54 protein-coding genes and 2 pseudogenes (1 of these 56 only partly in view) are annotated in these 56,106 nt (G+C 67.2%); 32 read left to right on the plus strand and 24 right to left on the minus strand.

Annotated features, from left to right (window positions below; translation table 11 throughout):
* From BJG92_RS12895 to BJG92_RS12940, 10 genes are all read left to right on the plus strand, one after another.
* Window positions 1–326: Asp23/Gls24 family envelope stress response protein (locus tag BJG92_RS12895; protein ID WP_232084399.1), on the plus strand; the 326-nt coding region annotated here is incomplete at its 5' end.
* Window positions 323–514: a hypothetical protein gene (locus tag BJG92_RS12900; RefSeq protein WP_232084400.1), complete on the plus strand. Its 192-nt coding sequence runs from the start codon at window positions 323–325 to the stop codon at window positions 512–514. The genes BJG92_RS12895 and BJG92_RS12900, both read left to right, overlap by 4 nt.
* Window positions 511–894, plus strand: coding sequence for a hypothetical protein (locus BJG92_RS12905; protein WP_232084401.1), 384 nt, complete (start codon window positions 511–513; stop codon window positions 892–894). Before BJG92_RS12900 ends, BJG92_RS12905 begins: the two co-directional genes overlap by 4 nt.
* A gap of 68 nt (window positions 895–962) precedes the next feature.
* Window positions 963–1,526, plus strand: coding sequence for a hypothetical protein (locus BJG92_RS12910; protein WP_232084402.1), 564 nt, complete (start codon window positions 963–965; stop codon window positions 1,524–1,526).
* Window positions 1,523–2,131 (plus strand): hypothetical protein, encoded by a 609-nt coding sequence (locus tag BJG92_RS12915; protein WP_232084403.1) that lies wholly within the window; start codon window positions 1,523–1,525, stop codon window positions 2,129–2,131. The genes BJG92_RS12910 and BJG92_RS12915 overlap by 4 nt, the downstream gene beginning before the upstream one ends.
* A 146-nt stretch (window positions 2,132–2,277) precedes the next feature.
* Complete coding sequence (locus tag BJG92_RS12920) at window positions 2,278–3,561, plus strand: ABC transporter substrate-binding protein (RefSeq protein ID WP_232084404.1); 1,284 nt, start codon at window positions 2,278–2,280, stop codon at window positions 3,559–3,561.
* A 7-nt stretch (window positions 3,562–3,568) separates the two neighbouring features.
* Entirely contained in the window at window positions 3,569–4,606 is a 1,038-nt protein-coding gene (locus tag BJG92_RS12925; RefSeq protein WP_232084405.1) for a carbohydrate ABC transporter permease, read from the plus strand.
* Window positions 4,603–5,502 carry a carbohydrate ABC transporter permease gene (locus BJG92_RS12930; protein WP_232084406.1) on the plus strand — a complete coding sequence of 300 codons (900 nt, stop codon included), beginning with the start codon at window positions 4,603–4,605 and terminating at the stop codon, window positions 5,500–5,502. The genes BJG92_RS12925 and BJG92_RS12930 overlap by 4 nt, the downstream gene beginning before the upstream one ends.
* 26 nt (window positions 5,503–5,528) lie before the next feature.
* Window positions 5,529–5,783: a hypothetical protein gene (locus BJG92_RS12935; RefSeq protein WP_232084407.1), complete on the plus strand. Its 255-nt coding sequence runs from the start codon at window positions 5,529–5,531 to the stop codon at window positions 5,781–5,783.
* 94 nt (window positions 5,784–5,877) lie between these two features.
* Complete coding sequence (locus BJG92_RS12940; RefSeq protein ID WP_232084408.1) at window positions 5,878–7,047, plus strand: LacI family DNA-binding transcriptional regulator; 1,170 nt, start codon at window positions 5,878–5,880, stop codon at window positions 7,045–7,047.
* A gap of 13 nt (window positions 7,048–7,060) precedes the next feature.
* Here the strand turns inward: BJG92_RS12940 and BJG92_RS12945 are convergent, their stop codons facing one another.
* A complete protein-coding gene (locus BJG92_RS12945) occupies window positions 7,061–7,975 on the minus strand; it encodes a hypothetical protein (RefSeq protein ID WP_232084409.1) in 915 nt (304 codons plus the stop codon).
* 31 nt (window positions 7,976–8,006) lie between these two features.
* Entirely contained in the window at window positions 8,007–8,813 is an 807-nt protein-coding gene (locus tag BJG92_RS12950) for an exodeoxyribonuclease III (RefSeq protein ID WP_232084410.1), read from the minus strand.
* A 167-nt stretch (window positions 8,814–8,980) separates the two neighbouring features.
* On the opposite strand from BJG92_RS12950, the gene BJG92_RS12955 reads away from it, so the two are divergent.
* Genes BJG92_RS12955 through BJG92_RS12970 form a run of 4 tightly spaced genes read left to right on the plus strand, consistent with a single transcriptional unit; the run spans window position 8,981 to window position 13,339 of the window.
* Window positions 8,981–10,480 carry a CoA-acylating methylmalonate-semialdehyde dehydrogenase gene (locus BJG92_RS12955; protein ID WP_232084411.1) on the plus strand — a complete coding sequence of 500 codons (1,500 nt, stop codon included), beginning with the start codon at window positions 8,981–8,983 and terminating at the stop codon, window positions 10,478–10,480.
* On the plus strand, window positions 10,480–11,550 hold the full coding sequence (locus BJG92_RS12960; protein WP_232084412.1) for an enoyl-CoA hydratase/isomerase family protein: 1,071 nt from the start codon (window positions 10,480–10,482) through the stop codon (window positions 11,548–11,550). The genes BJG92_RS12955 and BJG92_RS12960 overlap by 1 nt, the downstream gene beginning before the upstream one ends.
* On the plus strand, window positions 11,543–12,505 hold the full coding sequence (mmsB, locus tag BJG92_RS12965; RefSeq protein ID WP_232084413.1) for a 3-hydroxyisobutyrate dehydrogenase: 963 nt from the start codon (window positions 11,543–11,545) through the stop codon (window positions 12,503–12,505). The genes BJG92_RS12960 and mmsB overlap by 8 nt, the downstream gene beginning before the upstream one ends.
* A 57-nt stretch (window positions 12,506–12,562) precedes the next feature.
* Window positions 12,563–13,339 (plus strand): enoyl-CoA hydratase, encoded by a 777-nt coding sequence (locus BJG92_RS12970; protein ID WP_232084414.1) that lies wholly within the window; start codon window positions 12,563–12,565, stop codon window positions 13,337–13,339.
* A 129-nt stretch (window positions 13,340–13,468) separates the two neighbouring features.
* Here BJG92_RS12970 and BJG92_RS12975 read toward each other — a convergent pair whose 3' ends face one another.
* Both BJG92_RS12975 and BJG92_RS12980 read right to left on the minus strand, forming a co-directional pair.
* Window positions 13,469–13,975: a MarR family winged helix-turn-helix transcriptional regulator gene (locus tag BJG92_RS12975; RefSeq protein WP_232084415.1), complete on the minus strand. Its 507-nt coding sequence runs from the start codon at window positions 13,973–13,975 to the stop codon at window positions 13,469–13,471.
* Window positions 13,976–13,977: 2 nt separating this feature from the next.
* A complete protein-coding gene (locus tag BJG92_RS12980) occupies window positions 13,978–15,702 on the minus strand; it encodes an AMP-binding protein (protein WP_232084416.1) in 1,725 nt (574 codons plus the stop codon).
* Between the two features lie 264 nt (window positions 15,703–15,966).
* Here BJG92_RS12980 and BJG92_RS12985 point away from each other — a divergent pair, with 264 nt between their 5' ends.
* On the plus strand, window positions 15,967–17,100 hold the full coding sequence (locus BJG92_RS12985; protein ID WP_232084454.1) for an acyl-CoA dehydrogenase family protein: 1,134 nt from the start codon (window positions 15,967–15,969) through the stop codon (window positions 17,098–17,100).
* Window positions 17,101–17,165: 65 nt separating this feature from the next.
* Here the strand turns inward: BJG92_RS12985 and BJG92_RS12990 are convergent, their stop codons facing one another.
* From BJG92_RS12990 to BJG92_RS13000, 3 genes are all read right to left on the minus strand, one after another.
* Window positions 17,166–18,950 (minus strand): diguanylate cyclase, encoded by a 1,785-nt coding sequence (locus BJG92_RS12990; protein WP_232084417.1) that lies wholly within the window; start codon window positions 18,948–18,950, stop codon window positions 17,166–17,168.
* Window positions 18,951–19,017: 67 nt separating this feature from the next.
* Complete coding sequence (locus BJG92_RS12995) at window positions 19,018–20,199, minus strand: acyl-CoA dehydrogenase family protein (protein ID WP_232084418.1); 1,182 nt, start codon at window positions 20,197–20,199, stop codon at window positions 19,018–19,020.
* Window positions 20,200–20,334: 135 nt separating this feature from the next.
* Window positions 20,335–21,243: a LysR substrate-binding domain-containing protein gene (locus BJG92_RS13000; protein WP_232084419.1), complete on the minus strand. Its 909-nt coding sequence runs from the start codon at window positions 21,241–21,243 to the stop codon at window positions 20,335–20,337.
* 173 nt (window positions 21,244–21,416) lie between these two features.
* On the opposite strand from BJG92_RS13000, the gene BJG92_RS13005 reads away from it, so the two are divergent.
* From BJG92_RS13005 to BJG92_RS13035, 7 genes are all read left to right on the plus strand, one after another.
* A complete protein-coding gene (locus BJG92_RS13005; RefSeq protein ID WP_232084420.1) occupies window positions 21,417–22,667 on the plus strand; it encodes a CaiB/BaiF CoA-transferase family protein in 1,251 nt (416 codons plus the stop codon).
* Window positions 22,660–23,124, plus strand: coding sequence for a thioesterase family protein (locus tag BJG92_RS13010; protein WP_232084421.1), 465 nt, complete (start codon window positions 22,660–22,662; stop codon window positions 23,122–23,124). Before BJG92_RS13005 ends, BJG92_RS13010 begins: the two co-directional genes overlap by 8 nt.
* Window positions 23,121–24,317 carry an acyl-CoA dehydrogenase family protein gene (locus tag BJG92_RS13015; protein WP_232084422.1) on the plus strand — a complete coding sequence of 399 codons (1,197 nt, stop codon included), beginning with the start codon at window positions 23,121–23,123 and terminating at the stop codon, window positions 24,315–24,317. Before BJG92_RS13010 ends, BJG92_RS13015 begins: the two co-directional genes overlap by 4 nt.
* Window positions 24,318–24,349: 32 nt before the next feature.
* The gene (gene fabG, locus BJG92_RS13020; RefSeq protein WP_232084423.1) at window positions 24,350–25,126 is read left to right on the plus strand and encodes a 3-oxoacyl-ACP reductase FabG; all 777 of its coding nucleotides are present in this window, start codon (window positions 24,350–24,352) and stop codon (window positions 25,124–25,126) included.
* Entirely contained in the window at window positions 25,126–26,319 is a 1,194-nt protein-coding gene (locus BJG92_RS13025; RefSeq protein ID WP_232084424.1) for an acetyl-CoA C-acyltransferase, read from the plus strand. Before fabG ends, BJG92_RS13025 begins: the two co-directional genes overlap by 1 nt.
* Window positions 26,320–26,772 (plus strand): MaoC family dehydratase, encoded by a 453-nt coding sequence (locus tag BJG92_RS13030; protein ID WP_232084425.1) that lies wholly within the window; start codon window positions 26,320–26,322, stop codon window positions 26,770–26,772.
* A gap of 110 nt (window positions 26,773–26,882) precedes the next feature.
* Window positions 26,883–28,259, plus strand: coding sequence for an MFS transporter (locus tag BJG92_RS13035; protein WP_232084426.1), 1,377 nt, complete (start codon window positions 26,883–26,885; stop codon window positions 28,257–28,259).
* Between the two features lie 34 nt (window positions 28,260–28,293).
* On the opposite strand, the gene BJG92_RS13040 is transcribed toward BJG92_RS13035, so the two are convergent.
* From BJG92_RS13040 to BJG92_RS13065, 7 genes and pseudogenes are all read right to left on the minus strand, one after another.
* Window positions 28,294–28,968 carry a response regulator gene (locus BJG92_RS13040; RefSeq protein WP_232084427.1) on the minus strand — a complete coding sequence of 225 codons (675 nt, stop codon included), beginning with the start codon at window positions 28,966–28,968 and terminating at the stop codon, window positions 28,294–28,296.
* Window positions 28,965–30,497: a DUF4118 domain-containing protein gene (locus tag BJG92_RS18615; RefSeq protein ID WP_374199795.1), complete on the minus strand. Its 1,533-nt coding sequence runs from the start codon at window positions 30,495–30,497 to the stop codon at window positions 28,965–28,967. Before BJG92_RS18615 ends, BJG92_RS13040 begins: the two co-directional genes overlap by 4 nt.
* A 565-nt stretch (window positions 30,498–31,062) precedes the next feature.
* A pseudogene (locus BJG92_RS18620) lies at window positions 31,063–31,635 on the minus strand (histidine kinase); the annotation flags it as partial.
* Between the two features lie 12 nt (window positions 31,636–31,647).
* Complete coding sequence (kdpC, locus tag BJG92_RS13050) at window positions 31,648–32,277, minus strand: K(+)-transporting ATPase subunit C (protein ID WP_232084428.1); 630 nt, start codon at window positions 32,275–32,277, stop codon at window positions 31,648–31,650.
* A gap of 10 nt (window positions 32,278–32,287) precedes the next feature.
* Window positions 32,288–34,429 carry a potassium-transporting ATPase subunit KdpB gene (gene kdpB, locus BJG92_RS13055; protein WP_232084429.1) on the minus strand — a complete coding sequence of 714 codons (2,142 nt, stop codon included), beginning with the start codon at window positions 34,427–34,429 and terminating at the stop codon, window positions 32,288–32,290.
* Window positions 34,426–36,093 (minus strand): potassium-transporting ATPase subunit KdpA, encoded by a 1,668-nt coding sequence (kdpA, locus tag BJG92_RS13060; protein WP_232084430.1) that lies wholly within the window; start codon window positions 36,091–36,093, stop codon window positions 34,426–34,428. The genes kdpB and kdpA overlap by 4 nt, the downstream gene beginning before the upstream one ends.
* 7 nt (window positions 36,094–36,100) lie before the next feature.
* On the minus strand, window positions 36,101–36,199 hold the full coding sequence (locus BJG92_RS13065; protein WP_232084431.1) for a potassium-transporting ATPase subunit F: 99 nt from the start codon (window positions 36,197–36,199) through the stop codon (window positions 36,101–36,103).
* Between the two features lie 313 nt (window positions 36,200–36,512).
* On the opposite strand from BJG92_RS13065, the pseudogene BJG92_RS13070 reads away from it, so the two are divergent.
* Window positions 36,513–37,685: pseudogene (locus BJG92_RS13070) on the plus strand (amino acid transporter); the annotation flags it as partial.
* A gap of 136 nt (window positions 37,686–37,821) precedes the next feature.
* On the opposite strand, the gene BJG92_RS13075 reads toward BJG92_RS13070, so the two are convergent.
* On the minus strand, window positions 37,822–38,025 hold the full coding sequence (locus BJG92_RS13075) for a cold-shock protein (protein WP_013599688.1): 204 nt from the start codon (window positions 38,023–38,025) through the stop codon (window positions 37,822–37,824).
* A 158-nt stretch (window positions 38,026–38,183) separates the two neighbouring features.
* Here BJG92_RS13075 and BJG92_RS13080 point away from each other — a divergent pair, with 158 nt between their 5' ends.
* Window positions 38,184–38,939, plus strand: coding sequence for a glycosyltransferase family A protein (locus tag BJG92_RS13080; RefSeq protein WP_232084432.1), 756 nt, complete (start codon window positions 38,184–38,186; stop codon window positions 38,937–38,939).
* On the opposite strand, the gene BJG92_RS13085 is transcribed toward BJG92_RS13080, so the two are convergent.
* From BJG92_RS13085 to BJG92_RS13115, 7 genes are all read right to left on the minus strand, one after another.
* Entirely contained in the window at window positions 38,924–39,862 is a 939-nt protein-coding gene (locus BJG92_RS13085; protein WP_232084433.1) for an alpha/beta fold hydrolase, read from the minus strand. The two genes, BJG92_RS13080 and BJG92_RS13085, sit on opposite strands and share 16 nt — an antisense overlap.
* Window positions 39,863–39,921: 59 nt before the next feature.
* Window positions 39,922–41,049: an alpha/beta hydrolase gene (locus BJG92_RS13090; RefSeq protein WP_232084434.1), complete on the minus strand. Its 1,128-nt coding sequence runs from the start codon at window positions 41,047–41,049 to the stop codon at window positions 39,922–39,924.
* Between the two features lie 44 nt (window positions 41,050–41,093).
* On the minus strand, window positions 41,094–42,458 hold the full coding sequence (locus BJG92_RS13095) for a DUF2252 domain-containing protein (protein WP_232084435.1): 1,365 nt from the start codon (window positions 42,456–42,458) through the stop codon (window positions 41,094–41,096).
* An 87-nt stretch (window positions 42,459–42,545) separates the two neighbouring features.
* A complete protein-coding gene (locus tag BJG92_RS13100; protein WP_232084436.1) occupies window positions 42,546–43,601 on the minus strand; it encodes a zinc-dependent alcohol dehydrogenase family protein in 1,056 nt (351 codons plus the stop codon).
* 142 nt (window positions 43,602–43,743) lie between these two features.
* The gene (locus BJG92_RS13105) at window positions 43,744–44,955 is read right to left on the minus strand and encodes an acetyl-CoA acetyltransferase (RefSeq protein WP_232084437.1); all 1,212 of its coding nucleotides are present in this window, start codon (window positions 44,953–44,955) and stop codon (window positions 43,744–43,746) included.
* The gene (locus BJG92_RS13110; protein WP_232084438.1) at window positions 44,952–45,632 is read right to left on the minus strand and encodes a 3-oxoacid CoA-transferase subunit B; all 681 of its coding nucleotides are present in this window, start codon (window positions 45,630–45,632) and stop codon (window positions 44,952–44,954) included. Before BJG92_RS13110 ends, BJG92_RS13105 begins: the two co-directional genes overlap by 4 nt.
* Before the next feature lie 32 nt (window positions 45,633–45,664).
* Window positions 45,665–46,402 carry a CoA transferase subunit A gene (locus tag BJG92_RS13115; protein WP_232084439.1) on the minus strand — a complete coding sequence of 246 codons (738 nt, stop codon included), beginning with the start codon at window positions 46,400–46,402 and terminating at the stop codon, window positions 45,665–45,667.
* Window positions 46,403–46,601: 199 nt separating this feature from the next.
* On the opposite strand from BJG92_RS13115, the gene BJG92_RS13120 reads away from it, so the two are divergent.
* Window positions 46,602–47,375, plus strand: coding sequence for an IclR family transcriptional regulator (locus BJG92_RS13120; protein ID WP_232084440.1), 774 nt, complete (start codon window positions 46,602–46,604; stop codon window positions 47,373–47,375).
* A 61-nt stretch (window positions 47,376–47,436) separates the two neighbouring features.
* On the opposite strand, the gene nadE is transcribed toward BJG92_RS13120, so the two are convergent.
* Window positions 47,437–48,258, minus strand: coding sequence for an ammonia-dependent NAD(+) synthetase (nadE, locus tag BJG92_RS13125; protein ID WP_232084441.1), 822 nt, complete (start codon window positions 48,256–48,258; stop codon window positions 47,437–47,439).
* 204 nt (window positions 48,259–48,462) lie between these two features.
* Here nadE and BJG92_RS13130 point away from each other — a divergent pair, with 204 nt between their 5' ends.
* The 5 genes from BJG92_RS13130 to BJG92_RS13150 all read left to right on the plus strand — a co-directional run bounded on the left by BJG92_RS13130 (window position 48,463) and on the right by BJG92_RS13150 (window position 53,042).
* A complete protein-coding gene (locus BJG92_RS13130; protein WP_232084442.1) occupies window positions 48,463–49,713 on the plus strand; it encodes an FAD-dependent oxidoreductase in 1,251 nt (416 codons plus the stop codon).
* Between the two features lie 84 nt (window positions 49,714–49,797).
* Window positions 49,798–50,382 (plus strand): orotate phosphoribosyltransferase, encoded by a 585-nt coding sequence (gene pyrE, locus BJG92_RS13135; RefSeq protein WP_232084443.1) that lies wholly within the window; start codon window positions 49,798–49,800, stop codon window positions 50,380–50,382.
* Window positions 50,383–50,474: 92 nt separating this feature from the next.
* A complete protein-coding gene (locus BJG92_RS13140; RefSeq protein WP_232084444.1) occupies window positions 50,475–51,248 on the plus strand; it encodes a GAF and ANTAR domain-containing protein in 774 nt (257 codons plus the stop codon).
* A gap of 107 nt (window positions 51,249–51,355) precedes the next feature.
* Entirely contained in the window at window positions 51,356–51,907 is a 552-nt protein-coding gene (locus tag BJG92_RS13145; RefSeq protein ID WP_232084445.1) for a hypothetical protein, read from the plus strand.
* Between the two features lie 94 nt (window positions 51,908–52,001).
* Window positions 52,002–53,042 (plus strand): thioesterase domain-containing protein, encoded by a 1,041-nt coding sequence (locus BJG92_RS13150; RefSeq protein WP_374199796.1) that lies wholly within the window; start codon window positions 52,002–52,004, stop codon window positions 53,040–53,042.
* 32 nt (window positions 53,043–53,074) lie between these two features.
* On the opposite strand, the gene BJG92_RS13155 is transcribed toward BJG92_RS13150, so the two are convergent.
* Window positions 53,075–53,929, minus strand: coding sequence for an HAD-IIA family hydrolase (locus BJG92_RS13155; RefSeq protein ID WP_232084446.1), 855 nt, complete (start codon window positions 53,927–53,929; stop codon window positions 53,075–53,077).
* A 54-nt stretch (window positions 53,930–53,983) separates the two neighbouring features.
* Between BJG92_RS13155 and BJG92_RS13160 the strand changes: the two genes are divergently transcribed.
* Both BJG92_RS13160 and fbaA read left to right on the plus strand, forming a co-directional pair.
* Window positions 53,984–54,682: a TrmH family RNA methyltransferase gene (locus BJG92_RS13160; RefSeq protein WP_374199797.1), complete on the plus strand. Its 699-nt coding sequence runs from the start codon at window positions 53,984–53,986 to the stop codon at window positions 54,680–54,682.
* A 633-nt stretch (window positions 54,683–55,315) separates the two neighbouring features.
* Window positions 55,316–56,106, plus strand: partial view of a class II fructose-bisphosphate aldolase gene (gene fbaA / locus BJG92_RS13165; protein ID WP_232084447.1) — the 5' portion only. The gene runs 229 nt beyond the window's last position; 791 of the gene's 1,020 nt are visible here — the first part of the coding sequence; its start codon is at window positions 55,316–55,318; its stop codon lies off the right edge, out of view.

Raw genomic sequence — 56,106 nt, forward strand, 5'->3', positions numbered from 1 at the left:
CGGGTGTCTATTCCCTGGGATCGGGCCCCTCCCGCGCACTCGGGGCGTTCCGTGACGCGGTTGGCGGCACGGACCACGCCGCCGGAGTCCATGCGGAGGTGGGCGACACCCAGGTGGCTGTGGATATCGACCTGGTGGCGCTGTACGGAACACCCCTCCAGGCCCTCGCCAACCAGGTCCGGGCCGCTGTCTACTCTGCGGTCGAGGAGCTCGTCGGACTCCAGGTCATTGAAGTCAATGTAGAGATCAATGACGTGTTCGTGCCCGGCCCGGCGAAGCCCGGCACGCAGGGCGAACCGCGGCCGGCGAGGGAGGCAACCCAGTGAATCTGACCGTTGTGGGGATCGCGATAGGCGCCTTCGTGGCGTTCATGTCGTTCCAGTTTGGCGTCTGGGGCTTCCTCGGTGCCCTGCTGTTCATGGGAATCGGGGCCATGCTGGGCCGGGCCGCGGAGGGGAAACTGGACCTGCGCGGCGTGCTCGACGCCCTCACCGGCCGGCGTTCCTCCTCATGAGCGCTACGGCCGGGGCCGTGGTCCGCAGCCCCGCGCTGGCCGGACACAACCGGATCAGCACCCAGGCCCTGACCACTCTGGCGCAGGCCGCCGCGGCGGAGGCCTTGGGCGTGGCCCCCCACGATGTCCGGGCCGGCTGGTCCGACGACGGCGGGCTGCTGGCTTTGTCCGTCGTCGCACCCATCACCGTGCCCGGGCTGTCGGCTGTCCTCCGGGACCCGGGCCGGGTGGCGGCCTTGGGCGGCACCGTCTGGGATCGGACTGTGGCCGCTAAGGCCTCGATCCTCCGGCTCGTGACGGAGCTGAGCGGCGCCCGGCTGAGCCGGGTGGACATCCGGATCAGCGGCGTCCGGGTGCACGAAGGAGGGCGGGTCCGCTGAGCCACCAGACGGAAAACCGGAACCCCGGGCACAACGCCGCGCCGGCGACCGGGGCGGGAACTGCCGGCATGGAACGGATCATCAAGCGCGAAACCCGTTCCTCACGGGCCGTGCCGGCGGTCATCGCCGCCGTTCTCGTGATTGCCCTTTGCGGCTTCGCCCTGCTCGAAACAGCCCTCCGCGCCTTCGGGCAGCCGCCATGGCTCGTGGATCCGGAAGCCGCCATGACACTGATCGTGGGGCTCCCGGGCGGGGTCCGGCCGGTCCTGCTCGGCGTCCTCGGCGCCGTGCTGGTGATGGCCGGCTTGTATTTCTTCCTCAATGCCGTATTGCCTGGCCGCAGGGCCCGCCACCTCCTCTGGGACCGCCGCGCCGCCGTGGTGGTGGACGACGAAGTCATTGCCTCCGCGCTGGCGCGCCGGGCCCGGCTGGCCGCCAACGTCGGGCCCGAGCAGGTGATGGTGGTCGTGTCGCGGAACCGCGTACTCGTCAATGTGCGCCCGACTTCCGGGGTCCCGTTGCGTTCGGATGCCATGCTGGCGGCGGTCAACGACGAGCTCCGGGCGATGGGGCCGTCCCCGATGCCGGAGGCCCGCATTAACGTGACCCCGGAGGGAGTGATCGGCGCATGAACGGGACCCCCAGGCTTCTCAACCGGATGCTTATCGCCGTCCTGGGCATCATCGTCCTTGCCGTCGGCGCCCTCCTGATCCTGTTGGCCAGCGTTCCGGCAGTGGGCGCCTGGTGGCAGGGCTGGTCGGTAGGGGCGTGGAGCAATGTTAGTGATCTTTTTGAGTCCATGCGCTTCCCCGGGGGGCAGGCGAGCGGGCCGTGGATTGTGCTGGCGCTGCTGCTGGTGGTGATTGGTTCCATGGTTGCCTGGGTCGCCCAGCAGGGCAAGGGCCGGGCCAATTTCCTGGTGGCGGAAGAGGACCAGGGCGAGGTCCCCGGGACCGTCCGGATCGGCGGAGGCGTGGCCGAGCAGGCGCTGCGGGCAGCACTGGCCGGCCGTGCGGATCTTGCCGGAGCCACCGTCGCCACCTATGAGGTCCGCGGCAAACCTGCCCTCAAGATCCGCGTGGAGCCCCGCCAAGGCGTGGCCCCGCACGCGCTCGCCGCCGACGTGTCTGCCCTCGTCGAGGCGCTCGACGCTGTGATCGGCAAGCGCACCCTTGTGCTCATTCACATCGGCTCCGGGACGAGGTCCCGGTTCGGGCGGGCCGAGCGTGTCCTCTGAGCGGGACCGGCCCGCCGAGGCGCGCATCTCCTTTCGATAAACAGTGATGTAAACGCTTGCATTCCCCATCGCATGTTGATTATGGTGATGGTCACCACACCAACGGCATCGACGTTCTTACCGGTACTCAGCGAGGAGCCCCCAGTATGAAAACCCCCAAATTCCTACTTCCAGTAGCCACAGCAGGCGTTCTGGCCCTTACCCTTTCGGCCTGTGGTGGCGGAGGCGGCACCACGAGCTCAGGCGGCGGCGACGCCGCGCAGGGCCTGGACGGGCGCGGGCCCATCACCTACGTCCAGGGCAAGGACAACAGCAACGTGATCCGTCCGCTGATCGAAAAGTGGAACGCCGCCCACCCGAACGAGAAGGTCACGTTCAAGGAACAGACCGACAACGCCGACCAGCAGCATGACGACCTGGTCCAGCACTTCCAGGCCAAGGACGCCAACTACGACGTTGCGAGTGTCGACGTCGTCTGGACCGCCGAATTCGCGGCCAAGGGCTGGCTACAGCCGCTCAAGGACAAGATGGCGCTGGACACCTCGGCCATGCTGAAGCCGACTGTCGAGGCAGCCTCCTACAAGGGCACCCTCTACGCGGTTCCGGAATCATCCGACGGCGGCATCCTCTACTACCGCAAGGACCTGGTGCCCACGGCGCCGAAGACCTGGGCCGAAATGATGAGCATGTGCTCCATCGCCACGGCCAACAACATGGGCTGCTACGCCGGCCAGTTCAAGAAATACGAGGGGCTCACGGTCAACGCCTCTGAGGCGATCAACTCCGCTGGCGGGGCCGTGCTGGACAAGGACGGCAAGCCGAGCCTGAACACGCCCGAGGCCAAGGCTGGTCTCGAGAATCTGACCAAGGCCTACGCCGGCGGCCAGATCCCGAAGGAAGGCATCACCTTCCAGGAAGAGGAAAGCCGCCAGGCGTTCCAGGACGGCAAGCTGCTCTTCCTGCGCAACTGGCCCTACGTCTACAACCTGGCCACCACTGAAGGATCGTCCAAGGTCAAGGACGTTCTCGGAATGGCCGCCCTCCCGGGCCTGACCGGGCCGGGCTCGTCATCGCTCGGCGGCCACAGCGCCGCGGTCAGCGTTTACTCGAAGAACAAGGCCACGGCACTGGACTTCCTGAAGTTCCTCACCACCGAGGAGACCCAGAAGTTCTTCGCAACTCAGGGTTCGCTGGCACCGGTGCTCGGCAAGCTCTACGACGACAAGGATCTCGTCGCGAAGCTGCCGTACCTGCCGGTGCTCAAGACCTCGATTGAAAATGCTGTACCGCGTCCGGTCACCCCGTTCTACCCGGCCGTGACCAAGGCAATCCAGGAGAACGCGTACTCAGCCATCAAGGGCGAAAAGACCGCAGAGACCGCCCTTTCCGACATGCAGAAGTCCATCGAATCCGCTAGCGCGGGACAGTAGGTCCGTCATGGCAACCGAATTGGGCCCGACGCCGGTCAAGGAACCGGTGTCGGGCGGGACCCCGATCCACCACGCCCCCAAGGGCGTAGGGGAGGACAACGCCATCGCCAGCCAGGGCCGCTGGGCGGCCTGGCTGCTCGCGCCGACAATCCTCGCGCTGGCCATCGTGATCGTCTATCCGATCATCAGCGCCGTCATCATGTCGTTCCAGCAGGATGCCGGCCTTGATCCGGCCACTGGTCTGTTCACCGAGGGCGGGCCGGCCGGGTTCTCGAATTACACCAATTGGATCTTCCAGCAGTGTGCCGCACCGGGCGGCGGAACCGTGGCCTGCCCGCCAGGCACCCTCGGTGCGCAATTCTGGTCCGCCACAGGTACGACCTTCTTCTTCACCATCGTCACGGTGACTCTGGAAACGGTCCTCGGCTTCTGGATGGCAGTCATCATGGCACGGACCTTCAAGGGCCGCAGCCTGGTCCGGGCTGCTGTCCTGGTGCCGTGGGCCATCCCCACCGCCGTGACGGCCAAGCTGTGGCTGTTCATCTTTGCCTTCGAAGGCATCGGCAACAAACTCTTCAGTACCACCATCCTGTGGACGGGCAGCGAATGGCCGGCCAGGTGGGCAGTGATTATCGCGGACGTCTGGAAGACGACTCCCTTCATGGCGTTGTTGATTCTCGCCGGCCTGCAGATGATTCCCGCGGAGGTGTACGAGGCGGCAAAGGTCGACGGAGCCTCCGCCTGGCAGCGGTTCCGGATGATCACCCTGCCGCTGGTCAAGCCGGCGCTGATGGTGGCCATCCTGTTCCGCACCCTGGACGCCCTGCGCATGTTCGACCTCCCTTACATCCTGACGGGCGGGGCCAACAACACGACCACGCTGTCCATCCTGGTGATCAACCAGATCAGGCAAGGATTTAACGCGGCGGCGGCGCTGTCCACCATCACCTTCATCATCATCTTTCTTGTCGCTTTCATCTTCGTGCGCTTCCTCGGGGCGAACGTCGTGGAACAGAGCGGCGCCACCGGTAGGGGGAAGAAATGACCGCCGCGACCACCGCAGCTACCGAGCTGCGCGCAGAGCAGGACCGGGGACGGAAAACCGCTCAGAACCGCGAGAAGTTGGCCTCTGGGCGCACGTACATCAGCGCGGCCGTGATCCTCATCTGGTGCCTCGCTCCGGCCTACTGGATGGTGGTGACGGCGTTCCGCGACGTCGGCTTCACCTACGACACGTCGGTGTTCCCGACCCACATAACGCTGGACAACTTCAAGACGGCGTTCGACACGTCCTTTGGCAACCACTTCGGACAGGCACTGATCAACAGCCTGTTCATCGGCTCAGTGGTGACCATCGTGTCGCTGCTGATCGGTGTGTTTGCCGCCTACGCGCTGGCCCGCCTGAACTTCCGGTTCAAGTACCTCGTGCTGGGCTTCATCCTGGGGGCCTCCATGTTCCCCGGCGTCGCCCTCATCACCCCGCTGTTCCAGTTGTTCACCAACATCGGCTGGATCGGCACCTACCAGGCCCTGATCATCCCGAACATCTCGTTCGTGCTGCCACTGACCGTCTACACCATGACGTCTTTCTTCCGGGAGATGCCATGGGAGCTCGAGGAATCGGCGCGCGTGGACGGCTGCACCCAGGGGCAGGCATTCCGGAAGGTGATCATGCCGCTGGCGGCGCCGGCCATCTTTACGACCGCCATTCTCGCGTTCATCTCCTCTTGGAATGAATTCCTGATCGCCAGCCAGCTCTCGTCCGACGCAACGCAGCCGGTCACTGTGGCCATTGCCAGCTTTGCCGGCGCGCAGCCAAACCAGGTCCCGTACACCGCGATCATGGCTGCGGGCACCATCGTGACCATCCCCTTGGTCATTCTGGTGCTGGTGTTCCAGCGCAAGATCGTAGCCGGCCTCACCGCCGGTGCGGTTAAGTGACTGTGCCGTCCCTTGACGGTGGTGCCATGACGGACAAGCAGAACCAGGGCCATGTGCCCCGAGTGCATCGAAAGGTGCGTTCCGGGGAGGACTTCGACATCATCATCGGCTTTCTCGGCTTCTGGGCGCTCGTGCTTCTGGTGGTCACAGTCTGGATGGAGGTGACGGCCCAGCCGGCCCTTGGCTGGGCCCTCGGACTGCTGGCAACGCTGCTGGCAATCTACGGGATGGTCAGGCTTCGCCGTCGTTTGCCCGGACGGACGGCGACCCGGCGCCGCTGAAGCCGGAAGAAACACGTTGCCCCGGGGGAGGCTAGATAGTGCGGTTCTGCGGACTTCCGGGGAGGGGTCCGCAGACAGTCGACAAGGGGACACGGTGGCACGGACATCAGACAGGGCGCAGCGGGCTGGCCACGCGGGCGTCAGCATCGAGGACGTGGCCGCTGCAGCCGGTGTCTCAACGGCCACCGTGTCCCGTGCCGTCAGGGGGTTGCCCAGGGTCTCGCCCGCTACACGGGAGAAGATCCTGGCTGTCGCCGAAACGATGGGCTACGTGGCCTCCTCCTCTGCCTCCGGCCTGGCGACCGGGCGCACTAAGACCATCGGTGTGCTGGCACCGTTCGTGAGCCGCTGGTTCTTCTCCAAGGCCATCGAGGGTGCGGATCGGGAACTTCATGCCCGCCAGTACAACCTCTCGCTCTTCAACCTGGGCGGCCACGGCAGCAACCGGGAGAGGCTCTTCAGCAAGACCATGGTCTACAAACAGATCGACGCCCTCCTCGTGCTGTGTATGGCCCTGACCCACGACGAGATCGAACACCTCCAGAAGATCGACATCCCGCTCGTCGTCGTCGGCGGCCATGTCGAGGAGTGCCCCTATATCGGGATCGACGACTACGCCGCCGCCTCGACCGCGGTCCGCCACCTGATCGAGCTCGGGCACCGGGACATCGCCCTGCTGCACGGCGACGACGAAACCGACCTGAACTTCGACGTCCCGAGGGTCAGGATCAGGGCCTTCAAGGACCTGATGGCCGAGGCCGGGCTGGACGCCCGGCCGGAGTGGGATGAACGGGGTGACTTCACCGTTCCCAGCGGCCAGGCGGCCTTCAAACGGCTCTGGAACCGGCCCGGGCCGAAGCCCTCTGCCATCTTCTGCGCCTCGGACGAGATGGCCATGGGGGTCATTTTCGAGGCCAACCGGGCCGGCGTCCGCGTTCCGGAGGACCTTTCCGTGATCGGGATCGATGACCACGACTTTTCCGAGGCCATCGGTCTCACCACGGTGGGGCAGCGCCCCGACGAGCAGGCCGAGCTGGGGACTAAGATGCTCCTCGACGAGCTCGACGGCAACGCCGGGGCGGTGCGGTCCACGATCGCCCCGCACCGGCTGATCGTGCGGGGGACGACGGCGCCGCCCCGCGCCGCGGGCACCTCCGCCCGGGCGGCGGCCACCCGCGCCGCGGGCACCTCCGCCCGGGCGGCGGCCACCCGTGCAGCGGGCACCCGGGACCTGCGGGGCAGTCCCGCCCCGCAGGCGAGCTGAGGGTGGAGGGGCGTCAGGAAGCGCGGGCCAACTGCCGGATCGGGATCCAGCGGGAGGCCAGCCGGCGGTAGGCGGCAGCCGCGCCGGTCATATCGCCCTCGGCCAGGCACTCGATGCCCAGCCTCACATCAAGCGGGGAATCGTCGGGGAAGACCTTGTCCGCCACGGCGCCGTAGTCAAGTTCCACCAGTGAATCCGGATGGAAGAGTTCCAGCCACTCGGTGAGCTGGGTCAGGTCCTCGAGCATGTCCAGATCAGGCGCGGCCAGGGCCAGATGGGCCACCGCATAGCGGACCCGCTCCAGGGCTTCCCCGATCGTCGCGCGAATGCGCACTGTCACGATGTGCCCCTCGGATTCCACGACGTCGGTGGGATCTGACTCCTGGAAGAGGCAGAACCAGCTGAACGGGATGCCCCAGGTGGACGCCCGGGTATGGACCCGGCCAAGTCCCGTGTGGGCCCGTACCTCATCGATCCGTTCCTGGTGCCTGTCCCGCTGCTCCTCGGGGATCAGCAGCTGGGCCAGCGGGCCATGAATCCCTTCCATGAGGGCATTAGCCGCCAGGCCCGCCCGCAGGACCAGCTGGCTCGGGCAGTACAGCAGCTGCTCCCGCGGTGCTGTGCCGGCGGGGCCGGCGACGGGTTCCCCTGCGGCCGGGGCCCTGTGCGTTCCGGTACGGTGCGCTGCCGTGACGACGCGCACCAGATCGGTCCGGCCGGTGGGGAACGGATCCCCGCCGGGGCGGGTGATGCGGCCCAGGGAGGCCAGCAGCTCCGCGTTTTCGACGGCTGCGCGGGAAGCGCTCCGGCCGCCGGCCGCTCGCAGGGCCTCCTGCTGGTCCGCCGGGAATGCTCCCAGGGGCTCATAGACCCGCAGCGCCGAGGAGAACGGAAGCCCGGCCTGCCCCCGGTACAGGTTCCCCGTCACCGGATCACGACGCGTCCCTGGGCTGCGCCCATCAGTCGCTCAGCTCCACGATCACGGGGGCGTGGTCCGAGGCGCCCTTGCCCTTGCGTTCCTCGCGGTCGATCACGGCACCGGTGACCCGTGCGGCCAAGGCGGGGGAGGACAGTACGAAGTCGATCCGCATGCCTTCCTTCTTGGGGAACCGCAGCTGGGTGTAGTCCCAGTACGTGTAGACGCCGGGGCCCGGGGCGTGCGGGCGGACGACGTCCTGGAAGCCGGCGTCTTCGAAGGCCCGGAAGGCTGCCCGCTCCGGTTCGCTGACATGGGTGAGGGCGTTGGCCCGGAAGTAGTCGATGTCCCAGACGTCCTCGTCCCGCGGGGCGATGTTCCAGTCGCCCATGAGGGCGATCTGTGACTCGGGGTTCTCCTTGATCCAGCCTTGGGCGTGGGTCTTCAGTGTGTCCAGCCAGCTGAGCTTGTAGGGCATGTGCTCGTCGTCGAGCGCCCGGCCGTTGGGGACGTAAAGGCTCCAAACGCGGATGCCGCCGCAGGTGGCGCCGATCGCCCGGGCCTCCTGCACGGCATCCTTGCCGTTCTTGCCGAATAGCGGCTGGTCCATGAAGGTGCGTTCGACGTCGTCGAGCCCTACGCGGGAGGCGATCGCCACGCCGTTCCACTGGCTCAGGCCGAAGTGCGCCACCTCATAGCCCATATTTTCGAACAATTCCCAGGGGAAGTTCTCGTCCTTGCACTTGGTCTCCTGGATGGCCAGGACATCACAGTCGGTGCGCTGAAGCCAGGCTTCAACGCGGTCGGCACGGGCGCGGAGCGAGTTTACATTCCAGGTAGCGATCTTCACACTCCCTAACTTACCGAACTTGGCGGCCGGAAGAAGCTGCCCGGCCCGCCGGGGCCCTCTGGAATTTAGTAGGAAGTCCGAGTATATTCAGGAGAGGAACATGGCGTGGGTCACAGGCGGCCTGACCGTCACTACGGCAATCACACGGTGCAAAGGAGCATTCCATCATGGTTCGCGAGCTATCCCACTACATTGACGGACAGCATGTCGAAGGCACCTCAGGGCGCTTCAGCGACGTCTACGATCCGTGCACCGGCGAGGTCCAGGCCAGGGTCCCGCTGGCCAGCACCGAGGAAGTCCGCAACGTGGTCTCCAACGCCGAAAAGGGACAGCTCGAATGGGCCGCCATGAACCCGCAGCGGCGCGGCAGGATCCTGCTCAAGTTCGTCGATCTGGTCAACCAGAACCTGGACGAACTCGCCACCCTGCTCTCCTCCGAGCACGGCAAAACCTTCCTCGACGCGAAAGGTGACATCCAGCGCGGCATCGAGGTCGTGGAATTCGCCGCCGGCGCCCCGCACCTGCTCAAGGGCGAATTCACGGACAATGCCGGAACCGGCATCGACGTCCATTCGCTGCGCCAGCCCCTCGGCGTCGTCGCCGGCATCACTCCGTTCAATTTCCCCGCGATGATCCCGCTCTGGAAGTCCGGACCGGCCCTTGCCGCCGGCAACTCCTTCATCCTCAAGCCCTCGGAACGGGACCCCTCCGTGCCGCTGCGACTGGCCGAGCTCTTCACTGAGGCCGGCCTGCCGGCCGGCGTGTTCAACGTCGTCAACGGGGACAAGGAAGCCGTGGATGCGCTGCTGGAGGACCCCAGGGTCCAGGCCATCGGTTTCGTCGGCTCCACACCCATAGCCCAGTATATCTACGCCACGGCGGCCGCGAACGGCAAGCGTGCGCAGTGCTTCGGCGGCGCCAAGAACCACATGGTCATCATGCCGGACGCGGACCTGGACATGGCCGCCGATGCGCTGATGGGCGCCGGCTTCGGCTCCGCCGGGGAACGCTGCATGGCCATCTCGGTGGCTGTCCCGGTGGGCAAGGCCACGGCCGACGCCCTCGTGGCCAAGCTGCAGGAGCGGATCGCCGACCTCAAGGTCGGCCACAGCCTCGCCAAGGACTCGGACTTCGGCCCGGTGGTGGCGGCCTCGGCCAAGGAACGGATCGAAGGCTACATCCAGGCCGGCGTCGACGAGGGCGCCAGCCTGCTGACGGACGGCCGTGGCCTTAAGGTGGAGGGCTACGAGGGCGGATTCTGGGTCGGGCCCACACTCTTCGACAACGTCACCAAGGACATGACGATCTACAAAGAGGAGATCTTCGGACCGGTACTCAGCGTGCTCCGCGCCAACGACTACGACGAGGCCCTGCGCCTTTGCAGCGAGCACGAATTCGGCAACGGCGTGGCCATCTTCACCCGCGACGGTGACTCCGCCCGTGACTTCGCCAGCCGGGTCCAGGTAGGCATGGTGGGCATCAATGTCCCGATCCCGGTGCCGATTGCCTACTACACCTTCGGCGGCTGGAAGGCCTCCGGCTTCGGCGACCTCAACCAGCACGGCGCCGACGCGTTCCGCTTCTACACCAAGACCAAGACGGTCACCACCCGCTGGCCCTCGGGCATCCGCACCGGTGCCAGCTTCGTGATGCCGGAAGGCAGCTGATGACGGGGAAGCACTCCGAGGCGTTCCCGCCCGCGGACGTGCTGTTCGAACGGCGCGGCCGGCTGGGCGTGGTCACGCTCAACCGGCCCCAGGCCGTCAACGCGCTCACCGCGGGCATGGCATCCGCCATGCTGGAGCAGCTCACCCTCTGGGCCGACGACGACGCCGTGGCCGCCGTACTGGTCCGCGGGGCCGGTGAGCGGGGGTTGTGCGCCGGCGGCGACATCGTGGCCATCTACCGCGACATGATCGACGGCGGCGACGCGACGTCTGCCTTCTGGGCCGAGGAATACCGGCTGAACTCGCTCATTTCCGGCTTTCCCAAGCCGTATGTGGCATTCATGGACGGACTGGTCCTGGGCGGCGGAGTCGGGATTTCCGCGCACGGCTCGGTGCGGATCGTCACCGAACGCACCCGGATGGGAATGCCCGAAACAACGATCGGCTTTGTGCCCGACGTCGGCGGGACCCTGCTGCTCTCACGCTCGCCCGGGGAGACGGGCACCCATGCCGCACTGACCGGCGCGCACCTGAGCGGCGCCGACGCGCTGTTCCTGGGACTCGCGGACCATTTCGTGCCGTCGGCGCGGCTCCCGGAGCTGGCCGAGGCGTTGGAGAACGAACCCGCGGACGACGCCGTCGCGCGCTTCACCGAGCCGGCGCCGTCCTCCGTGGTCGCGGCACAGCAGGAGTGGATCGACGTCTGCTACGCCGGCGACGACGCCGGGGAGATCCTGGACCGGCTGCGGACCGCCGGGGGCGAGGCCGCGGACGCGGCCGACACCATCGAGGCCAAGTCCCCGACTGCCGTGAAGGTGGCGCTGGAATCCCTGCGCCGCGTCCGTGGGCTGAGCCTCGAGGCAGCCCTCGAGCAGGAGTACCGGGTGGGGCTGCGGTTCCTGGCCGGGCCTGACTTCCGCGAGGGCATCCGCGCCCAGGTAGTGGACAAGGACCGCAACCCGCGCTGGCAGCCTGCCACGCTGGCGCAGGTCAGCCGCGAGAACGTCGAGTCCTACTTTGCGCCGCTGGGCGACCGCGAACTCAAGCTTAGGGAGCGCGACAATGTCTGAGGCACAGCAGCCTGAATCGCCGTCCGGCCCGGTCCTGTCCGGGGCCCAACCTGGCGCCATCGCGTTCCTGGGCCTCGGCCATATGGGCGGGCCGATGGCGGTCAACCTGGTCAAGGCCGGCTACCCGGTGACCGGGTTCGACCTCATGCCCGCGGCGCTGGAGGCGGCCCGCGCACACGGCATCGCCACCGCAGACACCGCCGCCGGAGCCGTGGCGGGGGCCGCCGTCGTGCTCACCATGCTGCCCAGCGGCAGGCACCTGTTGGACGCCTACCGCGGCACGGCCGGCCAGCCTGGCCTGCTCGCCACCGCGGCACCGGACACCCTGTTCCTGGACTGCTCCACGATCAACGTGGACGAGGCCCGCGAGGCGGCCGGACTGGCCGTCGCCGCCGGCCACCGGGCCGTCGACGCTCCCGTGTCCGGCGGGGTCGTGGGCGCCGAGGCCGGCACCCTGACGTTCATGGTGGGGGCGCGTCCGGAGGACTTCGAGTCGGTCACGCCGATGCTGGAGGTCATGGGCAAACGCGTCGTCCACTGCGGGGAGCACGGCGCCGGGCAGGCGGCGAAGATCTGCAACAACATGATCCTCGGCGTCTCGATGATCGCCGTGAGCGAGGCCTTCGTCCTGGGCGAGAAGCTGGGGCTGACGCACCAGGCCTTGTTCGACGTCGCCTCCGCGGCCTCGGGCCAGTGCTGGGCGCTGACCACCAACTGTCCGGTGCCGGGGCCGGTACCCGCGAGCCCTGCCAACCGTGACTACCAGCCCGGCTTCGCGGGAGCCCTCATGGCCAAGGACCTCAAGCTGGCGCTCAACGCGCTCGAAAGCACCGGTGTGGCAGCCCGGCTGGGGCCGCTGGCCGCCGAAATTTACGATACCTTTGCCGCGGAAGGCGGTGCGGGCCGGGATTTCTCCGGCATCATCACCGATATCCGGGACAAGTCCGCACACTAGGCAAACCAGGCAACTAGACAAACCAGGCACATCCGAGCATCAGCTGAGGGGACAGGCATGACTGAATACGCAAACATTCTGGTGGAGCGACGCGGCAGGGTGGGCCTTGTGACGCTTAACCGGCCCGAGGCGCTCAACGCCCTCAACAAGGCCACCATGGACGAACTCGTGGCCGCAGTGACCGCCATGGACGCGGACCCGGAGGTGGGCGCGGTGGTGGTCACCGGTTCCGCCAAGGCCTTCGCGGCGGGTGCCGACATCAAGGAAATGCAATCCAAGGGTTACATGGACATGTATGCCGCGGACTGGTTCCGGGGCTGGGAGGACTTCACCCGGCTGCGCATCCCCGTGGTGGCCGCCGTCTCCGGCTTTGCCCTCGGCGGCGGCTGCGAGCTCGCCATGATGTGCGATTTCATTATTGCCGGGGACAACGCCAAGTTCGGCCAGCCCGAAATCAACCTGGGCGTGCTCCCGGGGATGGGCGGCTCGCAGCGCCTCACCCGTGCCGTGGGAAAGGCCAAGGCCATGGACATGATCCTGACCGGCCGGTTCATGGGCGCCGAGGAAGCCGAGCGATCCGGTCTGGTGTCCCGCGTGGTGCCGGCCGCCGACGTCGTCGAGGAAGCCCTCAAGGCCGCCGAAGTGATTGCCTCCAAGTCCAAGCCCGTGGCGATGGTGGCCAAGGAAGCAGTCAACGCAGCCTTCGAGACCGGCCTGGCCCAGGGAGTGCTTTTTGAACGGCGCGTCTTCCATTCGCTGTTCGCCACCGAGGACCAGAAGGAAGGCATGGCAGCCTTCAGCGAGAAGCGCCAGCCGGAATTCAACCACCGCTAGGCCGCTCGACGCGCTAAAGATCCTGCGCTGCGCAAATGCCCTGGCGCGGCCGGGAAACCCGTAGCGGCAGGGGATGTGCGCGTCGCCAGGCAGAATCGGCCGCGTCAGAACACACACGAAGTGAACGGGTCAGTCGCTGAAGTCGCCGGCGTTCCGCCGGAAGGTGCCCAGGATCCGGATCAGCTGATCCACGTCCTGCCCGGCGAAACCGGACTGGCCGAAGACCTCGGAGTTCAGGACCGCCGTCGCCCGTTTGGCGAGCGTGCGCCCCTCCGGGGTGAGCTCGATCAGGGTGGTGCGCCCGTCCGTAGGATGCGGGGAGCGCAGGACCAGCCCGGCGCCCTGAAGCCGGTCGACGGCGTTGGTCACCGACGTGGGATGGACCTGCAGCAGCGCGCTGGCCTTGTTCATGGGCAGCGCGCCGCCGCGGGCAAAACTCAGCAGTGCCAGCAGCTCGTACCGGGCGAAGGTCAGCCCGAACGGCTTGAGCACTCCTTCGATCCGGGCCAGCAGGATCTGCTGGGTCCGCATGATCGCGGTGATGGCAGCCATCGGCGCGGCGACGTCGGCCCAGCCGTGCCGTTCCCAGTTCAGCCGGGCATCGGCAATCGGATCACGCGGGAGCGGCGTTCCCATGCCTAGCCCTGCCCCTTCAGGCCGGGGAAGTCCGCCTCGGAATACTCGATGCCCAGGCCGGCCGGGACGCTCCCGCCGCCGTGCCGCAGTTCCTCGCTGTGCCGGAGTTCCACGCGCCGGATCTTGCCCGAGATGGTCTTGGGCAGCTCGGCGAATTCCAGCCTCCGGATCCGCTTGAACGGGGCCAGATGGTCGCGGCAGTACCGCAGAATGTCCTCGGCGAGCTCCGGCCCGGCCTCGTGGCCAGCGGCCAGGACCACGAACGCCTTGGGCACGGAGAGCTTGAGCGGGTCGGGGGAGGGGACGACGGCGGCCTCAGCCACCGCGGGGTGCTCAATCAGCACACTTTCCAGCTCGAACGGGGACAACCGGTAATCAGAGGACTTGAAGACGTCGTCGCCACGGCCCACGTACGTGATGATGCCTCGCTCGTCCCGGCTGGCCATGTCACCCGTGTGGTAGTAGCCGTCGCGGAAAGCCTCCGCCGTCTTCTCCGGGTCGCCGTAGTACGCCTTCATCAGCCCCACGGGCCGGGGGTCCAGGCGCAGGCAGAGTTCGCCGTCGGCGCCTTCCGCCCCGGTCGCCGGATCCACCAGGACGACGTCGTAGCCGGGAAGCGGTTTGCCCATCGCCCCGATCTTGATCGGCTGGCCCGGCGTATTGGCGATCTGCACAGTGGATTCGGTCTGGCCGAAGCCGTCACGGATGGTCTGGCCCCAGGCGCGCTGGACCTGGTCGATTACCTCGGCGTTGAGCGGCTCTCCGGCGGAGACCACCTTAGTGGGCGGGTTCAACAGCTGCGTCAGGTCCGCCTGGATGAGCATCCGCCAGACCGTCGGCGGGGCGCAGAAGCTGGTCACCGCTTCGCGGTCCATCTGCTCCATCAGGGCTTTCGCATCGAAGCGCTCGTAGTTGTAGATGAAGACGCAGGCTTCGGCGATCCACGGCGTGAACACATTGGACCAGGCATGCTTGGCCCAGCCCGGGGACGCGACGTTCAGGTGCACGTCGCCGGGCTCCATCCCGATCCAGAACAGCGTGGACAGGTGGCCCACCGGGTAGGAGGCGTGCGTGTGCTCCACGAGCTTGGCCTTGGACGTGGTGCCCGAGGTGAAGTAGAGCAGCAGGGTCTCGTCGGCCAGCGTCGGGGCGTCCGCGGTGAAGTCGGACGCCGCGGACGCCGCGTCGGTGTATTGCACGGCGGCCGGATGCACGGCCTCGCCACCGATCTCGATCAGGGTGTAGTCGCCCGGGACCTCGTCAAACTTCCTGATATTGGCACTTCCGACGGCGGCCCAGTTCGCTCCGCCGCGCTCCACCCGGTCCTTAAGGTCCGCCGGCCCCATCAGGGTGGTGGTCGGGATCATCACGAGACCCAGTTTGATGCCGGCCAGCATCAGCTCCCAGAGCTCCACCTGGTTGCCCAGCATGATGATCATCCGGTCACCGCGCCTTACACCCTGGGCCCGCAGCCAGTTCGCCACCTGGCCGGAGCGGCGGGACAGGTCCGCGAAGCTGCGCCGCGTGGCAGAGCCGTCCTGCTCGACGATCACGAGTGCCGGCCTGCCCCCCTTGGCCGGGTCCGCCGCGATCTGGTCGAACCAGTCCAGGGCGAAGTTAAAGTGCTCGAAGCGCGGCCACCGGAATTCGCTGCGTGCCGCCTCGTAGCCCGAGCGGAGCTCGAGCATGCGGTCGCGTGCCGCGCGGAATTCCTCAGTGACTGTCATGGTGCACCTTTCGAAGTCTGGTGGCGCAGCCCTCTCAGCCCGGCGCCGTCGCCCGGAGATGACGCGTTCCCTAGTGATCCCCATCACTGTGCAATATACTAGGACATCCAAGGGTTTGGAAGAGCAGGCTCGGTTCATGAACGCATCACGACGAAGGGATACATGCCCGTGCAGCCACAAGGACGTGCCAGCGGACAGAGGGCCACTGAGGGCAAGGCGGCCCTGGACGGTACGGCGTCGCCGCCCTTCCCGGACGCCGATCTGATGTACATCGTCGATCTGCTGTCCCCGGAAGAACAATCCCGCTACCAGGAAATCCGCGACTTCCTCCAGTCCCGGATCCGGGCGGCCTCGATTGACTACTGGAACCGTGAGGAGTTTCCCTTCGGGCTGCTTGCCGAGCTCGGAAAATACGGGCTCGGCGGCCTGCAGACGGACGGCACCTCCAAACTGTTCAAGGGGCTCATGTACGTCGAGGTGGCCCGCGCCGATGTCTCCCTCTCGGCGCTCGTCGGAATCCACAACGAGCTGATCGTCGGCATGATCGACCAGCTCGGCTCTGAGGAGCAGAAGGTCCGCTGGCTGCCGGGGCTCACCGCCTTCACCCAGATCGGCGCGTTCGCCCTGACCGAGCCGGATCACGGCTCGGATATTGCCGGCGGGCTGGCCACCACCGCCCGGCTGGAAAACGGCGAGTGGGTCATCAACGGCGCCAAGCGCTGGATCGGCGCCGGCACCATTGCGGACTTCGCCCTGGTCTGGGCCCGGGACGTCGCGGACCAGCAGATCAAGGGTTTCATCGTGGAGACGGACCGCCCCGGTTACACTGCCACGAAGATCGCGAACAAGATCGGGCTGCGGATCATGCAGAACGCGGATATCGCGCTCAACGAGGTCCGCATCCCGGAGTCCAACCTGCTCCCCGGGGCGACGGACTTTTCCAAAGCCAACGAACTGCTGCGCGATTCGCGCGCCTGGGTGGGCTGGCAGGCTGCCGGCATCCAGCTGGCCGCGTTCGACGTCGCGCGTTCCTACTCCCTGGAGCGGAAGCAGTTCGGCAAGGAACTGGCGCGCTTCCAGCTGATCCAGCAGCAGCTGGCCGAGATCCTGGGCAACGCCTCGGCCTCACTGTCCCTGATGGCGCAGCTGGCCAGAATCCAGGCAGACGGCAAGCTCGAGATGGTCCAGGCGGCGATGGCCAAGTCCACCACCACGCGGCTTGCCCGGGCATCCGTGGCGATGGGGCGCTCGCTGATGGGCGGCAACGGGATCAGCAGCGACTACGAGATGGGCAAGCTCTTTGGCGACGCCGAAATCCTCTATACGTATGAGGGCAGCTACGAAATCAACTCGCTGATCGTGGCCCGGGCCGTGACCGGCAAGTCCGCGTTCGTGTAGGCCGCGGAGGTGCGGGCCGGGCACTGGCGGCGCGGCGGCCGGGCAGGAGCGGCAGGCCGCGTTGGTTAGGCGCTGCGGTCCTGTTGAGCTTCGGCAGCCACTGCCGCCCGATAGCGCATGCTGCGGTTCCGGCCGGCATGTTTGGAGGCATAAAGAGCATGGTCCGCGCAGGCCAGTATGCCGAGAGCTCCGGCCTCCTGCAGTTCGCAGACACCGGCGGACAAGGTGATGGTGCCGGCGCCTTCGAAAGGCCTGGAGGCGACCGCCAGCCGGGCCCGCTCCGCAGCCTGCAGCGCCTCTTCGCTGTTGCTGCCGGGCAAGAGCCAGACAAACTCCTCGCCACCGAAACGGGCAACGACCTCGCCCTGGCGGGCAACCTCGCGGAGCCGGCCCGCGACTGCCGCAAGCACCTTGTCCCCGGTTAGGTGGCCGAAAGAATCATTGACCCGCTTGAAATGGTCGATGTCGAGAACAATGGCGCTCAGCTTGGTGCCCTCGGCGGCCGCCAGTTCGGTCTCGCGGGCAAGCCTCTCTTCCAGGACCCGGCGGTTGGGCAGGCCGCTAAGGACATCGGTGCTGGCCTGCAGTTCAAGACTCGAACGGGCCTCGGCATTGCCGATGGCGATTTCCACGAGTTCGGCAAACTGCGCGAGCTGATTGAGTACCGCCGGTGTGAGGTTGGTCTCCGACTTCGAGGTGAGGGCCAGGGCGCCCCAGAGCGAGCCGGAGACCCGGATCGGAGCCGCCGCCGAGGAGCGGAAGCCTGCAGCCAGCATCTGTTCCGCGGCCAGTCCGCCGCCCGGGACGTAGACCGACAGGGCGGGCTTGCCGGTCATGGCCACGCGGACGGTGGCCGGGGCATCAGTTGGCGCGAAAATATGCCTGCGGCTCAACACCGACGGGAGCGCCGGCGCCATCGCCACGATGTCAGCCACCATGGGGCCGCTGAAGCGCGAGACCGCCGCCGAATCCACGTCAAAGATCGACCGGACAACGACCGCAACTTGTTCGGCGATGTCAGCCGGCGCCGCGTTGCGGGCGATAGCCGTAGAGATCTCGTGAAGTCCTGCCCAGGTCTTTTCCTGGCGACGGCGCTCCGTCACGTCGACTGCGACCACCATGCCGACGGTTTCGCCGTCCGACTGGACCGGCCCGGCCGTCAGCCGGTACATGCGATCGCCGATTCGCCGGCTCCAGGACACCTCTTGGCCGGCCAGGGCAGCCCGGTAGCGCGGCTCCAGCTCCTCAGCCAGGTTGTCCCGCAGGACTTCGTGGATCAGCCGGCCCTCCATCTCGTCACTGCGGTATCCGAACGTTTCCAGCTCCTGCCCCTCGGCGATGAGGTACCGGAGCTCCGAGTCAAACAGCAGCACGAAGACGCCGGGGACGCTGCGCGCCAGCGCCCTGTATCGGTCCACGTCCCGTTGCTGGCGGCGTTCGGACAGCACGCGCTCCGTGATGTCGGTGACCAGCACGAAGAAGCCCTGGATCTCCCCGCCCTGCAGGTCCGGTACGTAGGAGGCCTGGGTGTACCGGGTCTTGCCGTCGGCATCCACCAGGGTCCCGCCAAAGATCTGCGGCTCACCGGCGAGCACCTTCTCGATGTACTGGTAGTTCTCGGCGAAGAGCTCCTCGCCAAGCAGATCCCTGATGTGGAGGCCATGCATCTGCCGGGCGTCCGCCTTGAACCACTCACCATAGGCATCGTTGGAAAGGCGGTTGCGCAGGTCCTTGTCCCAGTAGCCCACCATTGCCGGAATCCCGTTGAGGACTGCCTGGATCTGTGCGGGCAGCTCCGGCAGCGGCGGCAAAGGCGCCGTCTCCGTGGTGGGAGTCCTGGGAGTAGTCATTGCCCTAGTATCCACGCAGCGTTTGCCGCACGGAAACCGTGAAAGCCCTAAACGGTCCGCGCTGCGCCTAGCGGAACGCGGAGATTCCCGTGATGCGCTGACCGAGGATGAGGGTGTGGACCTCATCGGTGCCCTCGTAGGTCCGCACGGATTCGAGGTTGTTGGCGTGCCGCAGCGGCGAATAATCCAAGGTGATGCCGTTGCCGCCCAGGATGGTGCGGGCCTCGCGGCAGATCGCGATGGCCTCGCGGACGTTATTCAGCTTTCCCACGGAGACCTGGACCGGCTCCAAGGAGCCGGCATCCTTCAGCCGCCCGGTATGGATAGCCAGCAGCGTTCCCTTCTGGATTTCCAGGAGCATGTTGACCAGCTTTTCCTGGGTGAGCTGGTAGCCGGCCAGAGGCTTGCCGAACTGCAGGCGGTCTTTGGAGTACGCCAGGGCGGCCTCGTAGGAGTCCCGGGCGGCGCCCATCGCTCCCCAGATGATTCCGTAGCGGGCCTCGTTCAGGCAGGAAAACGGGCCGCTGAGCCCCCGCGCGCCGGGGAGCAGCGCCGTACCCGGAAGGCGGACGTCGTCCAGGGCGATGTCGCACTGGATCGAAGCCCGCATGGACAGCTTGGCCCCGATCGGCGTCGCGGTGAATCCCGGAGTGTCCGTCGGCACGATGAATCCGCGGATACCGTCGCTGGTGTTGGCCCAGATCACTGCTATCTGGGCGACGGAAGCCAGGCCGATCCAGCGCTTTGCGCCGTTGATGATCCAGCCGCCCTTGCCGTCCGGCGCCGCAAAGGTCGCCATGCTGGAAGGATCCGACCCGGCCGAGGGCTCGGTCAGCCCGAAGCAGCCGATCTTTTCGCCCCGTGCCATCGCCGGCAGGTGCTCGTTCTTCTGCTCCTCGGATCCCCACTTGTGGATCGCGGTCATGGCCAGGGAGCCCTGCACGCTGACGAACGTCCGGAGCCCGGAATCCCCGGCCTCCAGTTCCATGGCGGCGAGGCCGTACTCGACGGCGCTCCGGCCGGGGCAGCCGTAGCCCTTCAAGTGCATTCCGAGGACGCCCAGCTTCCCGAGTTCGGGGACGAGCTCGAGGGGGAAGTGGGCTTCCTCGTACCAGCCGGCAATGCTGGGCCGGATGCGTTCGTTGACGAAGTCGCGGACAGTGGCGCGCAGCTCGATCTCCTCCGCCGTCAGCAGGCTGTCCAGGTTGAGCACGTCGTCGTTCACGAGGGTGGCTTCAGCTACGGTCACGGATTATTCTCCTGGCGTCGGATGCGGCTGGTTGGGGTGCCGGCTTCTTGGGGTCCGGCGATCTCCGACCACTGTGCCAGCTGGATTACGTAAGATCCAATACCAAATCCTGCAGCCGCTGATGTCCTGGGCGTATCAATGAGCTGTCGCATCCGGCGACGGCAGGACCTCTTCCGAAAGCCCAAGGACCTCCCGCAGCGCCGGGCTGGTGTTGTCCTTCCGCCAGACCAGCCGCAGTTGGATGACATCGGCGGGGTCCTCCAGCGGGAGGAAGACGACCCCCGGGTGGCTGAAGTTCTCCGGCACCGAGGACACGGTCAGCGCGACGCCGATTTCGGCGGCCACGAGCGCCATGAGCGTCTGGGAATCCGGGGCCACCTGCGCGATCTCCGCGGCGTAGCCGGCGGCGCTGGACAGCCTCCGGAGGTGGTCGTGGAGGATTGATCCCGGATGCTCGGGCAGGGTGACGAACGGCTGCTCCGCGAGGTCTGTCATGTTCAGCGCATCGCGGCCGCTCAGGGGGTGGTTTTCGTATAAGGCCACCACGAGCCGCTCGTTGGCCACGATCCGGGAGGCCAGGACCGCCGGGATAAAGTTCCAGCGGCCCAGGCCCACTTCCATGGCGCCGCTCAGGACCTTGTCCATGGCCGGCAGCGCGAAGTTGGAGCTGGACAACTCGAAATCGATGCCGGGGTGCGTCTCCCGGACGCGCTTGGCGAGCTTGCCCACCATGACGTGGGAGGACACGCCGGCAAACGCGACCCGCACGCGACCGGTTTCTCCCCGGCCCACCGAGGCGACCGCGAGGCTGGAGCGGCGGCAGGCGTCGAGGATGTCCTGAGCCGGTGCCAGCAGCGCCTCACCCTCCGGAGTCAGCTGGACCGTCCGGGTGCTGCGGACAAAAAGTTGTGCCTTGAGTTCGTGTTCCAACCGTTGGATGGCCCTGCTCAGCGGCGGTTGAGCCATGTGGAGCCGGAGCGCGGCCCTGCCGAAGTGCAGCTCCTCGGCCACGGCCAGGAAGGCCCGGATCTGTTGTATTTCCAAGCCCGGTCAGCTCCCGCTCGGATAAACGTCATTGTTCATATGCCCAAGATACCCAACGCGGCGAAATAGGCATTGATGGCCGTGGGGTATCAATCCGCCTCGAAATGCGTATTGGACGCGAATCAATCCGCTTGCAAGGGTAGGTGATGCAGACCACACACCGGAGGAACTACATGACACAACCGAGCAGCGAACCGGGCTTCGGCGGACCCAACGGTCCCGCCGACGGCCGAGACCGTCCGGCCGTTGACGGCCTGGGCCGTGAAGGCACCGGGCCCCTTGCCGGCGTCGTCATCGCGGATTTCAGCCGGGTGCTGGCGGGCCCGTACGCCACCATGCTCCTGGCTGATATGGGCGCCACCGTGATCAAGGTCGAGGGCCCCGACGGCGACGACACCCGCACCTACATGCCCCCGGTCCGCGACGGAGAGGCCACATTCTTCCTCGCCGTGAACCGCAACAAGCACTCCATCGCCCTGGATCTGAAAGACCCGCAGGACCTGGACGTGGCGCGCTCCCTGATCCGTTCCGCGGATGTCATGATCGAAAATTTCAAGCCCGGCAACATGGCGCGGCTGGGTCTGGACTATCCCGCCGCCGCGGAGCTGAAGCCGGACATCATTTACGCCTCCATCACCGGGTTCGGCACCGGGGCCGGCGCACATATCCCGGGTTATGACCTGCTGGTGCAGGCCGCCTCGGGAATGATGAGCCTCACCGGTGACCAGGAGACCCAGCCGTACCGGGCCGGCATCGCCCTCTTTGACGTCATCACCGGCCTGCACGCGGCCATCGGCATCCTCGGGGCCCTGCACCACAAAGACCGGACCGGCGAGGGCCAGCTGGTGGAGCTGAACCTCCTGACGTCGGCGTTGTCCGGCATGGTGAACCAGTCCGCGGCCTACGTGACCGGCGGTGTGGTGCCGACCCGGATGGGCAACGAGCACCCCAGCATGTACCCGTACGCGCCGATGCAGACGGGCGATGGCATGATCATCATCGCAACGGGCAATGATGCCCAGTTCGTCCGCCTGTGCGGGGCGCTGGCGATCCCCGAGGTCGCCCGGGACCCGAAGTACGCCACGACCCTGCAGCGCAACGCGCACCGGGATGAACTCCGGGAGATCCTCCACGCCGTATTGGCCACGCAGTCCGCCGCGCAGTGGTTCTCCGAGCTCTCCGACGCCGGCCTGCCGTGCGCCCCGATCCAGGATGTGCGCGGCGGCGTCGAATTCGCTGAACGGCTGGGACTGCAACCGGTGGTTCTGGCCGGCAGCGGGTCACGGAAAATTCCCACCCTCCGGCACCCCGTGGAGTACTCCCGCACCCCCGTCGACTACCCGCTCGCGCCGCCGGAGCTTAATGAAAGCTCGCAGCTGGTACGCGGCTGGCTGCTCCAGCAGAAGACCCTGGCCCATGCCTGAGCCGTACCGGACCAGCGTCTCCCCGCGGTGGTCGGACCAGGACCTCAACGGCCACGTCAATCATGCCGCCGTCGTGACTCTCCTGGAGGAGTCGAGGATTCGGTGGCGGGCCGCGATGCTGGGAGTCCGCCCGGCCGAAGCGACCCCCACCGTCGTGGCCGCCCTCGAACTGAACTACCGGCGGCCGGTCCACCACGGCGAAGACCTGGACGTTGAACTCGCGGTCCGCAGGATCGGCACCAGCTCGGTCAGCCTCGAATTCACCGGCGCCCAGAACGGCGCCGTGGCCGTCGACGGCCGGACAGTGCTCGTTTCGGTCTGGCCCGAGACCGGCAAGGCCCGGCCCCTGGCGGAACAAGAGCGGCGCTGGCTCGCCCAGTTCCAGCGCACACCGGCAAGCACGGAACCCCGTGAACCGCAGATTTCCGATCCCACCCGCATGGAGCTGACCCAATGACAACTGAACCGGCCGAACAAGGCACCGACTTCTACCTGATGGACGATTTCCTCACCGCCGAGGACCGCGCCCTCCGGCTGAAGGTCCGCAGCTTCGTCGACAAGGACCTGCTGCCCGTCATCAACGGCTACTGGGAACGCGCCGAGTTCCCCTTCGAGCTGATCCCCAAACTCGCCGCCCTCGGCATCGTGGGGACCACCATCACCGGCTACGGCTGCCCCGGGCTGAGCCGGCTCGCCGCCGGAATCGTCGCGGCGGAAGTCTCCCGCGGCGACGGTTCCGTCAACACCTTCCTCGGCGTCCAGTCCGGCCTGGCCATGGGCACCATCAACATGCTGGGCAGCGAGGAGCAAAAGGAACGCTGGCTCCCCGCGATGGCGACGCTGGACAAAATCGGCGCCTTCGCCCTGACCGAACCTGACCACGGCTCCGACTCGGTGGCCCTGGAGACAAGCGCCCGGCGGGACGGCGACAGCTACATCATCAACGGCCGCAAGCGGTGGATCGGCAACGCCAGCATGGCCGACGTCGTCATCATCTTCGCCCGCGACGAAGAGGACGCCAAGGTCAAGGCGTTCGTGATGGAGCGCAACGGCGACGGCAGCTATCCGGACGGGTACTCCACCGACGTCATCACCGGCAAGATCGGCAAACGCGCGATCCTCCAACCGGACATCACGCTCGAGAACCTCCGGGTGCCGGCGGACAACCGGCTTCCCGGCTGCCACTCGTTCAAGGACGTCACCCGCGTCCTCACGTCCACCCGGAGCGGAGCGTCCTGGGAATCCCTCGGCCACGCCATGGCAGCGTATGAGATCGCGGTGAACTACGCGAAGACCCGGCAGCAGTTCGGCAAACCGATCGGCAGCTTCCAGCTCGTGCAGAACAAGCTGGCCAACATGCTCTCGGAGCTGACGGCCATGCAGCTGATCTGCTTCCGGCTGGCCGTCCTGGCCGAGGACGGGCGCATGAGCGGGCCCATGGCCTCGCTGGCCAAGATGCATACGGCCCAGAAAGCCCGGTGGATCTGTTCCGAGGCGCGGGACATGCTCGGCGGCAACGGCGTGCTGCTGGAGAACCACGTCGCCCGGCACATGACCGACATGGAGGTGGTCTCGACCTACGAGGGCACCGACTCCATCCAGTCCCTGCTCGTCGGGCGTGAGATCACCGGTCTCTCCGCCTTCAGCTAGATCCGCTACCCGACACAAGCAAAGGAAACACCATGAGCAATTTCACCAACCGGGTGGCAGCAGTCACCGGCGGCGCGCAGGGAATCGGCGCGGCCACCGCTCTGAAACTGGCCGCCGGGGGCGCCACCGTCGTCGTCCTGGACCTCAACGAGGACCGCGCCAAGGACACGGCGCAACAGATCTCCGCTGATCCGCAGGTCCTCGCGGCCGGCGGCCGGGCCGTCGCGGCCGTCTGCGATGTCACCGACGAAGCCACCGTGGACCGGGTCTTCGCGGAGGTCCACCGGGAGTTCGGCCGGCTCGACATCCTCGTCAACAACGCCGGCATCACCCGCGACAACCTGTTCTTCAAAATGGAGCGCCCGGACTGGGAATCGGTTCTCACCACCAACCTGACCAGCGCCTACCTCTGCTCCCGGGCCGCGCAGCGGTACATGGTCCCGGCCGGGTACGGAAGAATTGTCTCGCTCAGCAGCCGCAGCGCCCTCGGCAACCGCGGCCAGGCGAACTACGCCGCTGCGAAGGCCGGCATCCAGGGCCTGACGGCCACCCTCGCTATTGAGCTGGGCCCGTTCAACATCACCGTCAACGCTGTGGCCCCCGGCTACATCGCCACGGCCATGACTGCCGCGACAGCCGAGCGGGTCGGCAGCAGCGCCGCCGAGCACCAGTCGGCGGTCGCCGCCCGGACACCGCTGGGCCGGGTTGGCCAGCCTGAAGAAGTGGCCGCCGCCGTGGCGTTCTTCGCCAGCGACGACGCCTCCTACATCTCAGGCCAGACGCTGTACATCAACGGCGGGGCGCGCTGATGGCGGAGGCGTTCCTCGTCGGCGGTGTCCGCACGCCGGTGGGCCGCTACGGCGGGGCGCTCGCCACGGTCCGGCCCGACGACCTGGCCGCCCTGGTGCTGCAGGCCGCCGTGGCCCGGGCTGGCACCGACCCGGACAGCATCGACGAGGTCATCCTTGGCTGCGTGAACCAGGCCGGTGAGGACAACCGCAACGTTGCACGGATGGCGGTGCTGCTGGCCGGACTGCCCGACGCCGTCCCCGCGGTCACGGTCAACCGGCTCTGCGCCTCCGGCCTGACCGCCATCAGCATGGCGGCGCAGTCCGTCCGCAACGGCGACGCCGACCTTGTGGTGGCCGGCGGCGTCGAATCCATGTCGCGGGCACCCTGGGTGATGGCGAAGCCGGAAAAGCCGTTTGCCAGGCCGGGTGAACTCGCGGACACCTCGATCGGTGCGCGGTTCGTCAATCCGCGGATGCACGCCAACGCCAGGTTTTCGATGCCGGAAACGGCCGAGGAAGTTGCCGGGCGCGAGGGGATCTCCCGCGCCGATGCGGACAGCTTCGCCGTGCGCTCGCATGAGCTGGCACTGGCGGCGATCGACGCCGGCCGGTTCCGCGACGAGATCGTTCCCGTTCCTGTGGCCGGCCGCCGCGGCGAAGTTTCGCTGGTCGACACCGATGAGGGGCCGCGCCGCGGCTCCACGCCGGAGGCGCTCGCGGCCCTGCGCCCGATCGTACGGCCGGACGGCATCATCACCGCGGGCAACTCCAGTTCCCTCAACGACGGCGCCTCCGCTGTGGTGGTGGCCAGCGGCGAGGCCGTCGCCCGCTGGGGTCTGACGCCCAGGGCCCGGATCGTCACCAGCCAGGCGGCCGGCGTTGCCCCGGAGGTCATGGGCATCGGCCCGGTGCCGGCTACCAGGAAGGCTCTGGCGAAGGCCGGCTGGAGCCTGGACGGACTGGGCGCCGTCGAACTCAACGAAGCGTTCGCCGCGCAGTCGCTGGCCTGCATGCGGCTTTTGGGGCTGGATCAGGGCACTGTCAACAACGACGGCGGTGCGGTCGCACTGGGGCATCCGCTGGGATCCTCCGGTTCCCGGATCGTCGTGACGTTGCTGGGCCGGATGGAACGCGAAAACGCCGACCGCGGCCTGGCCACGATGTGCGTGGGCCTGGGCCAAGGCGTCGCAATGCTGCTGGAAAGGGTTTAGATGAGGCTTTTCGAGAATGTCGCCGAGCTGGAGAGCCTGACTGGACAGGAAATCGGGGTGAGCGGCTGGCACCGGCTGGAGCAATCCCAGATCCAGGCGTTCGCTGACGCCACCCTGGACCAGCAGTGGATCCACACCGATCCGGAGCGGGCCGCCAACGGCCCCTTCGGCGCCACCGTGGCCCACGGCTACCTGAGCCTGTCGATGCTCCCGCACCTGGCCGGGCAGGTTTACCGGGTCCAGGGCGCGGCAGCGATCATCAACTACGGGCTGGACAAGGTCAGGTTCCCGGCCCCGGCCAGGGCCGGTTCCCGCATCCGGGACAGGCTGACGCTGACGTCGGTGACCGAGACGGCCAACGGCCGGCAGCTGAGGGTCCTGCACACGATTGAGCTGGAGGGTTCAGAGAAGCCGGCCTGCATCGCCGAGACAGTGTCCCTCTTGCGGATGTGAGCGACGCCGGCAGCGTCCGCCCTGCGCCACTGCACTAACTGCACCAACACATCCGAACAACGACGTTACGGCTGAGCCGGCCTGCCGGCTCCAAACTAGGGGGATACTCCGTGGTTAATGAAAACATGAACGTGAAATACGCCGAGCCAGGGCTGGAGAACGCTGCGGCCGATCCGGTGGTGTCGCCGGCGGAACTGCGCCGGACCTCGATCTCGTCCTGGCTCGGCTCGGCGCTGGAATACATGGACTTCACGCTCTACACGCTGGCAGCCTCACTGGTCTTCGGGCCGCTGTTCTTCCCGAACGTAGACCCGGCGATGGCCCTGCTGGCCAGCTTCGCCGCCTATGGTTCCGGTTTCCTCGTCAGGCCCCTCGGCGGCATCTACTTCGGATACCTGGGCGACAAGTACGGCCGCAAATCCGTCCTCGTCATCACCGTGGGCATGATGGGGATCGCCACCCTCGGGATGGGTCTGCTGCCCACGTATGCCCAGATCGGCGTCGCCGCCCCCATCATGCTGGTCCTGCTGCGTCTGGTCCAGGGCTTCGGCGCTGGCGCCGAACTTTCAGGCGCCTCGCTCCTGCTCGTGGAGTCGGCGCCCAGCGGACGCCGCGGCTTCTACGGCGCGGTGGTGGCCCTGGGGACCGCAACCGGGGTGCTCCTGGCCAGCGCCCTGTGGCTGCTGATGTCGCAACTGCCCAAAGATCAGTTCCTGAGCTGGGGCTGGCGCATCCCGTTCCTGCTGAGCGTTGCCACCACCCTCGTCGCGTTGTACCTGCGGCGCACCGTCAGCGAATCGCCGGTCTTTGAGGTCGTCAAGCAGCGCCGTGCAGCCGCCCGCGCCGGAGCGCAGCAGCAAAGCGTGTGGCGCGATGCCGCGGATGCCAAAAAGCCGTTCCTAGTATCCCTGGGCATCAAGCTCGGCGAGAACGGCTCCGTCTACCTCGTCAAGGGCTTCCTGATCGGGTGGACCGTGTCCGTCGTCAAGATGGACGCAAACCTTGTCACCACCGGCGTGACGCTGGGCTCCATTCTGGGGATCCTCACGGTCCTGCTGACCGGCAAACTCACCGACAGGTTCGGCCGCAGAATTGTGTGGCTGTGGCTCTCTGCCTTCCAGTTCGCGTTCACCATTCCCGCGATGCTCCTGATCGAAACGCGGAATCCGGTTCTGGTGGCTCTGGTGTTCGTCATCTACATCGGCGGCCCGATTCCCAACATGTACGGAGTGGAGTCCACCTGGCTCGTGGAAATGTTCGGATCCAAGCGCCGGTTCTCCTTCATGACCACGGTCAAAGAGGTGGGCGCCGTGCTCTCCGGCGGCCTGGGCCCGATCCTGGCCGCCGCGGTGGTAGCCGCAACGGGGCCGGGGTGGATCCCGGTGGCAGCGATCCTCATGAGCTATGCAGCCATCGGCTGGGTGGCAGGGTTCTTCGCACCCGAAACCCGGGGCCGGGACCTGAACGCCGAGGCGGACGCCTGCTGACGACGCGCCCCTACCGGTTCCTGCCCCGGCGTCGCTAGGGCAGGAACCGGTAGCCGATGCCCGGTTCGGTGATCAGATGCCGGGGTGCGGCTGCCTCCGGTTCCAGTTTGCGCCGGAGCTGGGCCATGTACACACGCAGGTAGTTGGTCTCCTTCGCATATGCAGGGCCCCACACCTCGGAGAGGAGCTGTTGCTGCGTGACAAGCTTCTCGGGATTCCGGACCAGCACCTCCAGCATTTTCCATTCCGTCGGAGTGAGCCGGATGTCCAGGCCGTCACGGGTGACCCGGTGTTTTTCGAGGTCCACGGTGAACGCATCTGTCGTGACCACCGGCTCCAGCGCGGGGTCGGTACTGCGGCGCAGCAGCGCCCGCAGCCGCGCCAGGAGTTCGTCCAGGCCGAAAGGCTTAGTGATGTAGTCATCGGCGCCGGCATCGAGGGCATCCACTTTGTCCTCGGAACCGTGGCGGGCGGACAGAACGAGGATGGGCACCCTGCTCCAGGTGCGAAGTTCCCGGATCACAGCGGTGCCGTCCAGGTCCGGCAGGCCGAGGTCAAGGATGACCAGCGCCAGCGGGTTCTGGGTGGCTGATAGGAGGGCCGAATGCCCGTCCGCTGCGGTGGTCACGTCGTAGCCGTGGGCCTGTAGCGTGATCCGCAGCGCCCTGAGCAGATGCGGGTCGTCATCGACCACGAGGATCGCGGTCATCCTGCGTCCGGTCCGGAGGCAGTGAGTGGCGCGGTGTGATGCCGGCGTTCCACGGCGGATTGCGGTTCAAGGGGGGCCTGCTGCTGGCGCGTTTCGAAGGGCCTGCCGGTGGAGAGCGGAAGCCGGATGACCATGGTCAGGCCCCCGCCCGGCGTTGACTCGGCGGTGAGGCTTCCGCCCATGGCGTCGGTGAAGCCCTTGGCCACGGCAAGGCCGAGGCCGATGCCGGTGGTCTGCGGGGCGTCGTCCAGGCGCTGGAACGGCCGGAACATTTCCACGACCCTCTCTGCCGGGATTCCCCGGCCGTGATCAATGATGCGCAATTCTCCTGCCGGCCTCCCCTCAAGGGTCACCGGGCTCAGGCCGCCTCCCGCCCCGACGAGGACAATATCCGAATCGGAGGCGTACTTCACCGCGTTTTCCACAACATTCGCGATGACCCGTTCCAGCATGCCGGGGTCCGCATCGACCTCAGGCATATTGGCGGGCAGTTCCACCCGGACCCGCCCTTCCGGCACGGCGCGCATGGCGTCCGGAATCACCTCGTACCAGCGCACCGGCCTGAGCAAGGGATTGGCGGCGTCGGCGCTGATCCGGGACATGTCCAGGAGATTACCGACCAGGGTATCCAGTCTGTCCGAGCATTCCTCGATGGTGGCCAGCAGCTCCTGCCGTTCCTCGGGGGTGTAGCGCACGCCGTCATGGCGCAGGCCGCCGACGGCCAGTTTGATGCCGGCCAGCGGCGTGCGAAGGTCGTGGGACACGGCGCGAAGTATCGAGGTGCGCATCGTGTTGGTCTCGGCGAGGCGGAGCATCTGCCGGCGGCTCGCCATAAGCTGCTGGCGCTCCAGTTTCGCGGCCAGATGGACTCCGAACGCCCCCAGCAGACGCCGGTCGCTGGCCGGCAGTATCCGGCCGGACAGCACCAGGCGCGTGGAAGCATTGATCTCTTCGATGTTATCGCCCCCGCCCCCGTCGGCCTCGTCTGCGGCCAGTTCCCCGGCGGACGCAAGCATCCTCCACGGCTGGTCGTAACCGCCGGTGCTCCCGCCGTCGCCCGGGGAATAAATACGTTGGAAGATCGCGGCGCCCCGGACCTGGAAGACGGCCAGTGACTGCTCCAGGAGCGACTGGAGCGTGTCATCGGAGACCGCGGCACTCCTGGCCAAGTCGCCGAGGGTCGTGGCCTCGGCGCGGGCCCGGGCGGCTTCTTTGGACCGCCTGGCCGACAGATCGACGACGAGGGCCACGGCCGCCGAAACACCAACAAACACGAGCAGGGCGAGCAGGTTCTGCGGATCACTGATGGTGAGGTTCCCTACCGGCGGGGTGGAGAAGTAGTTCACCAGCAGGCTGCTCCAGAGCGCGGCGAGGATTGCGGGCCAGAGGCCTCCCACAAGGGCCACCCCGATGGAGCCGCTGAGCTGGACCAGCATCACGGTGGCGATATTCCGGTCGGATGTGAGGGCCAGCAGCAGGAGCTGCAGCACGGCGGGAAGCACGATGGCCAGGATGAATCCCACTGTCACCCGGACGCGGCCCAGGTCGCGTTGCCGGGACGGGGATTTGCCCCGTCCGCCGAGCGGATGGGAGACCATATGGACGTCGATGTCGCCGGAATCGCGGACCACCCGCGTGCCCACCCCGCCGCCGAGCAGATTTCCCAGCAGCGCGGCAATTTTCTTGCGCCGGGAAATGCCGACGACGACTTGGGTTGCGTTGACGCTGCGGGCGAAGTCCAGCAGGGGCACCCGCGGGATCCTCACCAGCCACGATGTGGTAGCTGCCGCCCAGGTCCTGGATCAAATGGCGCTGGGCGTCGAGGGCCTGCGGAGATTCGCTGGCGACGCCGTCCGCCGCCCGGACGTGGACCGCCAGCAGGTCACCGCCATTGACTCGATTGAGGATCCTGGCTCCGCGGCGGATCAGGACCTCCCCCTCCGGGCCGCCGGTGAGTCCCACCACGATCCGTTCCCGGGCCGGCCAGCTTTCCTCGATGCCCTGCTCCGCGCGGTACTTGGCGAGGCCTTCATCGACCCGGTCGGCCAGCCACAGGAGTGCCAGTTCCCGCAGGGCGGTGAGGTTGCCCAAGCGGAAGTAATTCGAGAGGGCCGCGTCGATCTTTTCGGGAGCATAAATCTTCCCGTCACCCAGGCGCTGGCGCAGCAGTTCGGGGGAGATGTCCACGAGATGGATCTGAGCGGCCCGGCGGACGACGTCGTCCGGTACCGTCTCCGCCTGCTGGACGTCGGTGATCGCGCTGACTACATCACCCAGCGACGCCAGATGCTGGATGTTGACCGTGGACAGGACATCGATTCCTGCCGCGAGCAGCTCGTCGACGTCCTGCCAGCGTTTGGGGTTGCGGCTGCCGGGGATGTTGGAATGGGCGTACTCGTCCACGATCGCTGTTCCGGGTGCCCGGGCGAGGACGGCATCAAGGTCCATTTCCTCAAACTCCGTGCCCCGGTAGGGCAGGCGCCTGGGCGGCACGATTTCCAGGCCCCCCAGCAGCGCCTTTGTCTCGCTGCGTCCGTGGTCCATGGCGAGGGCGACGACGACGTCCTCGCCGCGCTGGCCGAGCCGGTGCGCCTCTTCGAGCATCTCGTAGGTCTTACCGACCCCTGGCGCCGCCCCCAGGAAGATCCGCAGCGTTCCGCGTGCCATGCCGTCATTCTCTCACTTCGGTTGGGCCGGCTGCGACGGCTGCGGGGCGGCAGCGACCGCCAGGTTCAAGGCCGTCACGTTGACGGAGGGCTGTCCGAGGAACGCGAGCAGCCCGCCGGTGGTGTGCTTCTCCACCATCGACCCAACAGCTTCGGCGCCCAAACCATGCGCGGCTGCCACCCGGGCAACCTGCAGCCTGGCGTATTCCGGCGAGATATCGGGATCGAGTCCGGACCCGCTGGCGGTCACGGCGTCGGCCGGCACTTTGTCCTCGCCGACACTTTCGGCCGCTGCGACGGCGGCCCGTCTCGCGGTCACGGCGTCGAGGAGTTTCGGTTCGTTGGGGCCCAGGTTGCTGGCCGAGGACGACGCCGGGTCCCACAGCACCGCTGACGGGCGGGCGTGGAACCAGCGCGGGTCCTGGACCCCGTTTGCGTCGGCCGCGGCTTGGGCGAGCAGGGCTGACGCTGCCGGGGCGCCGGTGCCGTCCCTGATGATCGAACCGTTGGCCTGGTAGGGGGCGATCAGCTGCCCGACGCCGAAGACCGCGACCGGATACGCCAGTCCGAGGACCACGGTGGCGACGACGAGGAAACGCAGGGCGGTTCCTGCCTGGCGGAGGTAGCCGGTGAGTGTATTCATGGGGACGTTCCTAGCCGATTCCGGGGATGAGGGAAATGATGAGGTCGATGATCTTGATGCCGATGAAGGGTGCCACAAGCCCGCCGAGCCCGTAGACCAGCAGGTTCCGGCCGAGGGCCTGGTTGGCGGACACGGCCCGGTATTTCACGCCGCGCAGGGCCAGCGGGACCAGGGCGATGATGATCAGGGCGTTGAAGATCACCGCGGACAGGATCGCCGAGGCCGGCGTGGCCAGGCCCATGATGTTCAGCAGCCCGAGGCCCGGGAAGGCCGCGGTGAACAGTGCCGGAACAATCGCGAAGTACTTGGCGACGTCGTTCGCGACGGAAAAGGTGGTCAGCGCGCCGCGGGTGATGAGCAGCTGCTTGCCGATGCCGACGATATTGATGAGCTTGGTCGGATCCGAATCGAGGTCCACCATGTTGGCGGCTTCCTTGGCGGCAGGAGTGCCGGAGTTCATGGCGACTCCGACATCCGCCGCGGCCAGGGCCGGGGCGTCGTTGGTCCCGTCGCCCGTCATGGCCACGAGCCGGCCTTGGGCCTGTTCCTTCTTGATAACGGCGAGCTTGTCTTCCGGCGTGGCCTCCGCCAGGAAGTCGTCCACCCCGGCCTCGGCGGCGATCGCCGCCGCCGTGATGGGGTTGTCGCCGGTGATCATCACGGTCCGGATGCCCATCTTCCGCAGTTCGGCGAACCGGGCACTCATCCCGGGTTTCACCACATCGGCCAGATGGATGACGCCGAGGACTTCGGCAGCGCCTGCCGCGGTGGTTCTGGCCACGAGCAGCGGGGTGCCGCCCTGGGCGGCGATGTCCTGCACAATGCGGTCCATCCCGGCCGGGGTGTGCCCGCCGTGCCCGGCCACGAACGCAGACACCGCCGAGGCGGCGCCCTTGCGGATCTGCGTCCCGTCCAGGTCCAGCCCGCTCATGCGGGTGCTGGCGCTAAATTCGATCACGGCAAAATCGCCGGTGGCCGCACGGAGCCCGGCGAGATCCTGGCCGGTGATGCCCTGGTCGGCCGCAAGGTCGGCGATTGAGCGTCCTTCCGGGGTCTCATCGGCCAGGCTGGAGAGCCGCGCCGCTTCGGCGAGGGTGCTGTGGCTGACGCCGTCGGCTGGCAGGAAATTGACCGCACGGCGGTTGCCGTAGGTGATGGTTCCGGTCTTGTCCAGCAGCAAAGTGGTGATGTCACCGGCCGTCTCGACGGCCCGGCCGGAGGTGGCGAGGACGTTGTGCTGGACCAGGCGGTCCATGCCGGCGATCCCGATCGCGGGCACGAGAGCGCCAATGGTGGTGGGGATCAGGCAGACCAGAAGCGCCACCAGCACGATCGGTGACGGCGCCGCTGACGCCAGGGCCGCGAACGGGGCCAGCGACATTGTCACGGCCAGGAAGATGATGGTCAATGACACCAGCAGGACGTGCAGCGCGATTTCGTTGGGCGTCTTCTGCCGCACCGCGCCCTCGACCAGCTTGATCATCCGGTCAATGAACGTCTCACCCGGTTCCGCGGTGATGCGGACGACGATCCGGTCCGAGAGAACCCTGGTGCCGCCGGTGACGGAGGACCGGTCCCCGCCCGATTCGCGGATCACCGGGGCCGATTCGCCCGTGATGGTCGATTCGTCGACGCTGGCAAGACCCTCGATGATCTCGCCGTCGGAGGGGATCACGTCCCCGGCTTCACAGATCACCACGTCATTGAGCCGCAGCTCGGTGCCCGGCACCTCTTTGGTGGTGCCGTCAAGGAGCCGGAGCCGGGCCTGCACCCCCTGACGGCTGGCCCGCAGGCTGTCCGCCTGGGCTTTTCCCCGGCCCTCGGCGATGGACTCCGACAGGGTTCCGAACAGGACGGTGAGCCACAGCCACACGGTGATGGCGATGCTGAAGACCGAGGGCCGGACCAGGCAGATCGCGGTACAGAGCACGGCGCCCACCAGCACGGTGAACATGACCGGTGAATGGATCATCTGGCGCGGGGACAGCTTCCGGACCGCCAGCGGCAGGGCGGCCGCGACGCTGGACAGCGTCAGTTTCGCCGGAGCCTTGGTGTGGTGCTTGTGTTCGCCGGGCGTGCCGAGCGGGTTGCCGTCGGCGAAGGTGACCGCAGCGGCGGTGTCCGCGGCTGGTGCCGTGCTGGACGGGGTCATTTGAGCAGTCCTTCTGCGAGGGGCCCCAGGGCAAGGGCCGGGAAATAGCTGAGGGCGGTCAGGATCACGGTCACGCCCAGAAGCAGCGAACCGAAGAGTGCGCCATGGGTGGGAACGGTGCCGGCTGAGGCGGGGATCTTGCCCTGCCTGGCCAGGGATCCGGCCAGGGCGAGCACCAGGGCGATTGGCAGGAACCGGCCCAGCAGCATGGCCAGGCCCAGCATGACCGAGAGGTAGGGCCCGGAGCTGGTGATCCCGCCGAACGCGGAACCGTTGTTGTTCGCCCCCGACGTGAAGGCGTAGAGCACTTCGCTGAACTGGTGCGGACCGGTGGCGGGCGCATTGGCCATGATTTCCGGCAGCAGGACGGTGATACCGGCCAGTGTGAGCACCTGGGTCGGAGTCACCAGGATGTACATGGCCGCGAGCTTCATTTCCTGCGGCCCGACCCTCTTGCCCAGATACTCCGGAGTGCGGCCCACCATAAGGCCGGCGATGAAGACGGCAATAATGGACAGGATCAGCATGCCGTAGAGCCCCGAGCCGGTTCCGCCCGGTGCTACTTCGCCCAGCATCATGTTCACCATGGCCGCCCCGCCGGCCAGCGGAGGCAGGGAATCGTGGGCGACGTTGACGGCGCCGGTGGAGGTCAGGGTGGTGGACGCGGCGAAGATCGCGCTCGGGGCCGCGCCAAAGCGCTGCTCGAAGCCTTCGCCGAGTCCGCCAGCGGCCGCGGTCGCGGTTCCCTGGGCGCCGGCGACGGCCCAGCCGGTCAGGGTGGTGGAGGCCAGCCAGAGGGTGCCCATGACGGCGGCGACCGTGAAGCCCTGCTTCCGGTCCCCGACCATCCGGCCGTAGGCATAGGGCAGGGCCGAGGGAATCAGCAGGATCAGGAACACCTGGAAGAGGCTGATCACCGCATTCGGGTTTTCGAAGGGATGCGCGGAGTTGGCGTTGAAGTAGCCGCCTCCGTTCGTGCCCAGGACCTTAATCGCTTCCTGCGAGGCGACCGGACCGCCGGGAATGACCTGGGAGATGCCGGCGGCCTGGTTGGCCACGTCGGCGGACCAGAAGTTCTGCACCACGCCGCCCAGGACCAGCACCACGGCGCCGACGAACGCGAGCGGCAGCAGCACCCGGAAGGAGGTACGGGTCAGATCGGTCCAGAAGTTGCCCAGGCGCTCCGTCCTGGTACGCACGATGCCGCGGATGAGCGCGACGGCGACCACGATGCCGACGGCGGCGGAGAGGAAGTTCTGCACCGCCAGCAAGGACATCTGCACAAAGATGCCGACCGTGGCCTCCGGCACGTAGGTCTGCCAGTTGGTGTTGGTGACGAAGGATATCGCCGTGTTCATGGCCACCCACGGGTCCACGCCCGTCAGGGAACCGGCGCCGGGCAGGAGTCCCTGGACCCGCTGCAGACCGAACACCACCAGGATGGATACGACGGAAAACGCCAGGACGCTGCGAAGGTACACGGACCACCTCTGGTCCGCTCCCGGGTCGATCCCCGCCAGCCGATAGAACAGCCGCTCCGGCCTGCTGTGCGTGGTTCCCTCAAAGACGTGGGCCAGGTAGATGCCCAGCGGCTTGTGCAGGGCCGCGAGGACCAGGACCAGCGCCGCCACCTGGATAACAAAGGATGCAGTGTTGAACGTCATTGTCCGCTCACCACTTCTCGGGCCGGATCAGGGCAGCGAGCAGGTAGCCAAAGAGGCTGAGCCCGGCCAGGAGCAGCACCAGCCACATCACCGCATCGACGCTCATTGCCCGTCCTCCGGCCTTTCGCCGGTCCCGCCGACCACTCTGGCCAGGAGGTGGCCAACCCACATCACGAACCCCATGGAGGCCATGAGGATTCCGATAACAGCCGCATCGGCCATTGCACGTTCCTTTCATCTGCGCCCCGGTTGCGGGACTAAACCCAGTCAAGTCCTGCGAAGAGTCGAAAGAGCCGGGCCTGATGAATCCCTAACGCCGTTGGGTTGGATCTTGACGGATCCTTGACGCCCGCCGCCCGATGCCCCGACGCACCCGCCGTCAAGGATTCGTCCAGATCGGCACGCCATGACCACCCTGCATGCCGCAGATCCGCGGCCACGAGTCGGACACGGATTCGGACCCCGCGGGCCGGATCGAGGGCGCACGCCGCCTGCTGACCACGGCCGCCGTCATCATGAGTGCCTTCCTTGTCACCACGAGCTTCACCACCGTGGTGCTCATTCCTGAACAGGAATTCCAGCCGGGCGGCCAGGCGAACGGGCGTGCCCTGGCCTTCCTCGCACACGAATACCTGGGCGCAGGCTTCGGCACCGTCTATGACCTCAGCACCATTGCCATCCTGTGGTTTGCTGGCGCCTCAGCCATGGCCGGGCTCCTGAACCTCGTTCCCCGCTATCTGCCCCGGTACGGCATGGCCCCGGAATGGGCCCGTGCTGTCCGACCGCTGGTCCTGGTGTTCACCCTCGTGGGGTTCCTGATCACCTGGCTGTTCGATGCCGACGTCGACGCCCAGGGCGGCGCCTATGCCACCGGCGTCCTGGTCCTCATGACGTCCGCGGCGATCGCCGTAACGTTCTCCGCGCGGAGCAAGAGGCAACGCAAGCGCAGCGTCGGGTTCGGGACAATCGCCGTCGTCTTCGTCTACACCACGGTGGCGAACATCTTCGAGCGGCCCGAAGGCATCCGGATCGCCGCGCTGTTCATCCTCGGGATCATCGTCATCTCCCTGCTCTCGCGCATCCGGCGCTCCTTCGAGCTCCACGCCACGCGCGTGCGGATGGACACCCCTGCACTGGAATTCCTGGCCGCCAACGAAACCGGACCCATCGCGATCATCGCCCACGAACCTCTCCGGCTGAGTGCTGGGGCGTACGGGGACAAACTGACATCGGCCGTTGAGGTCAGCCACCTGCCGGTGGACTACCAGGCTTTGTTCCTCGAAGTGGTGGTGGACGATTCCTCGGACTTCGAAACCGAACTGGAGGTCCGCGGTATCACCCGGCACGGCTACCGGATCCTGGAGGTGCATGGTCCCGTGGTGCCGAACACCATCGCCTCGGTCCTGCTGCATATCCGCGACGTGACCGGGCTGATGCCGCACATCTACTTCCGCTGGACGGAGGGCAACCCCGTGACAAACCTGCTGCGCTTCCTGGCCTTCGGGGAAGGCGAGATCGCCCCGGTCACCCGTGAGGTGCTGCGCGAGGCAGAACCCGACGTCGCGCGGCGGCCCTGGGTCCACGTCGGCTGAACACCGCGGCTGAAGAACGCGGCTGCGGATCCGGCCCCCACAACAAACGCCCCTCCCGAGGAATCCTCGAGCGGGGCGTTTGTGGTCTTGGGGGAAACGGTCCCGGCCGGCTGGCCGGGGCTGCTATCCGGTGTACTTAGAGCGGGCGGATGTTCTCAGCCTGCGGGCCCTTCGGACCCTGGGTGACGTCGAACTCGACCTTCTGGTTCTCGTCCAGGGAGCGGTAGCCGCTGCTGGCGATTGCCGAATAGTGGGCGAAAACGTCGGCCGACCCGTCATCCGGGGCGATGAAGCCAAAACCCTTTTCGGCGTTGAACCATTTAACTGTGCCTGTAGCCATGCCATATCCTTCTGAAATGCTGCTGATCTCCGGCGGCCCTAAGGCCAACGGCTGCGGAGACATTCGTCCGCTGTCCCCCAACGTACGGGTCCGGGGGCCATGGTGCAAGAGGCCGACGGGGGGATTTCTTCACGTTCGCCGGCAATAGTAAGGGCACCATGACAACAATCTCTGTGGTTATCCCCACCCGGAACGACGCCGAGCTGCTCTCGGTTTGTCTGTCCGCGCTTGCCCGCCAGACCCGCCCCGCCGATGAAATCATCGTCGTGGACAACGGAAGCTCGGATAACACGGCGGCGGTCTGCACCGCCGCGGGGGTGCGGCGGATCGCCGTCGACCTCCCGGGGATCGCCGCCTCGACGGCGCACGGTTTCGATGAAGCGCGGTGCGAGTTGCTTGCCCGGCTGGACACAGACTCGGTCCCGCCCGCGGACTGGCTGGAGCGCGTCGCGGCGATCCTTGACGGGGCCGGTCCGCTGTCGGCCGTAACAGGCCCGGGGGATTTTTATGGCGGGAACCGCTTCGCCCGCTGGTTGGGCCGGAACGTCTATATCGCCGGGTATTTTTGGGCCATCGGTTGGCTGCTGGGGCATCCCCCGCTGTTCGGCTCGAACTTTGCCCTGCGCTCCGGGGTCTGGGCGCGGATCCGCGGCAAAGTCAGCCGCGGCCTGCCGCCGGTCCATGATGACCTCGACATCTCCTACCAGATCCCGCCCGAGGTGACGGTGATCCTGGAGCCCACCTTGCGGGTAGGCGTCTCGGCCCGGCCGTTCGAGGGCTGGCAGTCCGTCGGCCACCGGCTTTTGATGGCGTGGACCACCTTCGGCGTCGAGTTCGCCAAGGAGCGGCCCGGACGGCGTCGGCGGCGCCGGCGGCGATGGGAACGGCAACACCCGCGTCAGACGGCCGCGTAGAGCGCGATCAGGTCACGGCTCATCTGGTACGGGGACGTCTCGCTCGGGCTGTGGCCGCCCCGGTACACCGCAATCCGGGCGCCGATCGACTGCGCGAAGGCCCGGTGCAACGCGAGCGGCCAGAGGTCATGTTCGCCGACGGCAACGAACTTCGGCAGCGATGCGGCGGCCAGCGCCGCCCTGAGATCGGGTGCGTGTTGCATGAGCCCGAGAATGTCGCGCACGGAGGCCCGGCGGGTGAAACGGAACCTCGAGTTCACAAAACGCATGCGGTTCCGGTCAACCCCGATGACGTTGCAGCGGATGCCCCAGATCATCAGTGCGGCGCCGACGCGGCCGTTGACGCACGTACTCAACCTGCCGATCTTGCTGATTCCCCGGAAACTGTGGCCAGGCTCCGGGGGGCAGCTGATCAGCGTCAGGCTGCTGAACTTCTCCGGCCGCCGGGAGAAAGCCAGTTGCGCCACGATCGCGGCGAAGGAGTAGCCGACCACATGCGCGGGCCCCTCCTCGGCGTCGAGCATCGCGACCAGGTCGTTGCTGAACAGCTCGTAGTCGTAGTGCGCCCGGGGCGGAACGAGGTTCTCCGGCCCGGCGGCCGCCGACTCGTACTGGCCGGCGATGTCGCAGCTGAGGACTGAGTAGCCGGCCGCTGCGAGCTCGGGCAGCATGAGGACAAAATCTTCCTTGGACCCGGTTGCCCCGGGGATCAGCAGCACCCTGGGGTTGCCGGGGGTGCCCATGGACAGGGTGGCCAGTGGTCCGCTGGGGGCATCGAACGTGCCCCGCGTGGCGCCGGCAGGCACGGCGGCCCAGTCGACGTCGTTCAGGGCGGCGTCCCGGCGGGCGGCTTCGTCAACCAGCGCCGATCCGAAGCCCTCGGGGTCCCGATCGTCCTGCGCGTCGCCGTCAGCAGCCACCATGGACTAAACATAGCCCTGAACGGGTGCGGCCGGGCCGGATCCGGCCGGAGTGGCGGCGCTCAGGCCACCTTGCGCACGAAAGCATGGATCCGGCGGTACACTTCCTGCGATTCCGGGTAGCGGAAGTTCTGTTGCCAGGTGTGTTCGGTGTTGGCGCTTGCCCAGCCGTAGATGAGGCTGTCCACCGGGACGGAGTGTTCGCGCAGCCGGGCAATGAAGTTCATGTTGGCGGCGTAAAAGTAGTCGCGCTCCGAAGTAGTCACGAAGACCGGCGGGAAGCGCGAATCCAGCCATTCGATGGGTGAGAGAAAGCCTGCGCCCCTGCGGAGGGCTTCCAGCCTGCCTGGGCCGGCAAAGCCGGCGCCAAACCAGCCGCGAAAGCCGGGGCGCAAACCCCCGCCGATGCCGCGGCTCCCGCCGCCGGTGCGGCGGACGGGCAGCAGCATGCGGATGAAGTTCAGGCTCAGCACGAAGCCCTTGTCGAAGAAGACGGAGAAGTCCACCACACTGCAGTGCTGGACCAGGCCCTTGAAATCCGACGCCGGCACAGCCGGCGTCAAGCCGTGGTGCCGTGCCAGTTCCGGCCGGAAGCTGGCCGCGGTCAGTAGCGCCGCGATCTGGCCGCCGGCGGAGTCGCCGCCGAGCACGATCCGTGATCCGTCGCCCCCGTAGCCGGCGACGTTTTGCCGGACCCAGGCGAGTGCGGCGTTGGCGTCCGCCAGAACGTGGGCCATCTGGAATCGCGGCGCCTTCCGGTAGTTCACGTTGACCACCACCATGCCGCCCTGGGCCTGGCTCGCGCAGTACTTGGTCAGCGAGGACTTGTCCCCGGACGTCCAGCCGCCGCCGTGGAAGTACACGTAGACCGGCAGCGGTCCTGCCGGGCCGGATTCGGCGGCTGAGGTGCCCTCGGAAGGATGCGGGGTGATGACGTCGAGGCGGTGCGCCCGGATCCCGTCGCCCACGAAATCAATGTCGTGGAAGTATTCGACGCCGGTAATCGGGTCGACGTTGAAGCGTGCGTTCTCGCTGGCCTTCACCGAGTGCATCAGCAACCGCCAGGTCCACACCGGAACCCGGCGCAGGACGTTCCTCGCCCTCCGGGCCAGGGCGGAAGTGCCCCCGGGCTGGTGCGGCTGTTGAACCGGCAACTCGTGGTGCATTGGCTGGTAAGCCGCTGAGGTCATGGTCCCATTCTATCTGGCACAACTGTGCTAGAGCTGTGGGCCGGTCATGGCGCAGCGCGAAGGGCCTCATAGTCCAGCAAGGATTGCCGGGCATAGCTGAACGACCAGTCGACAACAGCCTCGGTGCCGTCATCCGATTTACCCAGGTAGCCGAGGATCTGGCCTGCGGCGGGGCTTTGCGCGTGGGCGCGTGCGAGCAGCAGCGCGCACGTGCGGACGTAGTCGAAGAACGGGACGAAGTCGAGCCCCGCGAGGTCGATCGATCCTTTCATGTCATGGAACTGGCGCACGTAGTAGTCGCGTCCGCCGTTCTGCAGGTGGCCGAGGAAAGGATCCGACACGGCCTGCAGCACCCGTTGGAGCTGGACCACGCGGTTACCCTGACCATGCTCTGCCACAGCCTGCGCGCTGCTGCCCGGCTGCGCGATGCCGCCGTAGCGCTGCAGCACTGACTGCCCGGCCTCTTTCACCTGGAGCAGCAGCGGATCCCCATCGGGGGACTGCAGCAACTGCAGGAAGCAGCGGGTTCCGACGCTGCCGACGCCGACCACGCGGCGGGCCAGATCGGTGGGGGTGTACTGGGCCAGGACGGTGCGGACGTCGAGACTGACCGTGCGGCGATATTCGGCGAACAGGCGCGGTACCACGTCGGTGTTCTGCACGGGCGCAGTCGTCATTTCCGGCGGACGTTCCACGAAACGCAGGCGGCCGTCGTCGTCCAGCCGCGTGGTGCGGCGCACGGCCCGCTGGCCGGTGCGCTTCGTGGCCGCGCTGATCGCGTGGTGCAGCACCTTCCGGGCATCCGGGCTCAGAAGGCTGCGGGCGAATTTGAGGTTGCTATGCATGTAGAAGCGCTCGTACGGGTTTCGTTCCAGCATCGTTCTCAGTGCGCCGCGGTAAGCCCTGACGGTGCGTTGTGCTGCTTTTCGCACCTCGCGTTCGGTGTACTCGGCGTGAATTCCGCCGACCACCACGCTCGTGACGAGCCGTTTGAGGTCCCAGTCCCACGGGGCCGCGCCGGCCTCGTCGAAGTCGTTGAGGTCGAAGACGAGTTTGCGTTCCGGTGAGGCATAGAAGCCGAAGTTGCTGATGTGCGCGTCGCCGCATGCCGCGACGATGATTCCCGAGTGCGGGTCGCGGGCGAGGTCCATGGCCATCAGCCCGGCCGTCCCCCGGTAGAACGCGAAGGGGTTCTCGAGCATGCGCTCCATGCGCAGGGGCACCAGATCCTGATCGCGGTCTTCGTTCTGTTCGCGGATGTGGGCGACGGCGTCACGCGGTGCCGTGCTCCGATCGGCCAGGGCACTGCGCGGCGTGGTCTTGCGCAGTTGGCGACCGCGGGCGTACGCATCCGCACGGCTCAACTGCCGCTCGTCGCGGTCCGGAGCGGGCGAGGACTCGGCAGGCATGAGGTCATTCTGGACGCTCCCACCCGGTTCCGCAACAGGCCGCGTTGACCCGGACGATCAGGGCCGGCCGGCCCCGGCCGGGTCCGCTCAGGGAGTCAGCAGGACCTTGATGGCGCGCCGTTCGTCCATGGCGCGGTAGGCCTCCGGGGCTTCCTTCAGCGGCATCACGACGTCGAAGACCCGGCCCGGATTAATGGTTCCGGCGAGCACGTCCGCGAGCAACTCGGGGATGTAGGTCCTGGCCGGGGCCATGCCGCCGGCGATCGAGATGTTCGTGTCGAACAGGAACCGCAGCGGGGCCTCCGCGCCGCCTGTGGGGACGCCGACAAAGCCGAGGGCGCCGCCCGGGCGGACGCTGTGCAGGGCCTGCTCCATCGATTCCTTGGTTCCCACGCACTCCAGCACGGAGTCTGCCAGCACGCCGCCGAGCAGTTCGCGGACCTTGGCCACGCCGTCGTCCCCACGTTCGGCGACGATGTCGGTGGCCCCGAATTCGCGGGCGATCGCCTGCCGGTCGGCGTGCCGGGACATGGCGATGATCCGCTCGGCCCCGAGGCGCTTGGCGGCGAGCACGCCGCAGAGCCCGACGGCGCCGTCGCCGACCACAACCACTGTCCGGCCAGGGCCCACCTTCGCGGCCAGGGCGGCGTGGTGTCCGGTGGCCATCACGTCGGAGAGTGTGAGCAGGCTGGCGCGCAGGGCGTCGTCCGGATCGGTGACGCCGGGGACCTTGACCAAGGTGGACTCGGCGAGCGGCACACGGACCGCCTGGCCCTGCCCGCCGTCGATGCCCAAGCCGGTGTCATCCTTGCCGCCCCAGCCCGCCAGGTGATCGCAGGCCACGGTGACGCCGTCCAGGCACTGGGGGCACTCGCCGCAGCTGACTACGAAGGGCGCGATCACGAAGTCGCCCACGGCGAGGGTCGTGACGCCGTCGCCGATGCTCTCAACCGTCCCGATGAACTCGTGTCCGATCGCTGACGGTTCGTGTGTGGGCTTGACGCCACGGTAGGGCCACAGATCCGAGCCGCAGACGCAGGAGGCGGTGACTTTCACGACGACGTCCGTGGGCAACTGGACCGTGGGGTAGCCTCGGTCTTCGACCCGGATGTCGCCGGGGCCGTGGATGATGGTGGCGCGCATGGGGGCTCCTCAAGTTGTGCGTGGGCTTGTACGCAAGTTTAGTCCCGTGGCATGCCGGCCACGTATGCGAGGAAAAGCAACGCGGGGTCAGATCTGGCCCATTAGGACCCCCGGCATGGGCCGTACCTGACCCCGCGTTGCCTTAGACGGCCTCGAGCACGCTGACGTAGTTCGCGATGCCCACCCCGCCCATGTTCTGCACGGCGGCCCGGCGTGCGTTGCCGAGCTGCATGTCGCCCGCCGTGCCGGTGAGCTGCATTGCCGCGATGACGTGCTGGGATACTCCGGTGGCACCGACCGGGTGGCCCTTGGCCTTGAGTCCGCCGGAGACGTTGACGGGCAGCTTGCCGTCCTTGAAGACCCAGCCTTCCTCGAGGGCACGGGCACCCTGGCCGGGTTCGGTCAGTCCCATGGCCTCGTACATCAGCAGTTCGGCGATGGTGAAGCAGTCGTGCACCTCGGCGAAGTCCAGGTCCTCCAGCCCGACGCCGGCCATTCCCAGCGCGCGCTGCCAGGAGGCGCGGGTCGCGGCGAAGGCGGTGGGGTCGCGGCGCGCGGCGGGGAAGAAATCGTTCGCCTGGCCGAAGCCGGCGAGCCGGACCGGGGCCGTGGCCCCTCCCGTGGGGGAGACGCTGAGCACGACGGCGGCGGCGCCGTCGGACACGGGTGAGCAGTCGGTGCGGCGCAGCGGATCGGCCACCATGGGGTTCTTGTCCGAGACCGTCTGGCAGAACTCCTCGCCGAGGTCCTTGCGGAGCTGGGCATAGGGGTTGTCCACGCCGTTGCGGTGATTCTTCGCCGCGATGGTGCCCAGGACATCCGAGAGGTTCCCTGCGCCAGTCTTCCCTGTGCCAGCGCCGTAGCGCTTCTCGTAGTGCTTGGCGACCTCGGCGAACAGGCCGGTGAACCCGGTGCTGGAGGCTTTGCCGGCCGTGTCGTAGTCGGCGCCGAGCAGGGCCGCGCCCACGACGTCCGCGCCGGCCTGGGTCATCTTTTCTGCGCCGATCACCAGTACGGTCTTCGCGGTGCCGGCCAGCAGCGACTTGGTGCCCTGCTGGAAGGCCGCGGAACCGGAAGCGCAGGCGTTCTCGACCCGGGTGGACGGGACGTTGGCGAGCTGGTCCGAGACCTGCAGCGCGAGTGAGGACGGGAAGGCCAGCGGCATCATCCCGGAGTTGAACTGGCCCAGATAGATCTCGTCGATCTGGCCCGGCTCGATGCCGGCGTTGCCGATCGCCTCGCTGGCAACCTGCACGATCAGGGATTCGAGGGTCTCGTCGGTGAGCTTGCCGAAGCGGCTGTGGCCCCAGCCGGTGAGCAAGACATCCTTGCCGAACTGTTCTTTCAGGCTCATGCCGTGGCTCCTTCGAGCTCCAGCGCGACGTCGAATTCGGCTTCGGTTTTTTCGCGGATTTCCTCGACGGTGACGCCCGGCGCAAGGCGGGTCAGCGTCAGCCGCCGTACGCCGCCTGGTTCTTGTTCATGCTTCACCAGGTCAAACACCGCGAGGTCGCTGATGATCCGGTCCACGCAGCTCAGGCCGGTGAGCGGCAGGGTGCATTCCGTGACGATTTTGGCGGTGCCGTCCTTGGCGTTGTGCTCGGTCAGGACCACCACGCGCGGCGTGCCGGCCACGAGGTCCATGGCGCCGCCCATGCCCTTGACCATCTTGCCGGGGATAGTCCAGTTGGCGAGGTCGCCGGCGCCGGAGACCTGCATGGCGCCGAGGATGGCGACCTTGACGTGCCCGCCGCGGATCATGCCGAAGGAGGTGGCGGAGTCGAAGATGCTGCCGCCGGGCAGGACCGTGACGGTCTGCTTGCCGGCGTTGATGAGGTCGGCGTCTTCCTCGCCCGCATAGGGGAAGGGGCCCATGCCAAGCAGTCCGTTCTCGCTCTGCAGGACGACGCGGACGCCCTCGCGCAGGTTGTTGGCGACCAGCGTGGGGATGCCGATGCCGAGGTTGACGTAGTCGCCGTCGCTGAGTTCTTCGGCCGCGATGGCAGCCATTTCATTCCGGGTCCAAGCCATGATGATTCTCCTCAGAAGTCTTTAGGTGCAGTTCAGGCGGAGACGACGGCGGCAGTGGCGCCGACCGTGTCCGGCCGGGGGCGTACAGTCCGCTGTTCGATGTCCTTGACCCGGCTGCTGGCCTGCACGAGGCGCTGGACAAAGACGCCGGGGGTGGTGATGTGGTTGGGGTCGAGGGCGCCGGGTGCGACGATCACCTCGGCCTCCGCCACGGTCACGAGGCCGGCAGTAGCCACGACGGGGTTAAAGTTCTGCGCCGTGTAGCGGTAGATCAGGTTGCCGTCGGTGTCCGCGGTGTGGGCGTGGACCAGGGCGACGTCGGCCTTGATGGCCCGTTCCTGGACGAATGTCTCGCCGTCGAACTCCGCGAGCGGCTTGCCTTCGGCGACGAGGGTGCCGACACCGGTCTTGGTATAGAAGGCCGGGATGCCGGCGCCGCCCGCGCGGAGGCGCTCGGCAAGCGTGCCCTGCGGGGTGAACTCCACCTCCAGCTTGCCGGCAAGATACTGCTCGGCGAAGAGTTTGTTCTCGCCCACATAGGAGGCGATGACCTTGCGGACCTGGCCGGCTTCAATCAGTACGCCGAGACCTTTGCCGTCCACGCCCATGTTGTTGGACACCACCGTGAGGTCCTTGACGCCCGAATCGCGCACGGCCTCGATCAGGTCAGCCGGGATGCCGCTCAGGCCAAAGCCGCCTACGGCGAGCGTCATGCCGTCCCGCAATACGTCCTGCAGCGCCGCGGCCGCTCCGGATTTCAGCTTTGACATCGCATCTCCTCATTGAGCCGTTGACGCAATCCACTTTGTGGACTGCTCCTCTGATGTTGGAGCCTACGGTGCCAAAAAGTAGCCTGTCAACGGATACTTTTTGTATCCAGAGTGCCGTTTTTACAGTGTGGACGCTAAGCTGGAGTCCGTCCACAATGTGGATACATTGGGCAGGTTTTTCGAATTTTGAGGATAAAAGATGAGTTCACCGCCGGTCCGCGGCGCCCAGGTCGTCAGCCGAGTCGCCTCCTTGCTGCGCATTGTCGGGCGGAAACCGGGGGGGTCCGCCCTGATGGAGCTGGTCCGCGAATCAGGGCTGACCCGCCCCACAGTGCACCGGCTGCTCAGCTCGCTTGCCGCGGAGGGGCTCCTGGACCAGGTACCGGGCGGCAACTGGGTGCTGGGCCCGGAGATTCTGCTGCTGGGATCGGTGGCCTCGGCGCGCTTCCCGCTCGAGGACATCGCCAGGCCCAGTCTCCGCCGGCTCGCCGAGGAAACCGGCGAAAGCGCGTTCTTCTCGATCCGCCGCGGTGCCGAGACGGTGTGCCTGCTGCGCGAGGAGGGCAGCTTCCCGGTGCGGTCCTTCGTGCTGCACGAGGGCGTCCGCTTTCCGCTGGGCGTCGCGTCCGCCGGGACCGCGATCATGGCGTTCCTGCCGGCGGACGAGCAGGAGGCGCTGCTGGCGGAATGGGCCACCCATGCGGGCGAATTCGCAGGAGCCCACACCGAGGCCCTGGTCCGCGCCAACTTACTGGCAACCCGGCAGGCAGGCTACTCCGTGAACCCGGGGCTGGTCCTGGAAGGCAGCTGGGGGATGGGAGCAGCCGTCTTCGACCAGCGCGGCCGCCCGGCCTGGGCATTGTCGCTGACCGGCATCGAGCCGCGCTTCCGGGAAGACCGCAGGGATCAACTTGGACGGGTGCTGATGGAGGAGGCGCACCGGATCTCCACCCTCCTGGGGGGCGTCCGGTAGGCGTTCCGGCCGGGTCAGCCCAGCCCAGCCGGCCCGGCCGGACCTGCGCTGGCTGAGTCTCTTACTTCCACCAGGTGTCGAAGATGGTGACCGGGACGGTGCGCTTGTGCCGGGTCCGAAGGTATTTCTGTTCGATCAGCTCGGCTGCGGCTTCGGGGATATCGCGGCCCTCGAGGTAGTCGTCGATCGTGTTGTAGCTGAGGCCCAGTTCGTCCTCGTCGGTACGGCCGGGCTGGCCGTCTAGGAGGTCGGCTGTGGGGACCTTTTCCCAGATCCGGGCCGGGGCGCCCAGTTCGGCGAGCACGGCGCGGTTCTGGCGCTTGTTCAGTCCGAACAGCGGCAGGATGTCAGCGCCGCCGTCGCCGAACTTGGTAAAGAAGCCGGTGACTGATTCCGCGCCGTGGTCAGTGCCGATGACCAGATAGTTGTGCTCGCCGGCGAGGGCGTACTGCGCGATCATGCGGGTGCGGGCCTTGGTGTTGCCCTTGTGGAAGTCGGAGATTCCGTTGCCCACGGTCTTCTCGAATTCGTCCTCGAAGCCATCCACTGCGGCGGAGATGTTGAATGTCCACTCGGTCTTGGCCTGGATGAAGTCCAGGGCAGCCTGGGCGTCGTCCTCGTCGTGCTGTACTCCATAGGGCAGGCGGACGGCGACGAAGTTGGCGTCCACCCCTTCAGCTGCCAGCTCGTCGACAGCAAGCTGGGCCAGCCGGCCGGCGAGGGAGGAGTCCAGCCCGCCGGAGATTCCAAGGACAAATCCCTTGGTGTGGGTTGCCTTCAGGTAGTCCTTGAGGAACGTGACGCGTTTGCGCACCTCCCCGGCGGCGTCTATCCGGGGCTGCACGCCCATTTCTTCGATGATCTTCGCCTGAAGTTCGCGCATGTCATTAAGCCTAGTCAGTGGTGTCAACCTTGCTCAACCGTTGAACCGGGACCATCGCCGCCGCGGCGCTTCCTGACGACCGCTGCGCACATCGCCGCGCGCTACGCGGATTCCCGTAGCGCAAGGTTTTTCGCGCCGCGCCAGCCCGAAACAGCCGCGAAAAACCTCTCCCACGGCGACCCTTAGCAGGCGTACCGTGGGGCCATGGAGACGACAGGGTGTGTGGTGGTGGGCGGCGGCCCGGCCGGCATGATGCTGGGGCTGCTGTTGGCGCGGGCCGGGGTGCGGGTGACGGTGCTGGAGAAGCACGCGGATTTCTTCCGGGACTTCCGTGGCGACACCGTCCACGCCTCCACGATCCGGCTGATCGACGAGCTGGGCCTTGGCGAGGAATTCCGCCGGCTTCCGCAAAGCCGGCTGACCAACGTCGCCTTCCCGGTGCCCGGCGGCCCGCCCGTGACCATGGGCAACTTCGATGCGCTGCCCGCCCCCTACAACTACGTGGCCATGATGCCCCAATGGGACTTCCTGAACTTCCTGGCTGCCGCCGCCGCCCAGGAACCCTCCTTTGAGCTGCGCATGAACCACACTGCCAAGGCCCTCGTCCGCAACGGCGGACGTGTCACCGGCGTGCACTACGTGAACGCGGACGGCGCCGGGGGCGAACTCCGCGCGGACGTGGTGATTGCCACCGACGGGCGCCATTCCACCCTGCGCCGCGAGGCAGGCCTGGCCCCCAAGGAGTACCCGGTGCCGTTCGACACCTGGTGGTTCCGGCTGCCGCGCCATGCCTCCGAGCAGGGAGCGGTGGCCGGCATCGTGCCGGCGTTCGGCCGCGGCGAGGCCCTCCTGGCCCTGTACCGCAACGACTACTTCCAGATGGCCTACCTCGCGCCGAAAGCCGCGGGCGCGCGGATCCGGGCCGAGGGAGTCGAGGGATTCCGACGCCGGATAGCGGCCCTCCGCCCGGATCTCGCGGACCGGGTGGACGCCATCGTCTCGCTGGAGGATCTTCACTGGCTGGACGTCCGGCTGGACCGGCTGCGCGAATGGCACATCAACGGGCTGCTTTGCATCGGGGACGCCGCGCACGCGATGTCCCCGGCCGGCGGGGTCGGAATCAACCTCGCCATCCAGGACGCCGTCGCCGCCGCTGCTGGGCTGGCCCCGGCGCTGCTCCGGGGCCGGGTGCCCCGCGCCGATTTGGCGAAAGTGCAACGACGGCGGCGGCTGCCCACCGTCGTCGTACAGACCGCCCAGCGGATGATGCACAAGGTGCTGTTCGAACCGATCATGACGGGAAAACGGTCCGGGGCCCCGGCGGCCCTGTTGTTCCTGGCGGGGCATATCCCGGCAGTCGGACGCGTGCTGCCGCGGTTCATCGCCTTCGGTCCACGGCCGGAACACGCGCCGGCGTTTGCACGGCGCGCCCCCCAGCATTCAGGGCCGGGCTGAGGGTGACGCCGACGAGGTCCCGGAGCTGGGCCCCGGACGGGCTGGCTGGGAATAAGGCACCGGCCAGCCACTAAACTGGGTCCCATGACTGCCATCAGTGACCCCGCGGCCGACGCTGCCGCCGCCCGTGCCCGCCTGCTGGAACTGATCAAGGAACTGGCCGTCGTGCGCGGCAAGGTCATTCTCTCCAGCGGTGCCGAAGCCGACTACTACATCGACCTGCGCCGGATCACGCTGCACCATGAGGCCTCAAAGCTGGTCGGACAGGTCATGCTCTCGTTGCTGGCCGATGCCGGCATCGACTTTGAGTGCGCGGGCGGGCTCACCATGGGTGCCGACCCGGTGGGTACCGCCGTGATGCATGCCGCCGTCGAGGCCGGACGCCCCGTGGATGCTTTCGTGGTCCGTAAGGCCCAGAAGTCCTACGGCATGGGCCGCCAGGTGGAGGGCCCCTCGGTCGTGGGCCGCCGCGTGCTCGTCCTTGAGGACACCTCCACCACCGGCGGCTCCGCGCTGGCCGCCGTCGAGGGTGTCCGCAAAGCAGGCGGCAACGTTGTCGCCGTCGCCGTGATCGTGGACCGTGACACCGGCGCCAAGGAAAAAATCGAGGCCGAGGCCGGCGTTCCCTATCTCTTCGCCTTCGGAAAAGGCGAGCTCGGGCTCAGCTAGGCCATTCGTCCTGCAGCGGAAGTGTGTGGACCGTGGGTTGGCCGTGTTTTATCATGTTCAGATATCCACCAGACCCCCGGAGACCATCCGCCATGCTCCTTCCCGAAGAATTCCTCGGAAGTAAACCCCTCAGCACCGTCGACCAGATCCAGAACCTCATCCTGGACAGCGCCGATTTTGAGGAATTCCTCAATGAGCTCGCGCGTTTCTCCGCGCATCAGGTGGCCGGTGCCGGCGACGACGCCCTGTGCGGCATCACGCTGCTGCGGGACCGCAAGGCCGCCACGATCGGCTGGAGCAGCGACTCCGCCCGCGAAGTGGACGAAATCCAGTACTCCTTGTCCCAGGGCCCCTGCCTGACCGCAGCCAAGGAGGAACGCGAAGTGTACGTCCCGGACCTCTTTGACGAGGACCGCTGGGGCCCCGACTATGCCAACGCCGTTGCTTCGCACGGGCTGCGTTCGGTGCTGTCCGTGCCGTTCCACCTTCAGGGCGACGCGCAGGCCGCCCTAAACCTGTACTCGGATGTGCCGCACAAGTTCGACGGCGACGTGGCCGCCCGCGCCCGCGGCTACACCCGGCAAATCTCGCAGGCGCTGCGGCTCGCCGTCCGCTTCTCCCTGCACACGGACAGCGCCACGAACCTGCGCGCGACGCTCGAATCACGCACAGTGATCGACATGGCGATCGGGATCGTCATGGCCCAGAACCGCTGCAACCAGGAATCGGCCGTCAGGATCCTTACGGACGCATCCAGCAACGGCAACGTGAAACTGCGCGACATCGCCGCCTCGCTGGTCCAGTCGGTGGGCGGCGCGGCCACGCGGACGCATTTCCAGGAACCCGGGCACAAAGAAGCGGTCTGAACCGGCTGCTGATCCGGGGGCGGCATATGACTTGTGCCTCTCGGATGTTGCCGTTACGCTGGGTGAGGTTGAGCCGTCGGCCATAGACACCCTTTTTTGGAGTACCTATGGACCAGTCACTGCAAGCCCACGTCAAACTCGACATCGACGCAGATGTTGTCAGGATCGACGTCCGGGGGAGCCTCACGCAGGCCTCCCGAACCTCCCTGATGCGGCTCATCCAGCGCGTCCGCCGGATGGGCATCACTTCCCACATCACTGTTGACCTCGGCCGCGCGGCTTTCGTTGAATCTTTGGCCCTGGCCGGACTGCGCAACGACCTCAATATGATCGACGGCGGTGCGGCGCAGGCCGAGGTCGCCGGTGGCCTGCCGGCCGGAAGCGGTGTCTCCCTTGAGCTGAACCCGCACAGCTTCCACCCTGCCGCCGTGCTGCAGAACCTGGACGTCTCGGGCGACTTCACGGCGTCCATCGATTCCAGCAAAACCCGTCCCCTGAGCCGCTTCTCCGACGACGAACTGCTGGCCGCGAGTGACTCAGCGTTCGGCCTGCTGGACAACCCCGCGGTTATGGCACGCTCGGAACTCCTGGCCAGCTATGACGAAATCGGCCTCGAAATCAGCCGCCGCTCAGAGGGACCGCAGCCGGAACGCGCTTAGGAAAGGTGGGCCGCCGCGTTCGTACACGGGACTGTGGCTGAGCTGTTATCCGGCGTCGTTCTGTTCCGCGTTCCGCGGTGACTACGGTAGAGGAGTGCCGCGTGAGACGGAAGCAGATGAGGTGGGCGGGTCCCGTGAAGACCCGGCCCGCATGCTCCATCATGCCGCAGGGCTCAGGAGGTTCTCACGGCGCGGTTTCCTGATCGGCGCGGGCTCGGCTTCCGTGCTGGCGGGGGACATGCTCTTCACCCGCAGGGTGCAGGCCGAGCGCCGGGTCAACAAAATACTCCGGGTGCCGGATGACACCGCGGACAAGTACTTCCCCCAGGCCAGCTGGTTCCTGTTTCCCGGCTACAAGACAGGCTGGGAGGAAGGGCAGTGGATTCTGAATGCGCTGCGAGGGGCACTCAACAAACGCGGCCAGCTCGCCGCCGTCGGCTATTCCAATGTGGGCCTGGACATCGACAAGATCGTCATCGCCGTCGTGGAGTACACCCGGGCCCGGAAGCTCAGCACCCTGTACTTTTACGGCCACAGCTTCGGCGGCATGGTGGCAACGCAGGTGGCCGCCCGGCTCCGGGAGCTGCACGGCATAGAGGTGGCGTTCGTCCTGCTCGATTCCAGCCCCAGCAGCAGGTATGACGTCCTGGACCCGAGCTGGTTCGAGGGGGTGGTGTTCCTCTACGAAAACGGCTTCCGCTTCCCCACGGTGCTGCGCGGCGGGTACGAGCTCGGCGAGCGGATGCTGCACAAGAACGAACGGAGCTGGGGGCAGGTCCTGGACCAGACGCTGGAGCAGCTCTCGCCGATTGCGCCCTCGAGCGTGCTGATCCAGTCCGAGTCCGCCTACATCTACCACTTCGATCCGCGCCGATTCGCCGGAAAGCTCGGCGGAACCCGGATGGCGTTCATCGGCAACCCGCGGGACGCCACCGTGGACTACGAGTCGGCGCGGGATGCCTGGGGGTTCATCTTCAAGGACAACATGGCCTCCGACTCGCTGCGGACATTCGGCGCCCGCCCGGCTCACGCCAGCCCGGGATGGAGCCCGTTCGTCTACCGGCCCCTCATCGAGGAGCTGCAGGACGAGCTCTTCCCGCTGCCCTCCGGTGGCGGGAAGAGGACCGCGTTCTAGCGCCTGCGCCTTTCCCGGCCGGCCGTTGCGGGCTAGATCTGGTTCTTCAGGTCCGCGACGGAGTTCAGGACCTGGTTCGGCCGGAACGGGAAAGCGGCGATGTCGTCCCGGTGGGTGATGCCGCTGAGGACGAGGACGGTGTGCAGCCCGGCCTCCATGCCGGCGATGATGTCCGTATCCATGCGGTCGCCGATCATGGCCGTGGTTTCGGAGTGCGCGTCGATCTGGTTCATGGCCGAGCGGAACATCATCGGGTTGGGCTTGCCCACAATGTACGGCTCCCGGCCGGTCGCCTTGGAGATGAGCGCGGCGATGGCGCCGGTGGCCGGCATCGGACCGTCCTTCGAGGGGCCGGTGGCGTCCGGGTTGGTGGCGATGAACCGCGCACCGCCCAGGATCAGCCGGATTGCCATGGTGATGGCCTCGAAGGAGTAGGTGCGGGTTTCGCCGAGCACCACAAAGTCCGGGTCCTGATCGGTGAGGATGAAACCGGCCTCGTGGAGCGCCGTCGTGAGTCCTGCTTCACCGATAGTGTAGGCCCGGTTGCCGGACTCCGAGCCGCGCACCTGGTCCTTGAGGAACTGGGCCGTCGCCAGCGCCGAGGTCCAGATGTTTTCCTCCGGAATCTCCAGGCCGGAACTCTTCAGCCGCGCAGCCAGGTCCCGGGGAGTGTAGATCGAGTTGTTGGTCAGGACGAGGAACCGCCGGGAGGTGTCCACCCAGCGCTGGATGAGTTCCGCGGCGCCCGGGATGGGCTGGTTCTCGTGCACCAGCACGCCGTCCATGTCGGTCAGCCAGCACTCTATGTCCTGGCCGCTGCGGTATACCGACGCCCGTGCAGGTACGTCGTCTGAATCGCTTCCGTGGTCTTCGCGCTGGTCATCCATGGTGTCCTCCGCCGTAAGTGTGCCGCTACCTGTGTCCCAGTCTAATGTTGAGGCGTGACTGAACCCGAGACCCCCCGCGAAGCCCCCGCCGAACCACCGGCCGACAACGCGGCCGGGACGGAGACCGGGGCTGAACCCAAACCGGAGGTCGGCGTCGGCCCCTGGGAAGGCGAGCTGCCCCAGGGCGGGCATTGGGATCCGGATCTCCTGGCGGACGGTGACCGCCGCAACGTGGTGGACAGCTACCGCTACTGGAAGCACGAGGCGATCGTGGCGGACCTGGACGCCAAGCGCCACAACTTCCACATCGCCATCGAAAACTGGCAGCACGACATGAACATCGGCACCGTCGTGCGCACGGCCAACGCGTTCCTCGCCAAGGAAGTCCACATCATCGGACGACGCCGCTGGAACCGCCGCGGGGCCATGGTCACGGACCGGTACCAGCACATCCGCCACCACCCCACCGTGGCCGACTTCGTGGCGTGGGCGCAGGGGGAGGGGCTGGCCATCATCGGGATTGACATCTTCCCCGACTCCGTTCCGCTGGAAACCTATGAACTGCCCCGCGACTGCGTGTTGGTGTTCGGGCAGGAGGGGCCCGGACTGACCCCCGAGGTCCACGAGGCCGCCGTGGACACCTTGTCGATCGAACAGTTCGGCTCCACGCGCTCCATCAACGCCGCCTCCGCCGCAGCCATTGCGATGCACGCCTGGATCCGCCGGCACGTCTTCAACCAACTCCCGGGGTAGGGGCTTAGGGCTAGGGACGCCCGGAGCCCGCGCGAGGGGGCACTTCACGGCAGTGTTTCCCCACCGACCCCGACGAGGAGTCCATCCTGAGCCTCGGATCTGCCGCGCGCCTCTGGAACGCACCCCTGCCCGGCTGGCTTGAGGAGGACTGGCGCATCCACCTGGCCCGACGCCGGGGCCACAGCAGGCCCCGACGGGTCAACGTCGTGGGGCACAAGCTGGCACTCCGTCCGGATGAAGTAGTGGAGCTCGACGGCGCCCGGCTCACCTCGCCCGCGCGGTCCTGGCTGGACCTGGCCGCGGTCCTCAGCGCCGACGACCTTGTCATTGCCGGCGATTCCCTGGTCTGCGGCCCGACGCCGCCCGAAACGCGGCTCCGCCTGGCGCTGGTCCGGGCCGGGCTGCCTGAACAGGTGCTCAACCACGTGGTCTGGGGTGCGGACCCCTGGGGTGACCACGGTTCTCCCGTTCTGTGGCCCGACGACGGACTTGCCGGCACCCCGGAAGCGAGTATTAAGGCCCCGGTGACCGGAAACACTGCCCCGGCGCGGGAATGGCTAGGATGGTTCCTAGCCGACGAGGTTCACTCCAGGGTCCACCAGCCCGCAGACGAAATTCACTTTAGGAGTCAGCATGCCCATTGCAACCCCAGAGATCTACTCCGAGATGATCGACCGCGCAAAGACGGGCGGCTTCGCATTCCCGGCAGTCAACGTCACGTCCTCCCAGACCCTGAACGCCGCCCTCCGCGGGTTCGCCGAGGCCGAGTCCGACGGGATCGTCCAGGTTTCCACCGGCGGCGCTGCTTACTGGTCCGGCGCCTCCGTCAAGGACATGGTGGCCGGCTCCCTGGGCTTCGCCGCGTTCGCCCGCGAGGTCGCCAAGAGCTATGGCGTCAACATCGCCCTGCACACGGACCACTGCCCCAAGGACAAGCTTGACGGCTTTGTGCTCCCGCTGCTCGCCGCCTCCGAAGCCGAGGTCAAGGCAGGCCGCAACCCGCTGTTCAACTCGCACATGTGGGACGGCTCCGCCGAAACCCTCACCGAGAACCTGCGCATCGCCCGCGAACTGCTGGAGCGCACCGCGGCCGCCAAGATGATCCTTGAGGTCGAGATCGGCACCGTGGGCGGCGAGGAAGACGGCGTCGAGAACGCCATCAATGACAAGCTCTACACCACGGTCGAGGACGCCCTGGCCACCATCGACGCACTCGGCTCCGGCGAGAACGGCCGCTACATCACGGCCCTGACCTTCGGCAACGTGCACGGCGTGTACAAGCCGGGCGGCGTCAAGCTGCGCCCGGAGATCCTCAAGGACATCCAGGAGCAGGTGGGCGCTAAGATCGGCAAAGCCAGCCCCTTCGACCTCGTCTTCCACGGCGGATCCGGCTCCTCCGAGAAGGAAATCGCCGACGCCGTTTC

This window comes from Arthrobacter sp. SO5, from assembly GCF_020532805.1.
Lineage (GTDB): Bacteria > Actinomycetota > Actinomycetes > Actinomycetales > Micrococcaceae > Arthrobacter.

Excerpts from the sequence above, each read along its gene's own strand:
- BJG92_RS12905 (WP_232084401.1), top strand. The coding sequence starts at position 511 with ATGAGCGCTACGGCCGGGGCCGTGGTCCGCAGCCCCGCGCTGGCCGGA.
- BJG92_RS12910 (WP_232084402.1), top strand. The coding sequence starts at position 963 with ATGGAACGGATCATCAAGCGCGAAACCCGTTCCTCACGGGCCGTGCCG.
- BJG92_RS12915 (WP_232084403.1), top strand. The coding sequence starts at position 1,523 with ATGAACGGGACCCCCAGGCTTCTCAACCGGATGCTTATCGCCGTCCTG.
- BJG92_RS12920 (WP_232084404.1), top strand. The coding sequence starts at position 2,278 with ATGAAAACCCCCAAATTCCTACTTCCAGTAGCCACAGCAGGCGTTCTG.
- BJG92_RS12925 (WP_232084405.1), top strand. The coding sequence starts at position 3,569 with ATGGCAACCGAATTGGGCCCGACGCCGGTCAAGGAACCGGTGTCGGGC.
- BJG92_RS12930 (WP_232084406.1), top strand. The coding sequence starts at position 4,603 with ATGACCGCCGCGACCACCGCAGCTACCGAGCTGCGCGCAGAGCAGGAC.
- BJG92_RS12935 (WP_232084407.1), top strand. The coding sequence starts at position 5,529 with ATGACGGACAAGCAGAACCAGGGCCATGTGCCCCGAGTGCATCGAAAG.
- BJG92_RS12955 (WP_232084411.1), top strand. The coding sequence starts at position 8,981 with ATGGTTCGCGAGCTATCCCACTACATTGACGGACAGCATGTCGAAGGC.
- BJG92_RS12960 (WP_232084412.1), top strand. The coding sequence starts at position 10,480 with ATGACGGGGAAGCACTCCGAGGCGTTCCCGCCCGCGGACGTGCTGTTC.
- mmsB (WP_232084413.1), top strand. The coding sequence starts at position 11,543 with ATGTCTGAGGCACAGCAGCCTGAATCGCCGTCCGGCCCGGTCCTGTCC.
- BJG92_RS12970 (WP_232084414.1), top strand. The coding sequence starts at position 12,563 with ATGACTGAATACGCAAACATTCTGGTGGAGCGACGCGGCAGGGTGGGC.
- BJG92_RS12975 (WP_232084415.1), bottom strand. The coding sequence starts at position 13,975 with ATGGGAACGCCGCTCCCGCGTGATCCGATTGCCGATGCCCGGCTGAAC.
- BJG92_RS12980 (WP_232084416.1), bottom strand. The coding sequence starts at position 15,702 with ATGACAGTCACTGAGGAATTCCGCGCGGCACGCGACCGCATGCTCGAG.
- BJG92_RS12985 (WP_232084454.1), top strand. The coding sequence starts at position 15,967 with ATGTACATCGTCGATCTGCTGTCCCCGGAAGAACAATCCCGCTACCAG.
- BJG92_RS12990 (WP_232084417.1), bottom strand. The coding sequence starts at position 18,950 with ATGACTACTCCCAGGACTCCCACCACGGAGACGGCGCCTTTGCCGCCG.
- BJG92_RS13005 (WP_232084420.1), top strand. The coding sequence starts at position 21,417 with ATGACACAACCGAGCAGCGAACCGGGCTTCGGCGGACCCAACGGTCCC.
- BJG92_RS13010 (WP_232084421.1), top strand. The coding sequence starts at position 22,660 with ATGCCTGAGCCGTACCGGACCAGCGTCTCCCCGCGGTGGTCGGACCAG.
- BJG92_RS13015 (WP_232084422.1), top strand. The coding sequence starts at position 23,121 with ATGACAACTGAACCGGCCGAACAAGGCACCGACTTCTACCTGATGGAC.
- fabG (WP_232084423.1), top strand. The coding sequence starts at position 24,350 with ATGAGCAATTTCACCAACCGGGTGGCAGCAGTCACCGGCGGCGCGCAG.
- BJG92_RS13025 (WP_232084424.1), top strand. The coding sequence starts at position 25,126 with ATGGCGGAGGCGTTCCTCGTCGGCGGTGTCCGCACGCCGGTGGGCCGC.
- BJG92_RS13030 (WP_232084425.1), top strand. The coding sequence starts at position 26,320 with ATGAGGCTTTTCGAGAATGTCGCCGAGCTGGAGAGCCTGACTGGACAG.
- BJG92_RS13040 (WP_232084427.1), bottom strand. The coding sequence starts at position 28,968 with ATGACCGCGATCCTCGTGGTCGATGACGACCCGCATCTGCTCAGGGCG.
- kdpC (WP_232084428.1), bottom strand. The coding sequence starts at position 32,277 with ATGAATACACTCACCGGCTACCTCCGCCAGGCAGGAACCGCCCTGCGT.
- kdpB (WP_232084429.1), bottom strand. The coding sequence starts at position 34,429 with ATGACCCCGTCCAGCACGGCACCAGCCGCGGACACCGCCGCTGCGGTC.
- kdpA (WP_232084430.1), bottom strand. The coding sequence starts at position 36,093 with ATGACGTTCAACACTGCATCCTTTGTTATCCAGGTGGCGGCGCTGGTC.
- BJG92_RS13065 (WP_232084431.1), bottom strand. The coding sequence starts at position 36,199 with ATGAGCGTCGATGCGGTGATGTGGCTGGTGCTGCTCCTGGCCGGGCTC.
- BJG92_RS13075 (WP_013599688.1), bottom strand. The coding sequence starts at position 38,025 with ATGGCTACAGGCACAGTTAAATGGTTCAACGCCGAAAAGGGTTTTGGC.
- BJG92_RS13080 (WP_232084432.1), top strand. The coding sequence starts at position 38,184 with ATGACAACAATCTCTGTGGTTATCCCCACCCGGAACGACGCCGAGCTG.
- BJG92_RS13085 (WP_232084433.1), bottom strand. The coding sequence starts at position 39,862 with ATGGTGGCTGCTGACGGCGACGCGCAGGACGATCGGGACCCCGAGGGC.
- BJG92_RS13090 (WP_232084434.1), bottom strand. The coding sequence starts at position 41,049 with ATGACCTCAGCGGCTTACCAGCCAATGCACCACGAGTTGCCGGTTCAA.
- BJG92_RS13095 (WP_232084435.1), bottom strand. The coding sequence starts at position 42,458 with ATGCCTGCCGAGTCCTCGCCCGCTCCGGACCGCGACGAGCGGCAGTTG.
- BJG92_RS13100 (WP_232084436.1), bottom strand. The coding sequence starts at position 43,601 with ATGCGCGCCACCATCATCCACGGCCCCGGCGACATCCGGGTCGAAGAC.
- BJG92_RS13105 (WP_232084437.1), bottom strand. The coding sequence starts at position 44,955 with ATGAGCCTGAAAGAACAGTTCGGCAAGGATGTCTTGCTCACCGGCTGG.
- BJG92_RS13110 (WP_232084438.1), bottom strand. The coding sequence starts at position 45,632 with ATGGCTTGGACCCGGAATGAAATGGCTGCCATCGCGGCCGAAGAACTC.
- BJG92_RS13115 (WP_232084439.1), bottom strand. The coding sequence starts at position 46,402 with ATGTCAAAGCTGAAATCCGGAGCGGCCGCGGCGCTGCAGGACGTATTG.
- BJG92_RS13120 (WP_232084440.1), top strand. The coding sequence starts at position 46,602 with ATGAGTTCACCGCCGGTCCGCGGCGCCCAGGTCGTCAGCCGAGTCGCC.
- nadE (WP_232084441.1), bottom strand. The coding sequence starts at position 48,258 with ATGCGCGAACTTCAGGCGAAGATCATCGAAGAAATGGGCGTGCAGCCC.
- BJG92_RS13130 (WP_232084442.1), top strand. The coding sequence starts at position 48,463 with ATGGAGACGACAGGGTGTGTGGTGGTGGGCGGCGGCCCGGCCGGCATG.
- pyrE (WP_232084443.1), top strand. The coding sequence starts at position 49,798 with ATGACTGCCATCAGTGACCCCGCGGCCGACGCTGCCGCCGCCCGTGCC.
- BJG92_RS13140 (WP_232084444.1), top strand. The coding sequence starts at position 50,475 with ATGCTCCTTCCCGAAGAATTCCTCGGAAGTAAACCCCTCAGCACCGTC.
- BJG92_RS13145 (WP_232084445.1), top strand. The coding sequence starts at position 51,356 with ATGGACCAGTCACTGCAAGCCCACGTCAAACTCGACATCGACGCAGAT.
- BJG92_RS13155 (WP_232084446.1), bottom strand. The coding sequence starts at position 53,929 with ATGGATGACCAGCGCGAAGACCACGGAAGCGATTCAGACGACGTACCT.